Annotated in this window: 52 protein-coding genes, 1 tRNA gene and 2 pseudogenes (1 of these 55 running past the window's edge); 25 read left to right on the top strand and 30 right to left on the bottom strand. The window is 44.3% G+C overall.

Features of this window, described 5'->3' with window-relative positions:
- A protein-coding gene (gene clpA / locus ACX5J7_RS05385; protein WP_250245372.1) for an ATP-dependent Clp protease ATP-binding subunit ClpA crosses the window boundary here: on the top strand, positions 1 to 239 show its 3' end. 2038 nt of this gene lie to the left of the window's left edge; only the last 239 of its 2277 coding nucleotides appear in the window; its start codon lies beyond the left edge, outside the window; the stop codon is at positions 237 to 239.
- 179 nt (positions 240 to 418) lie between these two features.
- On the opposite strand, the gene infA is transcribed toward clpA, so the two are convergent.
- The 4 genes from infA to trxB form a co-directional block, all read right to left on the bottom strand.
- The gene (infA, locus tag ACX5J7_RS05380) at positions 419 to 637 is read right to left on the bottom strand and encodes a translation initiation factor IF-1 (RefSeq protein WP_008844395.1); all 219 of its coding nucleotides are present in this window, start codon (positions 635 to 637) and stop codon (positions 419 to 421) included.
- A 75-nt stretch (positions 638 to 712) separates the two neighbouring features.
- Complete coding sequence (locus tag ACX5J7_RS05375) at positions 713 to 1435, bottom strand: arginyltransferase (RefSeq protein WP_020743479.1); 723 nt, start codon at positions 1433 to 1435, stop codon at positions 713 to 715.
- Entirely contained in the window at positions 1432 to 2178 is a 747-nt protein-coding gene (aat, locus tag ACX5J7_RS05370) for a leucyl/phenylalanyl-tRNA--protein transferase (RefSeq protein WP_015067104.1), read from the bottom strand. The genes ACX5J7_RS05375 and aat overlap by 4 nt, the downstream gene beginning before the upstream one ends.
- A gap of 45 nt (positions 2179 to 2223) precedes the next feature.
- A complete protein-coding gene (gene trxB / locus ACX5J7_RS05365; RefSeq protein ID WP_020743481.1) occupies positions 2224 to 3189 on the bottom strand; it encodes a thioredoxin-disulfide reductase in 966 nt (321 codons plus the stop codon).
- Positions 3190 to 3767: 578 nt separating this feature from the next.
- Here trxB and yfbV point away from each other — a divergent pair.
- Positions 3768 to 4217, top strand: coding sequence for a terminus macrodomain insulation protein YfbV (yfbV, locus tag ACX5J7_RS05360; RefSeq protein WP_020743482.1), 450 nt, complete (start codon positions 3768 to 3770; stop codon positions 4215 to 4217).
- Positions 4218 to 4276: 59 nt separating this feature from the next.
- Here the strand turns inward: yfbV and ACX5J7_RS05355 are convergent, their stop codons facing one another.
- The 3 genes from ACX5J7_RS05355 to ACX5J7_RS05345 form a co-directional block, all read right to left on the bottom strand.
- On the bottom strand, positions 4277 to 4732 hold the full coding sequence (locus ACX5J7_RS05355; RefSeq protein ID WP_071959157.1) for a SprT family zinc-dependent metalloprotease: 456 nt from the start codon (positions 4730 to 4732) through the stop codon (positions 4277 to 4279).
- A gap of 77 nt (positions 4733 to 4809) precedes the next feature.
- Entirely contained in the window at positions 4810 to 6675 is a 1866-nt protein-coding gene (sppA, locus tag ACX5J7_RS05350) for a signal peptide peptidase SppA (protein ID WP_498706347.1), read from the bottom strand.
- A 202-nt stretch (positions 6676 to 6877) separates the two neighbouring features.
- Positions 6878 to 7063, bottom strand: coding sequence for a hypothetical protein (locus tag ACX5J7_RS05345; protein ID WP_015067109.1), 186 nt, complete (start codon positions 7061 to 7063; stop codon positions 6878 to 6880).
- Positions 7064 to 7105: 42 nt separating this feature from the next.
- Between ACX5J7_RS05345 and ACX5J7_RS05340 the strand changes: the two genes are divergently transcribed.
- Positions 7106 to 7720 carry an HvfX family Cu-binding RiPP maturation protein gene (locus ACX5J7_RS05340; RefSeq protein ID WP_498706345.1) on the top strand — a complete coding sequence of 205 codons (615 nt, stop codon included), beginning with the start codon at positions 7106 to 7108 and terminating at the stop codon, positions 7718 to 7720.
- Positions 7721 to 7899: 179 nt separating this feature from the next.
- On the top strand, positions 7900 to 8451 hold the full coding sequence (locus ACX5J7_RS05335) for an NAD(P)H nitroreductase (RefSeq protein ID WP_498706343.1): 552 nt from the start codon (positions 7900 to 7902) through the stop codon (positions 8449 to 8451).
- Between the two features lie 91 nt (positions 8452 to 8542).
- On the opposite strand, the gene ACX5J7_RS05330 is transcribed toward ACX5J7_RS05335, so the two are convergent.
- The 15 genes from ACX5J7_RS05330 to leuS form a co-directional block, all read right to left on the bottom strand.
- Entirely contained in the window at positions 8543 to 9382 is an 840-nt protein-coding gene (locus ACX5J7_RS05330; protein ID WP_020744731.1) for a DUF2797 domain-containing protein, read from the bottom strand.
- Positions 9383 to 9453: 71 nt separating this feature from the next.
- On the bottom strand, positions 9454 to 10461 hold the full coding sequence (gene ansA, locus ACX5J7_RS05325) for an asparaginase (protein ID WP_015067113.1): 1008 nt from the start codon (positions 10459 to 10461) through the stop codon (positions 9454 to 9456).
- A gap of 298 nt (positions 10462 to 10759) precedes the next feature.
- Positions 10760 to 11722, bottom strand: a complete 963-nt coding sequence (gene lipA, locus ACX5J7_RS05320; RefSeq protein WP_015067114.1) for a lipoyl synthase — start codon at positions 11720 to 11722, stop codon at positions 10760 to 10762.
- A complete protein-coding gene (gene lipB / locus ACX5J7_RS05315) occupies positions 11715 to 12299 on the bottom strand; it encodes a lipoyl(octanoyl) transferase LipB (RefSeq protein ID WP_474376201.1) in 585 nt (194 codons plus the stop codon). Before lipB ends, lipA begins: the two co-directional genes overlap by 8 nt.
- An 87-nt stretch (positions 12300 to 12386) precedes the next feature.
- Positions 12387 to 12650, bottom strand: a complete 264-nt coding sequence (gene ybeD, locus ACX5J7_RS05310; protein ID WP_015067116.1) for a DUF493 family protein YbeD — start codon at positions 12648 to 12650, stop codon at positions 12387 to 12389.
- A 119-nt stretch (positions 12651 to 12769) separates the two neighbouring features.
- Complete coding sequence (locus ACX5J7_RS05305; protein WP_498706340.1) at positions 12770 to 13888, bottom strand: serine hydrolase; 1119 nt, start codon at positions 13886 to 13888, stop codon at positions 12770 to 12772.
- A 527-nt stretch (positions 13889 to 14415) separates the two neighbouring features.
- Entirely contained in the window at positions 14416 to 15384 is a 969-nt protein-coding gene (locus tag ACX5J7_RS05300; protein WP_023559674.1) for a septal ring lytic transglycosylase RlpA family protein, read from the bottom strand.
- A 5-nt stretch (positions 15385 to 15389) separates the two neighbouring features.
- Complete coding sequence (gene rodA / locus ACX5J7_RS05295; RefSeq protein WP_015067119.1) at positions 15390 to 16505, bottom strand: rod shape-determining protein RodA; 1116 nt, start codon at positions 16503 to 16505, stop codon at positions 15390 to 15392.
- Complete coding sequence (mrdA, locus tag ACX5J7_RS05290) at positions 16505 to 18418, bottom strand: penicillin-binding protein 2 (RefSeq protein WP_023559676.1); 1914 nt, start codon at positions 18416 to 18418, stop codon at positions 16505 to 16507. The genes rodA and mrdA overlap by 1 nt, the downstream gene beginning before the upstream one ends.
- A 30-nt stretch (positions 18419 to 18448) precedes the next feature.
- Entirely contained in the window at positions 18449 to 18919 is a 471-nt protein-coding gene (gene rlmH, locus ACX5J7_RS05285) for a 23S rRNA (pseudouridine(1915)-N(3))-methyltransferase RlmH (RefSeq protein ID WP_015067121.1), read from the bottom strand.
- 115 nt (positions 18920 to 19034) lie between these two features.
- Entirely contained in the window at positions 19035 to 19352 is a 318-nt protein-coding gene (gene rsfS, locus ACX5J7_RS05280; protein ID WP_015067122.1) for a ribosome silencing factor, read from the bottom strand.
- A gap of 17 nt (positions 19353 to 19369) precedes the next feature.
- The gene (gene nadD, locus ACX5J7_RS05275; protein ID WP_023559677.1) at positions 19370 to 20062 is read right to left on the bottom strand and encodes a nicotinate (nicotinamide) nucleotide adenylyltransferase; all 693 of its coding nucleotides are present in this window, start codon (positions 20060 to 20062) and stop codon (positions 19370 to 19372) included.
- A 13-nt stretch (positions 20063 to 20075) separates the two neighbouring features.
- Complete coding sequence (gene holA / locus ACX5J7_RS05270; RefSeq protein WP_023559678.1) at positions 20076 to 21101, bottom strand: DNA polymerase III subunit delta; 1026 nt, start codon at positions 21099 to 21101, stop codon at positions 20076 to 20078.
- A gap of 10 nt (positions 21102 to 21111) precedes the next feature.
- Complete coding sequence (locus tag ACX5J7_RS05265) at positions 21112 to 21627, bottom strand: LPS-assembly lipoprotein LptE (RefSeq protein WP_015067125.1); 516 nt, start codon at positions 21625 to 21627, stop codon at positions 21112 to 21114.
- Positions 21628 to 21640: 13 nt separating this feature from the next.
- The gene (leuS, locus tag ACX5J7_RS05260) at positions 21641 to 24244 is read right to left on the bottom strand and encodes a leucine--tRNA ligase (RefSeq protein ID WP_278385505.1); all 2604 of its coding nucleotides are present in this window, start codon (positions 24242 to 24244) and stop codon (positions 21641 to 21643) included.
- 478 nt (positions 24245 to 24722) lie between these two features.
- Here leuS and ACX5J7_RS05255 point away from each other — a divergent pair, with 478 nt between their 5' ends.
- From ACX5J7_RS05255 to ACX5J7_RS05245, 3 genes are all read left to right on the top strand, one after another.
- Complete coding sequence (locus ACX5J7_RS05255; RefSeq protein WP_462834923.1) at positions 24723 to 27119, top strand: Lon protease family protein; 2397 nt, start codon at positions 24723 to 24725, stop codon at positions 27117 to 27119.
- Between the two features lie 158 nt (positions 27120 to 27277).
- Entirely contained in the window at positions 27278 to 28084 is an 807-nt protein-coding gene (locus ACX5J7_RS05250) for an alpha/beta fold hydrolase (RefSeq protein ID WP_498706336.1), read from the top strand.
- Positions 28081 to 28995, top strand: a complete 915-nt coding sequence (locus ACX5J7_RS05245) for a GGDEF domain-containing protein (protein ID WP_498706335.1) — start codon at positions 28081 to 28083, stop codon at positions 28993 to 28995. Before ACX5J7_RS05250 ends, ACX5J7_RS05245 begins: the two co-directional genes overlap by 4 nt.
- A 110-nt stretch (positions 28996 to 29105) precedes the next feature.
- On the opposite strand, the gene ACX5J7_RS05240 is transcribed toward ACX5J7_RS05245, so the two are convergent.
- Both ACX5J7_RS05240 and yhbY read right to left on the bottom strand, forming a co-directional pair.
- On the bottom strand, positions 29106 to 29882 hold the full coding sequence (locus ACX5J7_RS05240; protein WP_023559684.1) for a 3-hydroxyacyl-CoA dehydrogenase: 777 nt from the start codon (positions 29880 to 29882) through the stop codon (positions 29106 to 29108).
- A gap of 101 nt (positions 29883 to 29983) precedes the next feature.
- Positions 29984 to 30277, bottom strand: a complete 294-nt coding sequence (gene yhbY / locus ACX5J7_RS05235) for a ribosome assembly RNA-binding protein YhbY (protein WP_015067133.1) — start codon at positions 30275 to 30277, stop codon at positions 29984 to 29986.
- Positions 30278 to 30372: 95 nt separating this feature from the next.
- Between yhbY and rlmE the strand changes: the two genes are divergently transcribed.
- The 9 genes from rlmE (at position 30373) to ACX5J7_RS05190 (ending at position 39724) form a co-directional block, all read left to right on the top strand.
- Positions 30373 to 31002 carry a 23S rRNA (uridine(2552)-2'-O)-methyltransferase RlmE gene (gene rlmE / locus ACX5J7_RS05230; RefSeq protein WP_015067134.1) on the top strand — a complete coding sequence of 210 codons (630 nt, stop codon included), beginning with the start codon at positions 30373 to 30375 and terminating at the stop codon, positions 31000 to 31002.
- A 101-nt stretch (positions 31003 to 31103) separates the two neighbouring features.
- Positions 31104 to 33050, top strand: coding sequence for an ATP-dependent zinc metalloprotease FtsH (gene ftsH / locus ACX5J7_RS05225; RefSeq protein WP_141152024.1), 1947 nt, complete (start codon positions 31104 to 31106; stop codon positions 33048 to 33050).
- Between the two features lie 185 nt (positions 33051 to 33235).
- Positions 33236 to 34060, top strand: coding sequence for a dihydropteroate synthase (gene folP, locus ACX5J7_RS05220; protein WP_278385493.1), 825 nt, complete (start codon positions 33236 to 33238; stop codon positions 34058 to 34060).
- Positions 34061 to 34069: 9 nt separating this feature from the next.
- Entirely contained in the window at positions 34070 to 35413 is a 1344-nt protein-coding gene (gene glmM, locus ACX5J7_RS05215; protein ID WP_287149043.1) for a phosphoglucosamine mutase, read from the top strand.
- 96 nt (positions 35414 to 35509) lie between these two features.
- Positions 35510 to 36253, top strand: a complete 744-nt coding sequence (gene tpiA / locus ACX5J7_RS05210) for a triose-phosphate isomerase (protein ID WP_287149042.1) — start codon at positions 35510 to 35512, stop codon at positions 36251 to 36253.
- A gap of 10 nt (positions 36254 to 36263) precedes the next feature.
- Positions 36264 to 36716: a preprotein translocase subunit SecG gene (secG, locus tag ACX5J7_RS05205; protein WP_498706331.1), complete on the top strand. Its 453-nt coding sequence runs from the start codon at positions 36264 to 36266 to the stop codon at positions 36714 to 36716.
- 9 nt (positions 36717 to 36725) lie between these two features.
- A tRNA-Leu gene (locus ACX5J7_RS05200) sits at positions 36726 to 36811 on the top strand.
- A 265-nt stretch (positions 36812 to 37076) separates the two neighbouring features.
- A complete protein-coding gene (locus ACX5J7_RS05195; RefSeq protein ID WP_474369604.1) occupies positions 37077 to 39371 on the top strand; it encodes a bifunctional diguanylate cyclase/phosphodiesterase in 2295 nt (764 codons plus the stop codon).
- 194 nt (positions 39372 to 39565) lie between these two features.
- Complete coding sequence (locus ACX5J7_RS05190; protein ID WP_015067141.1) at positions 39566 to 39724, top strand: YqaE/Pmp3 family membrane protein; 159 nt, start codon at positions 39566 to 39568, stop codon at positions 39722 to 39724.
- Positions 39725 to 39880: 156 nt separating this feature from the next.
- Here the strand turns inward: ACX5J7_RS05190 and ACX5J7_RS05185 are convergent, their stop codons facing one another.
- The 3 genes and pseudogenes from ACX5J7_RS05185 to ACX5J7_RS05175 form a co-directional block, all read right to left on the bottom strand.
- On the bottom strand, positions 39881 to 40336 hold the full coding sequence (locus ACX5J7_RS05185; protein ID WP_015067142.1) for a hemerythrin domain-containing protein: 456 nt from the start codon (positions 40334 to 40336) through the stop codon (positions 39881 to 39883).
- 210 nt (positions 40337 to 40546) lie between these two features.
- Positions 40547 to 41891, bottom strand: a pseudogene (gene gdhA, locus ACX5J7_RS05180) (NADP-specific glutamate dehydrogenase).
- 7 nt (positions 41892 to 41898) lie between these two features.
- Positions 41899 to 43527, bottom strand: coding sequence for a diacylglycerol kinase family protein (locus tag ACX5J7_RS05175; protein ID WP_023559689.1), 1629 nt, complete (start codon positions 43525 to 43527; stop codon positions 41899 to 41901).
- 151 nt (positions 43528 to 43678) lie between these two features.
- Between ACX5J7_RS05175 and ACX5J7_RS05170 the strand changes: the two genes are divergently transcribed.
- Together ACX5J7_RS05170 and ACX5J7_RS05165 are read left to right on the top strand one after the other, a co-directional pair.
- Positions 43679 to 44209, top strand: coding sequence for a DUF2878 domain-containing protein (locus ACX5J7_RS05170; RefSeq protein WP_498706330.1), 531 nt, complete (start codon positions 43679 to 43681; stop codon positions 44207 to 44209).
- Between the two features lie 20 nt (positions 44210 to 44229).
- Positions 44230 to 44934: an SDR family NAD(P)-dependent oxidoreductase gene (locus tag ACX5J7_RS05165; protein WP_071959174.1), complete on the top strand. Its 705-nt coding sequence runs from the start codon at positions 44230 to 44232 to the stop codon at positions 44932 to 44934.
- A gap of 112 nt (positions 44935 to 45046) precedes the next feature.
- Here the strand turns inward: ACX5J7_RS05165 and ACX5J7_RS05160 are convergent, their stop codons facing one another.
- Positions 45047 to 45877 carry an HAD family hydrolase gene (locus ACX5J7_RS05160; protein ID WP_015067147.1) on the bottom strand — a complete coding sequence of 277 codons (831 nt, stop codon included), beginning with the start codon at positions 45875 to 45877 and terminating at the stop codon, positions 45047 to 45049.
- Positions 45878 to 46114: 237 nt separating this feature from the next.
- Positions 46115 to 46672 carry a hypothetical protein gene (locus tag ACX5J7_RS05155; RefSeq protein ID WP_071959175.1) on the bottom strand — a complete coding sequence of 186 codons (558 nt, stop codon included), beginning with the start codon at positions 46670 to 46672 and terminating at the stop codon, positions 46115 to 46117.
- A 532-nt stretch (positions 46673 to 47204) separates the two neighbouring features.
- Between ACX5J7_RS05155 and ACX5J7_RS05150 the strand changes: the two genes are divergently transcribed.
- The 5 genes and pseudogenes from ACX5J7_RS05150 (at position 47205) to ACX5J7_RS05130 (ending at position 53666) form a co-directional block, all read left to right on the top strand.
- Positions 47205 to 48257 carry a DNA topoisomerase IB gene (locus tag ACX5J7_RS05150; RefSeq protein WP_498706328.1) on the top strand — a complete coding sequence of 351 codons (1053 nt, stop codon included), beginning with the start codon at positions 47205 to 47207 and terminating at the stop codon, positions 48255 to 48257.
- 441 nt (positions 48258 to 48698) lie between these two features.
- Positions 48699 to 50215 (top strand): annotated as a pseudogene (gene putP, locus ACX5J7_RS05145) (sodium/proline symporter PutP).
- A 16-nt stretch (positions 50216 to 50231) separates the two neighbouring features.
- Positions 50232 to 51341 (top strand): glutamate 5-kinase, encoded by a 1110-nt coding sequence (gene proB, locus ACX5J7_RS05140; RefSeq protein ID WP_498706325.1) that lies wholly within the window; start codon positions 50232 to 50234, stop codon positions 51339 to 51341.
- On the top strand, positions 51338 to 52585 hold the full coding sequence (locus ACX5J7_RS05135; RefSeq protein WP_015067152.1) for a glutamate-5-semialdehyde dehydrogenase: 1248 nt from the start codon (positions 51338 to 51340) through the stop codon (positions 52583 to 52585). The genes proB and ACX5J7_RS05135 overlap by 4 nt, the downstream gene beginning before the upstream one ends.
- A gap of 130 nt (positions 52586 to 52715) precedes the next feature.
- Positions 52716 to 53666: a mechanosensitive ion channel family protein gene (locus tag ACX5J7_RS05130; RefSeq protein ID WP_015067153.1), complete on the top strand. Its 951-nt coding sequence runs from the start codon at positions 52716 to 52718 to the stop codon at positions 53664 to 53666.
- A 46-nt stretch (positions 53667 to 53712) separates the two neighbouring features.
- Here the strand turns inward: ACX5J7_RS05130 and ACX5J7_RS05125 are convergent, their stop codons facing one another.
- On the bottom strand, positions 53713 to 54267 hold the full coding sequence (locus ACX5J7_RS05125) for an HNH endonuclease (RefSeq protein ID WP_474116081.1): 555 nt from the start codon (positions 54265 to 54267) through the stop codon (positions 53713 to 53715).
- 394 nt (positions 54268 to 54661) lie between these two features.
- Between ACX5J7_RS05125 and pnp the strand changes: the two genes are divergently transcribed.
- Together pnp and ACX5J7_RS05115 are read left to right on the top strand one after the other, a co-directional pair.
- Positions 54662 to 56773 (top strand): polyribonucleotide nucleotidyltransferase, encoded by a 2112-nt coding sequence (pnp, locus tag ACX5J7_RS05120; protein ID WP_278383442.1) that lies wholly within the window; start codon positions 54662 to 54664, stop codon positions 56771 to 56773.
- A 161-nt stretch (positions 56774 to 56934) separates the two neighbouring features.
- Positions 56935 to 57228 carry a DUF1244 domain-containing protein gene (locus ACX5J7_RS05115; protein WP_498706321.1) on the top strand — a complete coding sequence of 98 codons (294 nt, stop codon included), beginning with the start codon at positions 56935 to 56937 and terminating at the stop codon, positions 57226 to 57228.
- Positions 57229 to 57671 lie beyond the last annotated feature (443 nt).

The following is a 57671-nucleotide window of genomic DNA, read 5'->3' as shown; positions in this document are numbered from 1 at the left end:
CACTTGAGGTAACCAGTGATGCTCGTGCTTACATGGCCGACAAGGGTTATGACAAAGCGATGGGTGCACGACCAATGGCACGTGTCATCAAAGACGATCTGAAGAAAGAGTTGGCTAATGAGCTGTTATTTGGTGAGTTGTCTAAAGGCGGCAATGTGAAAGTAGACTGTGTAGAAGATAAATTAACCTTCGAATACACAGGTGTAGGCGCCACGTCTGAAGAAGCTGAGCCTAGTTAGCGATAGCTTTAGAAAAGTACCCGAAGGATGGCGGTAGGTCGTCTTCGGAGTGCTTTGGCGTTTATCTACAATAGCGAAGCATTGTAAGTAAATGCGAAACAGCATTAATGAGTCAGCAACAGATATGAAAAAGCCCGATTATATCGGGCTTTTTTATGCGTTACCGCTTAAATGGCTCATTATCTTGCGCGATAAATGATTCGACCTTTAGTCAAATCGTATGGAGTCATCTCAACGGTGACCTTATCGCCAGTAAGAATACGGATATAGTTCTTGCGCATTTTACCAGAGATGTGTGCAGTCACTACGTGACCGTTTTCTAGTTCAACACGGAACATAGTGTTAGGTAGCGTGTCCAACACAGTACCTTCCATTTCAATACAATCTTCTTTTGCCATGTAAAGCAGTTACCTCAGTAATTCAAAATTTTTGCCGCGCAGACCTTACCCAATCTTGGGTACGGTGTAAAGCAATTAAGTGTGTATTTTACTACTTTTACTAAATAGATGCCATTCATTGTCACTAAACTGCTCAAACGGCAAGAATTTATGCTTGTAAGACATTTTTTGACAACCATCAACGTAATAGCCCAAATACACGTAGCGGTGACCTAAACGCTTAGCCTGTTCAATCTGCATCAAAATCATCCATGTGCCTAAAGACGCTGGACTATAGTCAGGGTCAAAAAATGTATACAGCGCCGAAAGCGCGCTCATGTTTTTATTGGCATCAATAATATCAGTGACAGCCACAGCAATAAGTTTTTCGCCGTGGTAGGCCTCAAGATAATGGGTAGTCATCCATTCGCTTTGTACGAAGTTATCGAACTGGGTTTTCGACGGGGGGTACATGCTGCCATCAGCATGACGCTCAGTAATATAGCGCTCGTACAGCGGATAGTAATCGTCACGGGTTTTATCGACTAGCCTGACGCTAAAGTTCTGATTACTTTTTAGCAGACGCTTTTGACTGCGAGAGGGGGTAAACTCGTAAACGGGGATCCTTACCGATTTGCACGCTTTACAGGCAGGGCAGTGAGGGCGATATATTTGTTCACCACTGCGTCTGAACCCTACTTGAATAAGCTGCGAATAATGCCACTGCTGAGAATTGTTATTTTCAGCATAAACTAACAGTTGCTCCTGCTGTTCAGGCAAATAGCTACATGAAAACGATTGGGTTATACCAAACTTCACGGTGTAATCACTCTTGGCTTCCAACGGGCTAGGTAGTCTTCGTGAAGCCTACCGTCATCTGTTAAAGTGTGGTTGTTGTTTTCCAATTTTTCAATAAAGTCTTCCCTTGAGAGGGTTTTAGCACCTAATGAAGAAAGGTGGTCAGTGGGCAATTGGCAATCGATAAACGCCATATCGTAAGCTTTCATATGCTCAACTAGCGCCAGCATAGCTAGCTTTGACGTGTTACTTTCACGGTGAAACATAGACTCACCGCAATAGACTTTACCAATACCAACGCCGTATAGGCCACCTACTAACTCGTCGTCATGCCATACCTCAACAGAATGGGCAAGACCTAAACCATTAAGCTGCTTGTATGCGGCTATCATATCTTCAGTTATCCAAGTCTCATCTGAAAAATCACCCGTGTTCGGGTTCTTGCGAGGTATTGTGGAGCAGGCGTTTATAACGCGGTCAAATGCGTGATTTATCGTTACCGTGTATTTCTGTTTGCGAGCCAATTTTTTAAGGCTTTTTGACGGAACAAACTCGTTAAGCTCGATGATTGCCCGAGGGTTCGGTGACCACCAAAGTAGCGGTTCATCATCACTAAACCACGGAAATATGCCTTGGGAGTATGCGGAAAATAAGCGAGCAGGACTTAAATCGCCGCCGAAGGCAAGTAAACCGTTTGGGTCTTCTAACGCGGTATCAACAGGCGGGAAGGGCGCGCCTTCTTCAATATAATGTAACGCTATCATAAGTAAAAAAGCCCCACAGTAACGTAGGGCTTTCAAATAAGGTACTTAACCTTGTTCTGGCATAATACCGTCAAGGTATTTTTCAGCATCAAGGGCGGCCATGCAGCCTGTGCCCGCTGAAGTGATTGCCTGACGGTAGATGTGATCGCTTACGTCACCCGCTGCGAATACACCTTCAACGCTGGTTTGTGTCGCGTTACCATTCGTACCGCTGTTCACTGTAATGTAGCCATCTTTCATTTCAAGCTGACCATCAAAAATATCGGTATTTGGTTTGTGACCGATAGCAATGAACAGACCCATTACGTCTAGCTCTTCGGTTGCATCACCTTCGGTTTCCTTGATACGTATCTTGGTAACGCCCATTTCGTCGCCTAGCACTTCATCAAGGGTACGATTTAGGTGTAACACAACATTACCGTTCTCTGCTTTCTCACGAAGACGTTGCTCAAGTATTTTTTCACTTCTGAAGCTGTCTCTTCTATGAATAACGTGAACTTCAGAGGCAATATTAGAAAGGTAAAGCGCTTCTTCAACGGCCGTGTTACCGCCACCAACAACCGCTACTTTTTGATTGCGGTAGAAGAACCCATCACATGTTGCACACGCTGATACGCCTTTACCCATAAACGCTTGCTCTGACTCTAAGCCCAGGTATTTCGCAGAGGCACCTGTTGCAATAATTAGTGCATCACAAGTGTAGGTGCCGCTATCGCCGTAAAGGGTATAAGGGCGCTTAGTCAGATCTGTTTTGTTGATATGATCAAAAATAATCTCGGTATCAAACTTTTCCGCGTGCTTTTGCATACGAACCATGAGATCTGGGCCAGTAAGACCTTCAGGGTCGCCAGGCCAGTTTTCTACTTCTGTTGTGGTAGTAAGCTGTCCGCCTTGTTGAATACCAGTTAAAAGTACAGGTTCAAGGTTAGCGCGTGCAGCATAAACCGCCGCTGAGTAACCTGCTGGGCCAGAACCCAAGATAAGTAGACGGACGTGTCTGCTTTCTGCCATTTTCCTCTCCAAATATTTCGCCCGAATCGGGCTACTTATACAAATTCTCTTAGAAAGCTAGGTAGGGGCGAAAATTATTAAATCAAGCACAACACCTAGTTACTTTTTATTATGGTTGTTAGCCAGCGGGAAATTGCAGTGAACTATCACATCAAAAGTTTAAAGGCCGTGATAAGAACGTAGTACTGCACATCGCTAGGACTCTAATGCGTATGATGCCCGTAAGCTGAGAAAATGTCACTTAAAGATAGCCAATGCTTATACCATTTAATTATTAAATGAATGAGATAAAGCTTGAATCCAAGGCGTTAGCGCCCATATATATTGGGAAATAAGCCACTCAAAAAGGGGTAAACCTTGGTTATTTTTTCTCAGACTTTGCTATCTTCCATTACGTTAAATTGAGGCAACTAAACTAAAGATGCGACCAAATTTGCTGCTACATCGTATATACTTGACGTAGTGTGAAGGCTTAGCGTAACCAAATGCCAATGTATATGAGCAATCAGCTATACGGTGCAGCAAGTTAATATGAAAACGCTAGAGTTGGTCAAATAGTTAGATGAAAGAGGTGGGCCATGTCTCAATCAGTAGTGACAATGTTGAAAAACGGTCAGCAGTACATGAAGACGTGGCCTGTTAGAAAAGAGCTTTACGCTTTTTTCCCAGAGTGCCGTGTGGTTGCTGCAACCAAATTTGCGATTAAGACCATGCCTCCGGTTGCTATGGTTTCCTGTGCGCTTTTATTTCAGAATTTAGGCGCTGACTATTTACCCCAGACCATCGCTATAGGTGCATTTTTTCTAAGTTTACCCATGCAAGGGTTACTTTGGCTTGGTCATCGTTCAGATCAATACCTTCCGCCGCAGCTAAAAAGTTGGTATCAAGAGATTCACGCTAAAATGCGCGCCCAAGGGGTGAATATTGCTAGTGCTAAGGCTAAACCAAAATACAAAGAGCTAGCGCAACTTCTCAAGACAGCGTTTGACGATTTAGACAGCGTATTTACTAAACACTGGTTTAATTAGTCGAAAGCACGTAATGGCAAAGCAATATTAATAGCCTTGTGTTTCCAAATTTACCCCAATTAGGCTGCTCTAAGCAAGGCGCTGCATTTCTTACACTTATACTGGGCACCTTTTAAAATATTATTATGCCTGCGCGTACTTAACGCATAAGTGTCACAATCACATTTATAGCTAAAAGAGCGGCTTACGCGCTTTACATCAAACTGATGCGTTGCACTTGGGGAGCAGTCAAACACCCCCCGCATCACCGATTGCCATTCTTTCCCGTGGGGTTGAACCCTTGCGAACAATATCCATACTAGCAGGTGACTCACTTCGTGTGGCACCACCTCCCGTATAAATACCTCGCTATTTTCTTTGTATAAAATAGGGTGGAAGTTAAGGCGGTTTTGTTGCAAAAATGCGGTACCCGCGTTTTTACCGGAACGTCTGAATGTAATGGCGGGGCGTTCGAAAGAACGAGAAAAATAGTGCTCCGCTTTATCATAGCAACGAAAAACAGCGTCGGTAATCACACGACGCTGTTCTTGGGTTAAGTCATTTGAAGCGATCTTACTGCCTCTTTGTTAAGAAAGTTTTTCTTGCTTGCCCGTTATTCAACGTCGCAGGGTAAGCAAAGAACATAAGTGCCTTTCGGATCGTTAAGTTGGTTTACCAAGTTAAACTCTTTCAGTACACGCTTAAACTCGTTAACCAGTGCAGTATCTGCATTCGCAAACTGCCATTTGCCGACAAATGTCATTGCTTGTCCAAAAAATTCTTTCCAGAATATTTCCTGAGCGGTTAATGTACGCTTTACGTAAAACGTATCGTAATTTTCTAGTTCAGCCATTTCGGCTGCAGCAACAACCGCATCGTCAAGGGTACCTAATTCATCAACTAGCCCCAAGTTAATCGCATCGTCACCAATCCACACGCGACCTTGCGCTACACTGTCTACTTGATCAATTGGCATATCACGTGCGTTAGAGACAAGCGACAGAAAGTTACCATAGGTGTTTTCCACATTGCGCTGAAGAATCTGACCAAACTCTGGTGCTAACGGGCGAACCGTTGAAAAACCAGCAAGCTCAGTGGATGCGACGCCATCGCTATGAATGCCTAAATAATCCAGTGAATTTTCGTAGGTCATAAACATACCAAATACACCGATAGAGCCCGTTATTGTGCTCGGGCTTGCGATAATTTTATCTGCGCTTGCCGCAATCCAATAACCACCAGACGCCGCGTAAGTGCTCATTGATGCAATAACCGGCTTGCCCGCCTGTTGAAGCTGAAGTACTTCTTGACGGATAACCTCAGATGCAAATGCACTACCGCCAGGAGAGTCTATCTGTAGTACCACTGCTTTTACGTTGTCATTTAATCGCGCTTTTCTTAACAGACGTGCTGTGCTGTCGCCGCCTATAGTGCCAGCTTTTTGATCGCCGTCTAAAATCGTTCCTTTGGCAACAACAATAGCGACTTTATCCATATCAGATTCAATGGCCGGCATGGTCGGATTAATCACCTTAAGGTAGGTATTAAATGACGTTAAATTCACGCCGAGTTTATTGTCGTCTTCGCCCACTATGTCGATAAGTTCAAGCCTGACTTCTTCTCGTGTTTTTAACGCATCTACCCAATTGTTTTGCAGGGCATATTGAGCAAAGTCGCCGCCGGCGGCTTCAAACTTAGCCAAAAGCCCTTCAAGGGTTTCATCAAAATTAGCTTCATCAATGCCGCGGGCTGCTGAAACGTCAGCCTTGTATTGAGCCCAATAGCCATCTAACCACTGCTTTTCTGCTTCTTTGGCTTCCTGTGACATGTCGTTGCGCATGAGTGGCTCAACCGCTGATTTATAGGTGCCCACACGGAAAATATGTGTGGTAACCTTCAGCTTTTCCAGCATGTCTTTAAAGTACATACCGAAGCGACCATACCCTTCAAACATCAACCCTCCCATTGGGTTTAGATAAATGTTGTCAGCATGGGCTGCTAAGTAATACTGGTCCTGTGAGAAGTAATCGCCAATAGCGTATACCGGCTTTTCCGATTCTTTAAACCCGTCAATAGCTTTCGCTACGGCGCGAAGTTTATCTAAACCACCGCCTGTAAAGCCTTGCAAATCTAACACCAGAGCTTTAATACGGCGGTCTTTTTGGGCGTTCTCTAGCACTTTTACCACGTCGCGAACAAGCACTTCTGGGTTTTCAGGTTCACTGCCTAGCGATTCCTGTAAAAACTGCTCGAAGGGATCAACGCTTTCTTTTTCAATGACCAACTTGCCGTTAAGCGTTAGAAAAAGTGCACTGCCTTTATTTACCGTTAGTTGCTCGTTGTCCTGACCAGCTATAGCAACAATCAATCCAACAAAAATAACAATGAAAATAAGATTAAAGAAAAGTTTGCGGGTGAAGTTAAGCACCGTCCACAAGCCAATAAACAAGGATTTGGTCCAATTTCCTTTGGCTGCCATTTGATCACTACCTTTTTTGAATTAACTAATCAGAGCAAGACCAGTCAGGGGTATCTTGCTCAATATACTGCATTACATTATGTTACCTAAAACGTATAAGATCGCGAACTTAATTGTAATTTTTTGTGTGCAGCCATTCGATTTACCTTAATCAATAGGGACAATTAGCCACGAGAACAATAATTTCGCTATTAAACTGCCGTTAACGCGTTTTAGTGTCTTCCTCTAGCCACCTTTTAATAAGATGCGCTATACGCGTGTGATCGTCTTCACTCATACTCATTAAAAACTTGCCGTTGCGCTCCTTGTACCGGGCTTTTTGCTGGCCTTTTTGCATTATTCGTGAGAACGGTGAAGGCGCATTCTTGTGCGATGAAATTTTTTTCATACTGCTCCGTTCTTATTCTGAAATATTGAAAAAGGCAAAACGATGATAAAAATTTACCAACAGTTTGTAGCACGACTACAGTTAGCCAACGGCATTCCGCTATTTTTGTTACGCTTATATTTAGCACCGGTAATGATACAAGCTGGTTGGAATAAAGCATCTAGTTTTGACAGCATTGTAGACTGGTTTGGAAATGAGGATTACGGTTTAGGCTTGCCTATACCATTTGTAATGGCATTTTTGGCCACCGCCGCTGAACTGGTTGGGGGTGTACTGTTATTATTTGGGGCATTAACTCGCCTAGTCAGTATCCCGTTAATAATCACTATGGTCGTTGCTATGGTTAGTGTACATGCTGATAATGGCTGGTTGGCTATTGCTGACGCGTCGTCTTGGCTTGCTGACGGTACTATCGTGCTTAATGAAAGTGTTATGGCTGCGCCCGAAAAACTATCGGCTGCGAAATCACTATTACAAAACCATGGCCATTACGAATGGTTAACGTCAAGCGGCAACTTTGTGGTGCTGAATAACGGTATTGAATTTGCTGCGACGTATTTCGTTATGCTATTGGTTCTGTTTGTATATGGCGGAGGACGGTTTTTAAGCGTCGATTATTACTTTAAACAATTTTTTGCGCCTAAAATGCCTTTATAGTACAAGCAATACAGCGCTGGATTAACGCGCTAAAAGACCGGATATTTCTGGTCTTTTTTGTTTATGGACCGTAGGATCTAGCATACAACCAACCATACCGCTTTTACGGGTATGCTTTTAGGTAACTAGAGACTTTTAACGCTCTAGATTACGCACGAATTTGATATGTAGGGACGTAGATGGACGCTTTAACATTGTTACTTAACAGAAGTTCTCAGCCGCGTTTAGAAGCGCCAGCACCAAGTGGTGATGCACTTGAAAATATTATGCAGGCTGCTCTGCGCGCACCTGATCATGCGTGTCTAACACCATGGCGTTTTATTGTATGTACGGGAAAGGGGTTAGATAAGCTAGGTGCATTGTATGAAAAGTCGGCTATCGAAAACGGTAAGCCACAAAAAGACATAGAAAGGGCAGTGCATCTTCCGCATCGCGCGCCCATGGTCGTTGTTGCAATTGCAAAGCATATTGAACATGAAAAAGTGCCAAGAGTTGAGCAAATCGCTTCGGCCAGCTGTGGCGTTATGGCCATGCAAATGGCGGCAGTTGCGCAGGGCTTTAACGGTATGTGGCGCACAGGCAATTATGCGCAATGCGAAACGGTAAGGAATGGTTTAGGTCTTAGCGAAGACGATGAGCTGGTTGGATTCTTGTATCTTGGCACGCCGGCCTTCGAACCTGCGCCTAAGCCGCAGAGAAATAGTGGCGACTATTTCGAATTTTGGCAGTAAATTGGCGCGTTCGTGGGTTGCTAAACGCTAAAAGGTCTACAAGCGTTTACGCAAAAGCAAATGCGAGTAGACCTTTAGACGTCACATAATTCTAATATGTGACGTCTACGTTATAGCCTGCGAACTTTCTGATATTGATAACGCGGTCGCCATCTAACATCCAATATTGGCCTTTAATACCTGTTAGTACGCCAGAAAACGACGGTGTCTTATCTAAGTTTAACGACTTAATTTTCACCGGGTAGTCTTCTACAGGGTAATGAATATCGTGAATAGGCGTACTCACTTCCGACACCGCTTGCAGTCCTTTTTCTTGTTTCAACGCCGCTAAGTCGTTTTCAATCTTTTCCATTAGCTCCGTTTTGACTTGCTCAAGGTCCACCTCTTCTGGTTTCCCCTTTAGCATAGTGCGCCAGTTTGTTTTATCGGCAATGTGGTCTTTACACAAGGTTTCAACTTGCCCACTTGTTAGTCTATCTGGCACGCGTAACATAACGGTTGCCTGGGTAGCGCCTTGATCCATCCATCGCGTCGACACGCCATCAGTTACCATTCGGGTAATTCCAACTTTCACCGTACCGGTATTAGCAAGATAAACAAAATGGTCGCTGAAGCAGTGTTCTTCTCCCCATTCGGGTTCTCTACATGTACCTTCGTGATAGTGGCATTTCTCAGGCTTGATAATACAACTGTCGCACTGCGCCAAGGAAATTAAGCAAGGGTAGCAATAACCTTGGTTAAAACTTTTCTTGGTTTTACGATTACAGTGCACACAGTTAATGTCACCCGAGAAGGTTACTGTTACTTCTTTACCTATTAGGCTGTTAATATCTAAAAACTCGTCACCGATAGGGAGTGTATAGCGTACTGTATTGTCTTCATCGGCAGCGGTGCGCATTTTTCGCAGCATACCTGAATATGTTGTTGTCACTTTTAAAACCTTATTTTTTAAAACGTTGTCGTTTTAGTGCCTGCCAACGCAAACGTTGCGGGTATTGTATGTTAATCGCTTAACTCGCCGCGCAAGTTTTGTGTAAGCAGTTGACTGATTTTTTCAAACGCAAGCCCTTTGCTTAACAAGTAATGTAATTTAGCGAGGGCGGCCTCTGGCGTCATATCACTACCCGATAATACGCCAACTTCTTGTAGGCCGTGCCCGGTCGCATAGCCGCCCATGTTTACGCGCCCGCGCATGCATTGCGTACAGTTTAAAACAGGGATTTCACGGGCTTTCGCGTATTTAAGTTGCGCGATAAGTTCAGGGTTTTGCGGCGCATTGCCTACACCATAACTTAGCAATATAAGCGCGTTTACGGGTTGCTGAAGCGTGTTTTTAATTACCTCAGGGGCAATACCTGGGTATAAGCTTACCATGCCAATAGGCTGGGCCTTTACGCTAGATACCGTTAAGGTATTGTTAGGTGTTTCTGCCAAGGTACCTGCTTTAATGCGAATATTGATCCCCGCTTCAAGTAACGGAGGGAAGTTAGGGGAATCAAAAGCACTAAATCCGTCGGCATCAACTTTTCGGCTGCGATTACCTCGAAGCAAACGGTTATTAAAAAACAGTCCTACTTCTGCAATCGGGTAGTTTGCCGCCACAAATAAGGCATTTAACAGGTTTACCTGACCATCTGAACGCAGTTCTGCTAACGGAATTTGTGAACCGGTAACAATCACAGGCTTCGTTAAGTCTTCTAACATAAAACTTAGCGCTGAAGCCGTGTATGCCATGGTATCTGTACCGTGCAAAATAATGAAGCCATCATACTTGTCGTAGTTATCGGCAATGTCATCGGCGATACGCTGCCAATCTGACGGATCCATATCTGATGAATCGATTAAATTATCATATTCATGCAAGGTAAAAAGGGGCATTTCAGAGCGGTGAAACTCAGGCATCTTTTTTAGTGTTTCAGTTAAGAAGCCAGCAGCGGGTACGTAACCTTGTTTAGAGGGTTTCATACCAATGGTGCCGCCTGTATAGGCAATGTAAATATGTTTGCGCATGAAATGACCTCACCCCTGTTTTTTGGGGGGTGTTTAAGGAGTTAAGCTACAATTCGCGCATTCTAACAATACCTACGGGTTTGTCACCCGTAATTATTTAGCAAGCAAAGGGCATAGCAAGAATTGCTGCTTATAAATATAACGGCTAGCGAATTCTACTGCCGATGTCGTTTTATAAGTGCACGATAAAACGTTAAAAGGCGGAAAATGAGCACAAAAAAAAGCGATGAAATCATCGCTTTTTAAAATCTGCAGTGCGTATTGGTAACGTATTTCAATTAATGAAATGGCGTTGACATTATTTAACTTCTTTACCCGCCGCCTGTTGGTCAGCATGGTAACTTGAACGAACCATGGGGCCGCACGCTGCATGAGTAAAGCCGATCTCTTTGGCGTAATCGCCTAGCGCATCAAACTCTTTAGGGTGCACATAGCGTTTTACTGGGTAGTGGTGGCGGCTAGGCTGAAGGTACTGACCGAGTGTCAGCATATCAACATCATGAGCGCGCAGATCATCAAGTACCCCTTGAATCTCTTCGTTCTCTTCACCCATGCCCATCATTAAGCCCGACTTTGTCATTACGTCAGGATGTTGCGCTTTAAACTTCTTAAGCAAGTCTAATGACCACTGGTAATTTGCACCTGGACGACATTCTCGGTATAGGCGAGGAATGGTCTCAAGGTTGTGGTTAAACACATCAGGTACGCCGTTTTTGAAAATCTCCAACGCTCGGTCCATACGGCCACGGAAGTCTGGCACTAATACTTCAATGGTTGTCGTTGGGCTGTGTTCGCGAATAGCATTAATGCAATCTACGAAGTGCTGGGCTCCACCGTCGCGAAGATCATCGCGGTCAACAGACGTAATAACCACGTAGCGCAAGTTCATTTCTGCAATCGTTTTAGCGAGCTTCTCTGGCTCCTCTGCACTTGGAGGCAAAGGCTTACCGTGAGCTACGTCACAGAAAGGACAACGGCGGGTACAAATATCACCTAATATCATAAAGGTGGCCGTACCGTGGTTGAAACACTCGGCTAGGTTAGGGCAGCTTGCTTCTTCACATACCGAGTGAAGATTATTTTTGCGAAGTGTTTTCTTGATGTGATCAATTTTCTCGGTAGTACGAGGCAATTTGATTTTTATCCACTCCGGCTTGCGCAGCATTTCTTCCTTTTCTGTAGGAATAATGGTGACGGGAATATGTTTTACTTTTTCATCATCACGGAGTTTTACCCCCGCTTGAGGTCGTGCGTTACTCATCAAAACCTTCTTTATATATTGGCTGTGCAATGGAAAGCGCTTCTAGCAACAAATGCGTTAATTCATTACCAGCGGTTTCAAGCGTATTTGGGCCGTTAAGGCGCGCGGTATCTATCATTTCCATACCGGCATAACCACATGGGTTAATACGCTGAAACGGTGATAGGTCCATAATAACATTTAAAGCCAATCCGTGAAACGAGCAGCCATTACGTATTCTTAAACCAAGAGAGCACACTTTCTTTTCGTCCACGTACACGCCAGGCGCATCGGGCTTTGGATAGGCTTTTACACCGTACTTTGCGAGAAGTCCGACCACAGATTCTTCCATCGCTGTAACGAGGTGACGAACGCCAAGTTTTCTTCGCTTGATATTAAGCAATAAATAAATGACCTGTTGGCCCGGGCCGTGATAGGTGACTTGGCCGCCACGGTCTACTTGCACAACGGGAATATCGCCGGGCATAAGGATATGCTCAGCTTTCCCCGCTTGTCCTTGAGTAAAAACAGCGTCATGCTCGACTAGCCAAATCTCGTCTTGGGTGTGCTGGTCACGCTCATCGGTAAAGCGTTTCATTGCCTCGAAAACAGGCTCATATGGCTGACGGCCTAGTTGGCGTACTACAACACCATTCGCTTCAGGCTGAATCGGCTGGTCACTCACTTATAGTACAACCCTAACAAGCTCAAGTTTGGCTAATTCTGTGTAGATGGTTTCCATATGCTCTTTACTGGTTACACGTACACTTATTGAAACCGAGTGGTAAGTACCTTTACTACTTGGTTTAACTGCCGGGGAATAATCGCCAGGCGCGTGCTGTTGAAGACAGCTTACTACCTGTTCTGGTAGGTCTTCGTGTGCTACGCCCATTACTTTAAATGTTTGGTTTGTTGGAAAATCTAGTAGTTCGTCGAAACGGGTATCCATGCGATATCCTTGGTACTTAAAATATCATATAAAAAAACGGCCAGATTGTAACAAATCTGGCCGCTTCACAACTAGCTTTTTAATCACTCGCTTTTTAAAGCGTAGTCATCTATTTGCTTTTACTCGTCGTCAAAGCCTAGCTGAAGCATAATGTAGTCTTTGGCGCGGTTGAAGAAGCTACCTTCTTTTACTTCTTGAAGGGTTACCAGTGGGTAACTTGCCACGTCTTCACCTTCTAGCTGTAGGTATAGCTTACCGACTACTTGACCTTTAGCTAGCGGGGCTTCCAGTTTGTCGTCTAACTCAAAGTTAGCTTCCAAATTCGCCGCTTGACCGCGAGGAATAGTAATGGGGGTAGATTGATTAATTCCAAGGTCTACCGTTTCTCTATCACCCATGTAAATGCGGTGGGCGACAAAACTGTGTCCCGCTTGATAAGGGGTAAGCGTTTCGTAAAAGCGGAAGCCGTATTTAAGTAGTTTTTTGTTTTCTACTTTACGTGCACGTTCGCTATCAGTACCCATTACCACAGAAATTAGGCGCATGCCGCCTTGCTCAGCAGATGTAATTAGGCTGTAGCCTGCATCTGAGGTGTGGCCCGTCTTGATACCGTCAACATTTAAGCTTTTATCCCACAGTAAGCTATTGCGGTTGTACTGTTTAATACCGTTGTAGGTAAATTCTTTTTCACTGTAAATTTTATACATTTCAGGTGTCTCGGCAATAAGTGCACGAGAAAGAATAGCCATGTCACGAGGGGTGGTGTAGTGGTCAGGATCATGTAATCCGTGAGCATTTACCCAATGAGAGGCTGTCATACCCAACGAGGCGCTGTGAGCGTTCATCATGCTTGCAAATGCAGATTCCGAACCTGCAACATGTTCAGCCATAGCAACGCAGGCATCGTTACCTGATTGCACTACAATGCCGCGCAGTAGGTCGCTAACGGAAACTTGCGTGCCCACTTCAATAAACATTTTTGAAGAATCTGGGAATTTCTTAGCCCATGCATTTTCAGAAATGGTAACTTCATCATCTAGGCTAATATTGCCCGCTTGAAGTTCTTTACCAATCACATAAATGGTCATGATCTTTGTTAAACTTGCTGGTGCAAGCTGCATATCTGCGTTTTTCGACGCGATGACGTGACCTGTTTCATAGTCGGTAAGTAAGAAACCTTCTGCAGCGACTGATGGAGCAGGTGGAGTGACTACAGCAGCACTGGCTGTATGTAACAATGTCCCTAACACCAAAAAGGCAAATAAAAGTAAATGACGGTTTAGCGCGTTGAATTATTCTGAGCATGGTTCTAATTTCTTTGACCGTTATATCCGTGTGAGTTAAAGCTTACCTTATTAACGCGAAGACCGCGAAACAAGACTACCCATTTTTAGCTTTAGTTCAGTTCGAAACTGAATCCTGTCTTTGCAGCCTCATTGTATCGCAGAGGCAACGTGAGATCTTAACGAAAGGCTGCTTATAAGACTAGGTTTTATCAAAAAAGTTTACGTCTTAGTAGGTCTAAGGCGAAGAAACCGTGATATTGCCTGTTGAATGACACAATGCTGACACATTCTCGATGGATTTATGGGCGATGGGGCGTTACGGGTTATGCATCAGTAAAGTAGAAAAGCCCATCTTTGCTCTTTTTTTTACGATAGGCATAGACAGTAAAAGTAGGGTAAATAAAAAGGGCGCTAACACAACAGGTGGATATAAAAGCGGGTCCATATTGCGGTATAGGGTTTGCGTTTTAGAGCCTAGGTTATAAAGTCTGTGTTATAGCATACGCGTTAGGGTAGCCATTTTGTTTTAATTGCTGAAGTACTTCGGCCACAACCGCTTCATCGTGAATCGGGCCAAGTTGAAGTTTATAGATGTTATTATCAACGGGTAGGTGGGCAGGTATTTGGTATAGCGCTGATAGTACGTTAGATATAGATTTTGCCTTCGCTGCGTTAGACAATGCGGCAACTTGAATGTAAATAGCGTCTTTTAATAAGCCATCGCCTTTCTCTGGCGCCGCTTCTTCCTGTGCATTATTTGACGGGGATGCACTGGCTACCTGCGTTGAAGGTTCAACAGCAATACCGAGGTATTCGTCATAAGATACCGTGGGGCCATTACCTACAGTGACATTATTTTGTTCGTCGAAATGGATAACTTCGAGTTTAACTTTCGCTGTGCCTTTACTGTGATAACCTAGTTTAACTGCCGCAGCATAAGATAAGTCTATAATTCGGTTTTCGTGAAATGGCCCTCGGTCATTCACGCGAACAATGGCTTGTTTATTATTCTCTAAATTGGTTACGCGAACGTAAGACGGCAGGGGCAGGGTTTTGTGCGCCGCGCTCATAGCGAACATATTATAGGTTTCACCATTTGACGTTAGATGGCCATGGAATTTTTGCCCATACCAACTTGCAAAACCGACTTCTTCGTAGCCCTTGCCATTTTGCATTGGCGTATAATGTTTTCCGAGCACCTTGTAGGGCCGACTGTTAAACATTCTATAAGCTTCGTACTTAGGAACAGCGTCTAGCGTTTCCGGCGTTTTTGCAACGTACTTTGGCGCAGAGTCTTGGTGCTGGGTGTAGCGTCCAGATTGTTTTGGTGCACTTTGGCAGCCTACCAAAAACGCACCGACAACAAATATAGCCAAATAACGATAGCATCGCTTGTTTACGCGATTTACATTGTGTATCTCAAGTACCGAAATAAGATGTCGCAACATACGGGTTATCTAGACATTAAACGTTTTTGAGTGGCGATTGCCATAAGAATGCCAAATCCCGCCATCAAAGTCACCATGGATGTGCCGCCAAAGCTGACTAAAGGCAAGGGGACGCCAACAACGGGAAGTAACCCCGATACCATGCCCATGTTTACAAACACATAGACAAAAAAGGTGAGGGTGATACTGCCACCAAGCAGCTTAGCGTATGCGTCTTGCGCGCGGCTAGAAATAATAAGGCCCCTTAATATAATAAATATATAAATCGCCATTAAACACATCACCCCAGTGAGGCCAAATTCTTCACTGAACACAGAGAAGATAAAGTCGGTATGGCGCTCGGGCAAGAATTCTAACTGAGACTGAGTACCTTGCAGCCAACCTTTGCCATCTACCCCGCCTGAACCAATGGCAATCTTCGATTGAATGATGTGATAGCCTGACCCTAAGGGATCGCTCTCTGGGTTGAGGAACGTAAGTACGCGTTGCTTTTGATAATCTTTCATAAGAAAGAACCACATGACAGGTGCAAAAGCGCCGATTAACGCGCCCACTACAGAGATTAAACGCCAGCTCATTCCCGCCAGAAATATGGCAAAGATGCCCGAGCTTGCAATGAGAAGTGACGTGCCTAAGTCAGGCTGTTTTGCTATAAGAATGGTTGGCACCACCACTAAAGCAAACCCAACAACGATATGTGTGGTACGGGGGGGCAGCGTAAACTTACTGATATACCAAGCCACCATCATAGGTACTGCAAGCTTCATTAACTCGGAGGGCTGAAAGCGAATAAAGCCTAGATCTAGCCAGCGCTGAGCACCTTTCCCCATATCGCCGAAAAGCAACACGGCGATAAGCATGAGGAGCCCACCGACAAAAGCGTAAGGCGATAGAAACCGGTAGAACCCAAGAGGCAGTTGCGCTAAGCCGAACATAACAATGAAACTAAATCCAAGTCGAATGAACTGACGCTCCATTTGCCCCATATCTTGACCAGAAGCCGAAAACAACGTGACCAGTCCCACTGCGCTTAGTACGAGTAGGCCAATTAACAACCAGCCGTCGATATGAATTCGCTGCAATAAACTAATTTTGTTAGGGTTTATGGTGGTTCGTTTCACTAATTCGCCCCTAACTTATTGGTATTGTTTGATTGTGCTGTATTGACGGTGTCGAACACCCGATCTTTGAAGTAAAAGTCCATAATTTGACGGGCTACGGGCGCAGCATTTTTACTTCCGCCTCCCACGTTCTCTAGCACTACTGTTACCGAAATTTCCGGGTCATCGAAAGGTGCAAAGCCAACATACATGGCGTTATCGCGAAGGCGCTCATCTATTTTGCTGGCATCATACTTTTCATTTTGTCCTACAGTAAACAGCTGAGCCGTTCCTGTTTTACCCGCTGAATCGTAAGGAGTATCGGCAAAGGCATGCCTAGCGCCGCCTTCTTCACCGCTAACAACATCGCGCATCGCGTTCAATACAACATCTAAGTTGTCGCGATTTTTAATTTCGATAGGACGTAACGATTTAAGGGGAATGAGGTCTACCGAGCTATCCGTTTTCATATAGCCGCGAATAATTTGCGGAATGTAGCGTTCCCCCGCGTTTATCAGCGTATTCACTGAGGTATTGAGCTGCACAGGAGTGGTGGTCCAATAGCTTTGACCAATGCCTACCGGAATGGTATCGCCTATATACCAAGGCTGATTAAATCGAGCGCGCTTCCAGCCACGGCTAGGCATATTGGCATCAGATTCTTCATATAAGTCGATGCCGGTAAAATCACCGAACCCAAATTTATACATGGCGTCGCTTATTTTATCGATACCCAGTTTATAGGCTAACTCGTAATAATAGGTATCGCAGGACACCTCTATCGCTTTAGAAACATCAACTTTGCCATGACCCCAGCGACGCCAATCACGCCACACGTGTGATACGTTTGGCAGTTTATAACGGCCCGTATCAGTAATGGTGTAGTCTTTCGTGATCACACCTTCTTCTAAGCCTACTAAGCCTAGGTGGGGCTTAATCGTCGACGCTGGCGGGTATTGCCCCTGGGTCGCTCGATTAATAAGCGGGCGGTCGGGAGAATTTAACAGTGCTGAATAGTTCTTACTGCTAATGCCGTGAACAAACAAGTTGGGGTCGTAACTGGGGTTTGAATAAAGTGCCAGCACTCCACCGGTTTTCACGTCGGTAACAACAATTGCTCCACGCATGCCATCGATAATGCGCTGGGCTTCTAGCTGAAGTTTTAGATCTAAATTAAGTACGATGTCTTTGCCTGGGGTTGGCGGTTCAACACTAAGAACGCGAATAATTCGGCCTTGATTATTGACTTCCACCTGTTGGTAACCAACCTTTCCGTGCAGGAGTTCTTCATGATATTTTTCAATACCCAACTTACCAATGTCATGCGTAGCCGCATAGTTATCTTCTTGGCCCGCCTCAACAAGCTTTTGTAAGTCTCGTTTATTAATTCGGGCAACGTAACCAAGGGCATGCGTAAGGGTTTCTTTGTAGGGATAATGACGGGCCAAACGAGCCTCAATTTGTACGCCGGGAAACTTATGTTTGCTGGCGGAAAATAGGGCAACTTCCTCTTCGCTAAGCTGTGTACGAAGTGCTACCGGTTTAAATCGGCGGGTACCTTTAAGCGTTGACTGAAAGCGTTCAAGTTCATCATTAGTAATACCCATCAGTTCAGTCAGTTCGAGAAGGGTTGCATCAATATCATCGACCTGTTCAGGAATGACTTCCAAACTAAAGACAGGGCGATTTTCTGCTAAAAGCACACCATTACGATCGTAGATAAGCCCGCGGTTGGGCGCTATCGGCAGCACTTTAATTCGGTTACCGTTAGAACGGGTCTGATAATCTTCAAACTGTGTAACCTGCAAAGAATAAAGGTTGTTTAGCACAATGCCCAACATGGCTATAACAATGATAAAAGCAATCGTCGCCCGACGAGCGAACAAGTTCGCTTCGGCTGAATGGTCGCGTATCGCTTGACGTTTTCGGTGCATTGACTTCCTTTGCATTAGCGTAAAGCCGCCTTACTCACGATGATAAGGGTGATTCTGCGTTACCGACCACGCGCGGTAGAGGCTTTCGGTAAGAATAATTCTCACCAGAGGGTGGGGTAACGTAAGCGCTGACAATGACCATTTTTGTTCGGAGGCGGCAATACAGTCTGGGGCTAATCCTTCAGGGCCGCCGATAAGTAAGCTCACGTCGCGCCCATCCATTTTCCAGTTATCCAACTGCTTGGCTAGGGTTGGCGTGTCCCAAGGTTTGCCCGTTACTTCTAAAGTAACAATGCGGTTTCCTTTAGGAATAGCAGCAAGCATCTGCTCGCCTTCTTTTTCTAAAATACGTTTTATATCGGCGTTTTTTCCGCGCTTTCCGGCAGCAATCTCGGTAAATGAAACGGGCATGTCGCTGGGGAAGCGGCGAATGAATTCGTCAACGCCTGTATTCACCCAGTTTGGCATTTTCGTACCAACCGCAACAATTTGTATACGCACTTTCGACCCTTACCGCAGGTTGTAATAGTTATAGTGGCTATGAAGACCGTACTTTAGCCAGCACGGCCATCCATAAGGCAAGATTGCTTTAAGTTTTAATCGCGTTGTGTAGTGATTACGACCAAAGCTTTTCTAGCTGATAGAAATCACGGGTTTCGTCTTGCATAACATGCAAAATAACATCGCCAAAGTCTACCAGCACCCATTCACCAGATTCTTTGCCTTCAACGCTTCCAGGCGCATGGCCCGCGTTTTTCGCTTCTACCATTACGTTTTCAGCAATAGAAGATACATGACGCTTAGAGTTACCCGAGCAAATGATCATGGTATCTGTAATACTTGATTTGCCGCGAACGTCTAGTTCAATGACATCACGGGCTTTCATATCGTCGATTTTGTCTTTAACAAACTGTTTGAGCTGTTGACTCTCCAAGAGTTTTCCTCACTTACTTAACTTTTATATAACTGATGTTCGTTTATGTACTCAAGTACCGCATTTTCCAACCACAATTCAGCGGGCGAACCCTCTAGTACGTGACCTTTATCAGCTGAAGTAGTACTAGCGAGTACTTCACGAATCTCAGTAGATGAAACATTATAAAGCGGTGTGTTGGTTAACACTACTCTACCTGCAGGTTCTGTGTGAATCACGTTTTTGTCGTCGCTCACATGAGTATCTAACCAGGCTTGTATTGCGCAAGGAGGCGAGAATTCTTCATCGTCTCTACGCATAACCACTAAGTGACAATAATCGAGTAGGTGCTCCCACTCGTACCATTTATCCAGATTATACAGCGAATCTGCACCAATGAAAAAACAGATTGTGTCATCACTGTTTTCTTTTAATGCGCGCAGTGTTTTTACTGTATAAGACGGCGACGGCAACGTAAGTTCAATTAGCTCTGGAATAAGTCTGTCATTGGTTTGTGCGCAAAGCTCAATCATTCTCACGCGATGGGTTTCTGACACGCCGACTGCCTTATGTGGAGCTAATTTGCAGGGCATAAGGTGAACTTCGTGTACGCCTAATTCATCAGCAGCGCTAAGCGCCGCTTCAATATGCCCCTTATGTGGAGGGTTAAAGGTTCCCCCTAAAATGGCTTTAACTGTTGGGCGTGTTGTAAACGTGGGAGGTAAACTCACTACGTGACGTCCTTTATGCTTGTAATAGCGGTGTTTCGCGTAAATCGAACCCCATGAACATCATACAAAGGTGACACATTTCAACATAAGGGCGAGCGATTACGTTTTGCTTAAAGGCATGATCTGATTGGGTAAGGGCGTGTTGAATATCTTCTAATTGAGCGAAGCTAAGGCGACTTAACGCACTCTGGTAGTAACCCTGACGGTTACGCCAAATTCCAAACTTTTGCCACTGAATGGGACCGCTTTGCTCAGCAAGCTTTAACTTCCAAAGTTGCTCCCATTCTCGAATTAATGCCCAAATAATAATATTCGGCTCTAAGCCTTCACTTTCCAGCCGGTAAAGCATCTTAATACAGCGGATGCTATCCCCGCTTAGCATGACATCGACCAGCTGAAACACGTTAAAACGTGACTGGTCTACCATAGCCTGCTCTATTTGCGCTTCTGAAATAGATTGCTGGGGGTAGAGTAGGGCTAGTTTATCAATTTCCTGTTTAGCGGCCAGCATGTTGCCTTCACAAAAATCGGCAATCATTTTAACCCCAGCAGCGGACACAGATAATTGGTGGGCTTTGAGTTGTTGATTTAACCAAGCGCTAAGCTGTTTCCCTTCTAATGGATAGCAAAGCACAGAGGCGCCAATGTCATCTAAAACTTTAAACCACTTTCCGCGCTGTACATCTTTGCCGATTTTGGGGCCGTGAACCAATAACAAGATATCGGGGCTTAGCGACGCTGCGACTTCTTGCAGCATTTTACTGCCCTCAGTACCCGGCTTACCGGTAGGTAACTCAAGTTCAATAAACTGCTGGCTAGAAAACAGCGACATGCTTTGCGTGGCTTCAATCAACTGGTTCCAATTAAAACCTGTTTCAGCCACCAAGACCGTGCGTTCTTCAAAACCATTGGCCTTTGCTTTAGCACGTATTTGCTCAATGACATCAAACTTTTGTTGAGGTTCGTCACCAAACACAAGATAGCATGGGCGCAATGCCTTCGTGATATCTTGACTAAATTGGTTTGGGTATATTTGCATGGACGAAGCGCTATTTATCGGCGCTGACAGGCGCAGCGACAGCTTGACTAGAAAGGCGTCTAATCATGATGTCGGCGGCTTCATCGCGCATTTCGCTTAACATTAATTCGAGTTCACGAGATTTGGCCAACACTTGGTCTGGATCATCTTGATAGTCGCGGACCACTTCAAACTGCGCCATTACCGCTTCTTTGTCGGGAAACTGCACGCGATAGCGAACAACGTAAATAAGCTCGTATTCTGCGACTTGACCTGAAGGATAAACAGATAACAGTTGACGTTCTAGCTTTTCAGGGAGTAAATAAATGCTCACGCTTTGTGCAGAAACCGTGTCTATACTGCTTAAGCCGTAAACATTTAAGCGTTTATCGAGCGCACGCGCAAGGGGCGCGTGTGCTCGAGCACTTTCAATGGCAACTGTATTAATGTTGTCCGGTAGACTAGGGCTACTTCGTAAATGGAAACCACAGCCTGTTACCAGAACCGTAACCAATACAGCGACTGCGAATTGTAAGTGCTTTTTCATAGTATAAGCAGACCTAGTTAGCTACGATATTTACAAGCTTACCAGGTACAACAATTACCTTACGAATGGTTTTACCTTCGATAAATTGCTGTACGTTTGGCTGCTCTTTTGCTGACGCTTCAATTGCCTCTTTGCTCGCGTCTGCGGCAATGGTCATCTTAGCGCGAACCTTACCGTTAACCTGAACAATGATAAGCTTTTCGTCTTCAACCAATGCCGCTTTATCTGCCTGTGGCCATGGCGCTGAATCGATATCTTCACTGTGACCTAGTACTTTCCAAAGCTCGTGAGCGATGTGCGGGGTAATAGGGTTAAGTAGCAACAAGATTGACTCACAGGCTTCGCGCATAATAGCGATGTCCTGGGCGCTTTCTTGCGGCGCCTTTTGAAGGTGATTTAGTAGTTCCATTACCGCAGCAACGGCCGTGTTGAAGGTTTGACGACGGCCTAAGTCATCAGACACTTTTTCAATTGTCTTGTGTACTTCACGGCGAAGTGCCTGTTGGTCTTTCGAAAGTGACTTAACGTCGATGGCTTCTGGCGTACCTTTTTCCACATGCTCAGTAACAAGCTTCCAGATACGACGTAAGAAACGGTTTGCACCTTCAACGCCAGAATCAACCCATTCAAGAGTTTGCTCTGGTGGCGCTGCGAACATAGTAAATAGACGTACTGTATCGGCACCGTACAGGTCGATAACTTCCTGCGGGTCGATACCGTTATTCTTAGACTTAGACATTTTGGTCATGCCGCCATGAATAACTTCTTCGCCATCGGCGGTAAGCCACGCTTTAACAATACGGCCTTTGTCGTCTTTCTCTGTGCTTACTTCAGTAGGCGAGAACCAAGTTTTCTTACCAGCTTTGTCTTCACGGTAGTAAGAATCAGCCAAAACCATACCCTGACACAACAGGCGCTTAAACGGCTCATCAGAGTTTACTAGGCCTTCATCACGAAGCAGCTTGTGGAAGAAACGTGAGTAAAGCAGGTGCAAGATAGCATGCTCAATACCACCAATATATTGATCTACCGGTAGCCAATAGTTGGCAGACGTTGGGTCAAGCATAGCATCGTTGTTTGTGGCACTTGCGTAGCGCGCGTAGTACCACGACGACTCCATAAAGGTATCGAAGGTATCAGTTTCACGCAGCGCAGCTTCGCCGTTATATGTGGTCTTTGCCCACTCAGGGTCAGCTTTAATTGGCGACGTTACACCATTCATTTCTACGTCTTCTGGTAGCACAACAGGTAGCTGGTCTGCCGGAACAGGTACCGACTCGCCATTTTCCAAATTTAGCATTGGAATAGGCGCGCCCCAGTAACGTTGACGGCTTACACCCCAGTCGCGTAAGCGATAGTTAACCTTACGCTTACCGCAGCCTTTGCCCTCAAGTTCATCGGCAATACCGTTAAATGCAGCATCAAACTCAAGACCATTGAATTTATCCGAATTGATCAAGCTGCCTTTCTCGGTATACGCAGAGGCAGAAAGGTCGCACTTATCTTCATCACCGGCATTTGGTGCAATAACTTGCGTAATTGGCAGGTCGTACTTTGTTGCAAACTCCCAGTCGCGCTGGTCGTGACCCGGTACGGCCATAACTGCGCCTGAACCGTAATCCATCAATACGAAGTTAGCCACCCAGATTGGAAGCTTTTCACCCGTTAGTGGGTGGATAACCTCAAAACCTGTGGCAAAGCCTTTCTTCTCCATCGTAGCTAATTCAGCTTCAGCAACTTTGGTGTTTTTGCATTCCTCGATAAATGCCGCTAAATCTGGATTAGACTGTGCTGCAAATTCCGCTAATGGGTGCTGCGCTGCCACTGCAACGTAGGTAACCCCGTAGAAAGTATCCGGACGGGTGGTATATACCGTTAAATCGGCAATGTCGTTAACCGCTGACGCTAGGTCAAACGTAATTTCCACGCCTTCAGAGCGGCCTATCCAGTTTGCCTGCATAGCGCGTACTTGGTCTGGCCACTCTTCAAGCTGTTCTAAATCTTGTAAAAGCTCTTCGGCGTAGTCAGTAATTTTAATAAACCACTGTGGAATTTCTTTTTGTTCAACAAGGGCACCTGAACGCCATCCGCGACCGTCAATTACCTGTTCGTTAGCCAGAACGGTTTGATCTACAGGGTCCCAGTTCACAGTAGAGTTTTTCTTGTACACTAGGCCTTTTTCATAAAGGCGAGTGAAGAACCATTGTTCCCAGCGGTAGTAATCAGATTTACATGTTGTTACTTCGCGATCCCAGTCGTAACCAAAACCCAACGAGCGAAGCTGGTTTTTCATGTAATCGATGTTGGAGTATGTCCATTTCGCCGGTGCGGTATTGTTGTTAATTGCTGCATTTTCCGCCGGTAGACCAAAAGCATCCCAACCCATAGGCTGCAATACATTTTTACCCTGCATGCGCTGGAAACGGCTGATCACGTCACCAATGGTGTAGTTGCGCACGTGACCCATGTGAAGTCGGCCACTAGGGTAGGGGAACATAGACAGGCAGTAGAATTTTTCTTTTTCTACGTCGTCGTTTGCTTTAAAAGATTGGTTCTCTTCCCAGTATTGCTGAACGCGTTGTTCAATGTCTTTCGGATTGTACTGATTATCGGCCATGAAACTTAGGCTTCCGCATTAAAAGTTAAAACGTTTATGGGGCGGCATAAGGCGAACGATTTACAAGAGAATTTGTAACCTCTCCTGCATTATTGCCATTTAACCGCACGTGGGATATTCCCACTTTACATACATATAGCCCAATAGAATAACCCAGCGCTAAGCCATGCCTCAATAGCTTAACACTGAACTAGGCAATATTTATTTCTGCTTGCATGAAAAGTGAGCATTAATGCAGCAGTTTAGGCCCGTTAAAGAAGATAGCTTGTAGAGCCACTTTTTTAATTTTCACTTAACGACCTATTTTTTGTGTTATTAGTACGTGCCTTAGTAATATGCCTCAACGTACTCATTAAGGCACTAAGATGGTTGTTTGTTGTTCAATTAACAACGTAAAGCTGCCTTATTAGAGTTAACCGTTTGACACTACTGTTAATTAGGGTTTCACTTAAGTAAAGAAACGAAAAATAGAACAGACATGTCTGTAGACACTAATTTATATGCGTTAGATGTAGATGCGCTTTCACCTACCATCAATCGCCGAGCGATTAACAGTGCTTTAAAAGATGATGAAGCGCTAAATGCGACCTTTATTGGGCAAGAGCGTGCGCGCGAAGCACTCACATTCGGGTTAGGCATTAGCACCAGAGGTTACAACCTTTACGTGATGGGTGAACCTGCCACAGGCCGTTTTACGCTGGTAAAAGATTACATTGAACGCCAAGTTGCACAGCTTCCCGCACCCGACGATTGGTGTTATATCAATAATTTCGACGATGAACGCCAACCCGTAGCGCTAAAATTTCCGCCAAGTGGCGGCAAGGCATTTCAAAAAGATATGGCTGCACTTATCGATGATGTCTTGGACTCACTGCCTATCGCATTTGATAACCCTGGTTATCAGCGCCGCCGTGCCTCTATCTCTAGAGAGTTTGAGCAAAAGTACGATGCTGCTATTGATGCTGTAGAGCGTTATGCTCAAGCCAACGACGTTGCGCTTTATGAAGAGGGTGGTTCAATTACCTTTTCACCCATTATTAACGGCAAGCCTATCAGAGATACTGATTTTGCATCGCTCACTGACGATCAGCGAGAGGGCTTTTACACGCTAATTGACGATTTAGAAAACAGACTGAGTGAAAGTTTGTTGAGTTTACCTACGTGGAAACGCGAAAACTCAGAACGTCTGCGTGAGCTTGACAAAAAGACCGCAGAGCACGTAATTAAGCCGCTTATTAAGGTGTTTGAACACAAATACGCCTCTGAGCTTGGGGTAATGAAATACCTCAAACAGCTTAAAAACGCTTTGGTTAGTGCTATTTTGGTTATACACGGCGAAGAACAAAAAGAAGAGAAGAGTGACGACTTTGATAAAAAAGTATTTTTAGAAGAGCAGTTTCTTCCCAATGTATTGGTTTCGAATAAATTAGACGATGCGGCACCTGTTATATACGAGCCAAACCCTACCTACCAGAACTTATTCGGTAAAATAGAGTACACAAATATCCACGGCAGTGTATTTACCAATTACCGAATGATACAGCCTGGTGCACTGCACCGCGCAAATGGTGGCTATCTTTTGTTGGATGTCGACCAAGTCATTGAACAGCCTTTTGTGTGGGATACCCTGAAACTTGCCATTAAGTCCCAGCGCTTGCGCATGGACTTACCCCAGCAAGACGTGGGAATGGTTAACAACATCACGCTTAATCCTCAGCCTATCGATTTAAACGTAAAAATTGTTTTGCTTGGTTCTCGCGACCTTTACTACACGCTACAAGATTACGATGACGAGTTTGACGAATTGTTCCGAGTGCTCGTAGATTTTGACTTGGAAATACCTGTTACGCGGCAGGCACTTTTCGATTTTGTGGGCAAAGTACGTGCCCATCTCATTCACCTGGGGCTTAAAGGTATAACGGCTAATGCCATGTGCAGGCTAGTAGAGTATTCGCTACGAATGGCCGAGCACAAAGAGAAGCTTTCTGCGCATTTTGCCGAAGTCATTGAGCTGGTTAATGAAGCTTATTATTTCTGTCAAAAATCGAATGCCGACACCCTAGAGCTTGATCATTTGAAGACGGCGTTAAGTGCGAAAAAGCGCCGTACCGGCCGCGTTAGTCAAACGCTACTAAACGATATTAAAGAAGGGCATGTACTTATTGCCACTGAAGGTAAAGCGGTAGGTAAGGTAAACGGGCTTACGGTTTTGGATATCGGTGACACGGCGTTTGGTACACCTGCGCGCATTACATCTACCGTGTTTGCTGGGGCAAGTGGTGTAGTTGATATCGAGCGTGAAGTAGAGCTTGGACAGCCTATTCACTCTAAGGGCGTTATGTTGCTCAACGGTTATTTAGGCAACAAGTATGCGCAACATTTCCCTTTAACGCTTTCCGCGAATATCGCCCTCGAGCAATCTTATGGGCATATTGATGGCGACAGTGCCTCTCTTGGTGAACTGGTTGCACTTATTTCTGCGCTTACTGAAATCCCATGCTTACAAACTTTGGCCATCACAGGTTCGATTAACCAGTATGGCGAAGTGCAAGCGGTTGGCGGTGTTAATGAAAAGATAGAAGGCTTTTTCGACTTGTGTCAGCACCGCGGTTTAACTGGTACACAGGGCGTAATTATTCCTAAATCGAATGCGATTAATCTGGTGTTAGATGCCACCGTTATCGATGCAGTGAAAAAAGGGCTGTTCCATATTTACACTGTTGAAACCGTAGACGACGCGCTTACTATTTTGATGGAACAGGAAGCGGGTAAAATTAGCAGTAAAGGCCGCTATCCCAAAAATTCTATAAACTACCACGCAGTGAATCGTCTATACAACATTGCGCTTATTGTAAACGGTGGAGATGGAGAGTAGACAAAAAGCTAATCTTTTTCGTGAAATAATAATGGCAATTTGGTGTAAAATATAAGTAATAAAAAATATATTAGGCAACATTGGCATTCATAACATTATTATCTTCATAAATCATAGAGATAGTCGTGCTGCCGTTTAAAAAAATAAGAAGGTAAACCATGAAACCGAATTGCAGTGTAGTAGCGAGGAATAACGTCACCATCCATGGTTCAGGAAGTACCGTAATAATGTTAGCTCACGGTTTCGGCTGTGATCAGCAGATGTGGTGCCACCTATTACCCTACCTTGTAGAAAAGTACAAAGTAGTGTTATTTGACTATGTAGGATGCGGCGCTTCTGATTATTCAGCCTACGATACTAATCGCTATGCGACACTCGATGGATACGCTCAGGACGTCCTAGATATTTGCGAGGCGTTAAACCTTAAGGATGTAATCTTCGTCGGGCACTCGGTTAGCAGTATGATTGGCATGCGCGCGGCTATCCAATCACCTCACATTTTTTCTAAGCTTGTCATGGTATGTCCGTCTCCCTGCTTTCTAAATTTCCCCCCTGACTACATGGGAGGCTTCGACAAAGCAGATTTAGAAGAACTATTAAACCTTATGGACAAGAACTATGTGGGGTGGGCAAATTATTTAGCGCCTTTGGTCATGGGGCAAGACAATAGCGCAGACTTAATTCAAGAACTTGAAACAAGCTTCTGCTCTACGGACCCTAAGTTCGCCAAGCCGTTTGCCAAAACCACGTTTTTTTCTGACGACAGAGCCCAGCTTGCTAAACTCACGCTTCCTACACTTATTTTACAAAGTAAGCACGATAGTTTAGCGTCAATAAATGTGGGGGAATACATGTATAACGTTATTCCGGAAGCTAAAATGCATGTTGTTGACGCCCATGGACATTGTTTACACATGACTCACCCGGCTACTGTGTTTACCTTATTCGAGGATTTCGCAGCTTGAAAGAAGCAGTAGAGGAAGACTTCCCCTGTTTGTTACTTAAATCGGATTTAGAAACGACAGAAATAAAATGGTTTAATCCCTATGCCAAGTGGTTTCTTGGGGTAGAGAGGTCTTCTGAGAAGAAAATAATCGATATCGTCTCTAAGGCAAGTTCGATATTTTACGAAAGTTATATAAAACCTATACTCCTTGCAAATGGTGAATATTTAGAAGTTCAAATCACCTTGTTATCGGGCTCGGGCCAAAGAGTGCCCGCTGTGGCCAATATCACGGTTTCAGGTCACATACTGTACTGGGCGATATACGTTGCAAAAGAACGAGATAAGCTTTATCAGGAGTTGATAGAAGCAAAAGATCAACTTGAAAAGAAGACCGAAGAGCTTACGGCTGTAAGCCGTCGAGATACATTGACGCCTTTACTTAATCGTCGCGCGGCAAATGACGATGTGCTAAAAATGATATCTCAATCGCGTCGCGCCTTTGTCCCCCTATCTTTTCTGCTTTTGGACATCGACTTTTTTAAAAAGATTAACGACGCCTTTGGGCATGAAGAAGGCGATAGAATACTTATAAAGTTATCACACGTGTTGCTGGAGCAAGTGCGCGAGACAGATGTTGTGGCGAGATGGGGCGGCGAAGAGTTTTTAATGGTGCTTTTTAACACAGATATAAAAGACATAAAGCTCTTTAGCGAACGGCTGCACAATGCCATACGCGAAATTAGTTTACCCAGCGGTAAGCCTTTAACGGCAAGTATTGGTGGTACTGTGTTAGAAAAAGGTGACCTTGCTCAACCAAATCTGATTGCCCAGCAATTGCTAAAAGCGGATAAGGCACTTTATGAAGCAAAAGCCAATAAAAGAGCCCATACTCGAATTTATGATAGTGTTCACGGGATTGTTAAGATTTAAATAATGCCAATTATCACTAGGTATTGATTGGCGTTATTGGCATTAACTACCCTAGGCGTTTAATATTCAACGAGGCGTTGTCGGTTGCCTCGTTGACTAACTTTCTTTGGCTATTTAGGCGGCATGCGCAGCCCGCCATCTAAGCGGATTGTCTCACCATTTAGATAGCTGTTGTTTGCCATATGAATAACTAATTTCGCAAATTCTTCAGGTAGGCCAAGGCGCTTAGGAAACTGCACGTTGGCAGAAAGGGCATCCTGCACTTTTTCAGGCATAGCAAGCAGCATTGGCGTACCCATTACCCCCGGCGCGATAGTGTTAACTCGAATGCCCAGTGGTGCTAAATCTCGAGCCATTGGCAGGGTAAGACCAATAATACCGCCTTTACTTGCTGCATAGGCTGTTTGGCCTATTTGACCTTCGTAACCCGCTACTGAAGCAGTATTAACAATAAGGCCCCGTTCGCCTTCATCGTTAATAGGTGCTTGTTTTGCCATGGCCGCAGCCACCAAGCGAGATACATTAAAGCTGCCAACTAAATTGATATCGATAGTTTTTTGGAAATCACCAAGTGGTGCAGGGTTGCCTTCTTTATCAAGTAAGCGCTTTGCGGGAGCAATACCTGCGCAGTTGACCACTAAAGAGATAGCGCCGAATTTGTGCGTTGTAGCGTCAATAGCGTCTTGAACAGAAGCTTCATCGCGCACATCCACTTTGGTGAAAAGGGTATTGTCACTACCTAGTTCTTCAACGCGTGTTGCGCCAAGTTCCTCGTTTAAATCGAAAAGGCTTACGTTGGCACCTGCTTCACGAAGCGCAATAGCAGTAGCGTGACCAAGACCTGAACAACCGCCTGTGACTATAGCAGTGAGATTTTTTAGCGTCATAGATTTCCTTTAAACCCGTTTTATCACTATTATTAATGTGATGTTAACGAGAAGTAAGAAGAAAAACTACGGTGCCGAGAAGATCGGCACCATTAAAACGCTTATTTTGGCAACTGAATTTTACAGTCTTCGCTTTGACGGTAGATAATAAGTGTGTGACCAATTACCTGAAGCTTTACAGCGTTGGTTTCACGAACAATGGCGTCCATGATAAGCGCTTTTTCTTCACGGTCATCGGTAGGCACCTTAACTTTAATTAATTCGTGGTGGTTAAGAGCGTTGTCAATTTCTGCAACCACCCCTTCGGTTAGGCCGTTGCCGCCTAGCTGCACAACAGGTTTTAGCGGGTGTGCAAGGCCTTTTAGAAATTGTTTCTGTTTATTTGAAAGTTTCATGTATTAATATTTCTTACAATTAATCTGTTAGTTTAAGCTTGAAATAACGTATTCTAACGCCATCTTCTCTACAATCCTAATTACATTGTGATGGAATGACAAAAAAGAAACACTCCGCCAGCAGTAAGCGCTGGCTTCAAGAACACGTTAACGACCATTATGTGCAAAAAGCAAATAAGGAAGGTTGGCGATCGCGAGCTATCTACAAACTGGAAGAAATCCAGAAAAAAGATAAGCTTATAAAGCCCGGAATGACACTTGTAGACCTTGGGGCTGCGCCTGGTGGCTGGTCACAGCTAGCCGCACAGCTCGTTGGTGAAAATGGTCAAGTTATCGCGTGCGATATTTTGCCTATGGATCCCATTGTAGGCGTCGACTTTTTACAAGGTGATTTTCGAGAAGATGCAGTTCTCGACGCACTATTGAACAGAATTGGCGGGAACACCGTAGATATAGTGTTGTCTGATATGGCACCGAACCTTGCAGGTAATGCTTCGGTTGACCAATCTCGCTCTATGTATCTTTGTGAACTAGCGCTGGATATGTGTCACCAAGTATTAAAGCCCGGTGGTTCATTTGTTATTAAGGTGTTCCAAGGTGAAGGCTTTGTAGAGTTTATGAACGCACTCAAACAATCTTTCACCACCATTAAGACGCGTAAGCCTGACTCGTCCAGATCACGTTCTCGTGAGGTGTATTTGGTGGCTTGTGGCTATAAAGTGTAGTACGCTTTGGGTTAAGCGGTTTTCGTTGCGAGTTGTGTCGCTTATTCAATAATCAACTTGTTGAATATGCAAGCAATTCGGGTTTATAGAGGTTAGTAGCATTGAGCGATATGGCAAAAAATTTAATCTTATGGTTAGTCATCGCCGTTGTTTTAATGTCGGTTTTTCAGAGCTTTTCACCGAGTGAATCGTCTCGTTCACAAACCGACTACACAACGTTTTTGAGAGAAGCAGAACAGGGAAATATTCGTGAAGTTCGCATTAATAATGATGGCGAAATTCGCGGTACAAAGCGTTCAGGCGAAACTTTCCAAACTTTCGTACCTTACTTCGATGACAAGTTAGTATCTGACTTGGTTAAAAACGACGTAAGAGTTTACGGTGAACCACCAGAAGAGCAGTCTCTTTTGACGTCTATCTTTATTTCATGGTTCCCCATGTTGTTGCTTATTGGTGTGTGGATATTCTTCATGCGTCAAATGCAAGGTGGCGGTGGTCGTGGCGCTATGTCGTTCGGTAAGAGTAAAGCGCGCTTGCTTGGTGAAGACCAAATTAAGACGACATTTGCTGACGTGGCTGGTTGTGATGAAGCAAAAGAAGATGTCTCTGAGCTGGTTGATTTCCTACGCGACCCATCTAAGTTCCAAAAGCTTGGCGGTAAAATTCCGAAAGGCGTTTTGATGGTAGGTCCTCCTGGTACAGGTAAGACGTTACTTGCTAAAGCAATTGCTGGTGAAGCAAAAGTACCATTTTTCACTATCTCAGGTTCTGACTTCGTTGAAATGTTCGTGGGTGTTGGTGCATCTCGTGTGCGCGATATGTTTGAACAAGCTAAAAAAGCAGCGCCATGCATTATCTTCATTGATGAGATTGATGCCGTAGGTCGACAACGTGGCGCAGGCTTAGGCGGTGGTCACGATGAGCGTGAGCAGACGTTAAACCAAATGCTAGTTGAAATGGATGGTTTTGAAGGTCACGAGGGTATTATCGTCATTGCGGCAACTAACCGTCCTGACGTACTTGACCCTGCGTTGCTTCGTCCTGGTCGTTTTGACCGTCAAGTGGTTGTAGGTTTACCAGACATCCGCGGTCGTGAGCAGATTCTTAAAGTACATGTGCGTAAAGTACCGGTGGCCGACAATGTTGACCCGTCGGTAATTGCCCGCGGTACGCCAGGCTTTTCAGGTGCCGACTTGGCAAACCTAGTAAACGAAGCTGCATTGTTCGCTGCACGCGGTAACAAGCGCCTTGTTTCTATGGAAGAGTTTGAGAAAGCGAAAGACAAAATCATGATGGGCTCTGAACGTAAGTCTATGGTGATGTCTGAGCCTGAAAAAGAGATGACAGCGTACCACGAAGCGGGTCACGCCATCGTTGGTCGCTTAGTGCCAGAGCACGACCCGGTTTATAAGGTGTCAATCATTCCGCGCGGTCGCGCGCTGGGTGTGACTATGTACTTGCCTGAGCAAGACCGTGTAAGTCATTCTAAACAGCACTTAGAAAGCATGATTTCTAGCCTGTTCGGTGGTCGTATTGCTGAAGCCATCATTTACGGCGACGACAAAGTAACCACAGGTGCGTCGAACGATATCGAGCGCGCAACTGAAATTGCACGTAAGATGGTTACCCAGTGGGGCTTGTCGAGCAAAATGGGCCCAATGCTATACGCTGAAGACGAAGGCGAAGTGTTCCTAGGCAAGTCTATGTCTAAGGCTACTAATATGTCTGACGACACGGCGCGTGCGATTGATGCGGAAATTAAGTCATTAATCGACCGTAACTACGAACGTGCTCAGAAGATCCTTGAAGACAACATTGATATCTTACATTCAATGAAAGACGCACTTATGAAGTACGAAACCATTGATGCTAAGCAAATTGATGACCTAATGAATCGAACTGATGTTCGTCCTCCTGCGGATTGGGATGACAGTAAACCATCGGGTGGCGACAAGCCAAGTGGCGGAGCGCCGGTTCGCGAAGGTGAAATCAAGAATGACGGTGTTGATAAGCCTTCAGTGGGAAAGCCGGGTGACATTCCTAGCTAAGCGCAAACGTTAATATAAAAAAACGCCAGTTCTACTGGCGTTTTTTATTAGAGCGTACTGATTTTCATCGGCCACATATTTCACACTCACGTATTATAATTCGCAGGTGCCAACTCTGCGATGTGCCGCTTAAAATCAGTTCGCTTTTCAATTCCATTTTATAAAAACGATAACGCAGGTAAATCATGCAGTTTGGAAATCATTTTACTGGTTTATCACAGCCACAGGTGATGGGTATTTTAAACGTCACGCCTGACTCTTTTTCTGACGGCGGTAAGCACGCTGATGTAAAACAAGCCTTGGATCACGCGCTTCGCATGATTGATGAAGGGGCTAGGTTTATCGACATTGGCGGCGAGTCTACACGTCCCGGTGCGCCCGAGGTTTCGCTGCAAGAAGAGCTAGACAGAACCATTCCGGTAATAGAGGCGGTCGCAAAAAATGCACAGTGCGTAATCTCTATCGACACCAGTAAAGCTGAGGTTATGCGCGAGGCGGTAAAAGCAGGCGCAGGACTCATCAACGACGTTCGTGCGTTACAAGAGCCCGGCGCATTAATCGCGGCAAGCGAAACGGGTGTTCCTGTATGTTTAATGCACATGCAAGGACAGCCTCGCACTATGCAAAATCATCCAACTTATCAAGACGTGGTAGAAGACGTCACTCAGTTTTTGCTTGAACGGGCAGAGGTGTGTGAGAAAGCGGGTATCGCTAAAGAGCATATTTTGTTTGACCCTGGATATGGGTTTGGTAAATCGTTAGAGCACAATTATGCATTGGTTAAGCATTTACCTAAGTTGATGGACCTCGGTTATCCAGTGCTTGTTGGTATGTCTAGAAAGTCAATGATTGGTAATTTGCTTAATAGAAAAGTGGATGAGCGCTTGGCGGGAAGCATAAGCCTCGCTACAATTGTTGCCCAAATGGGCGCACAGATTATTCGGGTACACGACGTAAAAGAAACTGCAGATGCAGTTAATATCGTGAACATGCTGAATAAAATCGAATAAGGAATAATAATGACGCAGCGCAAATATTTCGGTACCGACGGCATTCGCGGCAAGGTTGGTGAAAGTAATATCAACCCAGAGTTTGTAACAAAGCTTGGATGGGCGGCCGGTAAGGTATTAGCTGGACGTGGTACGAATAAGGTTCTTATAGGCAAAGACACCCGCATTTCAGGCTATATGCTTGAATCTTCATTAGAAGCAGGGCTGTCTGCCGCAGGTATTAATATTGGCCTTTTAGGGCCAATGCCAACGCCAGCCATTGCGTACTTAACAAAAACATTTCGCTCTGAAGCGGGCATTGTTATCAGCGCATCGCATAACCCTTTTTATGATAATGGTATTAAGTTTTTCTCTGCCCAAGGGTTTAAACTTGATGATGATATCGAACTTGCCATTGAAGCTATGCTTGAGCAACCGATGACCTGTGTGGCGTCTGATAAGCTAGGTAAGGCTACGCGAATTAATGATGCTGCTGGTCGTTATATTGAATTTTGTAAAGGCACATTTCCCTCTGAACTTTCACTGACAGGTTTAAAAATCGTCGTTGACTGCGCACATGGGGCTACCTATCACATTGCACCTAATGTATTACGAGAGCTGGGCGCTACGGTTATTGAACTTGGCACAACACCCGATGGTTTAAACATCAACGACGGTGTTGGTGCAACGTCGATGAAAGCGATTGTTGAAAAGGTAAAAGAGAGCGGTGCTGACCTAGGTTTTGCTTTAGACGGTGATGGCGATCGCATTATGATGGTAGACCACCTTGGTAACGTTTTAGACGGAGACCAAATTGTCTACATTATTGCACGAGACGCACTTAAAAATGGTAAAATGCAAGGCGGCGTTGTGGGTACGCTTATGAGCAACCTAGGCCTTGAAAACGCGCTATCTAAATTAGGCGTGCCTTTTGCCAGAAGTAATGTTGGCGACCGTTACGTTATGGAACTTTTACAGCAAAAAGGTTGGTCTATTGGGGGCGAAAATTCAGGCCATGTCCTTAATCTGAATATGAGTTCTACGGGTGACGGTATCGTGGCTGGATTGCAAGTTTTAGCAGCAATGCTTCGCTCGCATATGGACTTGCACGATTTAGCGAGCGGTTTCGACATGTACCCTCAAACGCTAGTCAACGTGCGTTACAAAAATCAAGACCTAGACTACCTCGCTCATGCTGATGTACAAAATGCTAAACAAGAAGCCGAATTAGCACTGGGTAAAACGGGTAGGGTATTACTACGTAAAAGTGGTACTGAACCCCTCATTCGTGTGATGGTGGAATCAAATGATGAAGCCCAATCTCACAAATGGGCAGAGCATATTGCTGAAACTGTTCGTAATCTCGCCAATTAGTTGGCGTAGCTGGAAATTTTGCTTTTTGTGCTTGTATATTCTTAATTAAATAGTTAATATCACGCCCGCTTTAAAGACAGGGCTAAGGTCTGCGTTGTGAGTGAAAATCTAAGAAAGCCATTCGTGGCTGGTAATTGGAAAATGAACGGAAATTTGGCACTTGTGGCTGAATTTAATCAAAAGTTAGCGGATGTAAACGCGAGTGCGGAGGTAGTGGTTTGTGCTCCTTCTTTGTTCTTACACGCATTTGATAAAGATTCGTTTTCAGTGGGTACTCAAAACGTTAGTCATTTAGATAACGGTGCTCATACCGGTGAACTTTCGGTTGATATGCTCAAAGAAGCGGGTTGTAAATACGCTATAGTAGGGCACTCTGAACGACGAGAAGATCAAGGCGAGTCGAGCGAGCTTGTCGCATTAAAAGCTAAAAAATGCGTGGCTGCAGGTGTTACCCCCATTATTTGTGTGGGTGAGTCTCTTGAAATAAGAGAAGCTGACAACGTAGAGTCGTTTGTCGGTGAACAGCTTGACGCTCTTATTAATGCAATGTCTGTGGATGAGCTATGCAAAACAGTTATAGCTTACGAGCCAATTTGGGCAATAGGCACGGGTAAGACTGCCAGCCCAGAACAAGCGCAAGAAGTACACGAATTTATACGCGGTTACTTTTCTAAAGTAGATTCGCAACTGGCCCAAGGCCTTCGTATTGTATACGGTGGTAGTGTGAAGCCAGATAATGCTAAAACCCTATTTGCACAAAATGATGTAGATGGTGGGTTAATTGGCGGAGCCAGCTTAAAAGCTGAAGATTTTATTTCAATTTGCCAAGCGGCAAACTGACGAGGTATTTATGATTTACGAAGTGCTATTAGTAGCATACCTAATTGTGGCGCTTTTGCTTATTGGATTTGTTTTAATCCAGCAAGGTAAGGGTGCAGATATGGGCGCTTCATTTGGCTCAGGCGGTTCAAACACAGTGTTTGGCTCATCGGGTTCTGGAAACTTCATGACGCGCACAACGGCAATTTTAGCGGGTCTTTTCTTTTTTATCAGCCTATCACTAGGCGCTATGACGGCTAACCGTGAAAGTGCTGAGGACGAGTGGGACAATCTAGAAATACCAGCGGCTGTTGAGCAGCAAGTAGAACGACCTGCAGACCAAGACGTACCTGTTATCGAAGGCGCAGCACCAGCACAGAGCGACGTTCCTGTTGTTGATGGTGCAGCGCAAGGTGACGTACCAGCGGTTGAAGGTGACGCGACAGACGTGCCGGTGTCTGACGATACTGAAAGTTCAAACTAAAGTAAATTTGCGGAAGTGGTGGAATTGGTAGACACGCCATCTTGAGGGGGTGGTGAGCATAGCTCGTGCGGGTTCAAGTCCCGCTTTCCGCACCAACTTTGAAGAAAGGCCAGCATGCATGCTGGCCTTTTTTTCTTTAAATGTCCCGTCCTGAAATACGTTGACATAAAGAGGACTTCTTTATGACGACATCAAATATTACCAAGGCTAAGCCCAGCGCTCTTAATTGTAACAAAGCGTTAAATTCCAAAATTAACAGGATGTTATGCCTGTTACTATCTTTGTTATTCAGCTATTCTTCTGTAACTAGCCGTTCTGGCATTCCACAAAATTGAAATATTCACACGACGGGGCACTGTAGTGCAAAAGACACTTAGTCAGAGTTTATTCCAAACCTTATTTATAGGAGTTGTAATAGCATCACTTCTGATAATTGGCGCTGTCTGGCGCTCTGCTAATACACTTGTGGTTAAAAATATCGAACACGATATCCAGTTAGCAGAAAAGGTCTTTGATAAAGTTGTTTCTGACAGGCAAACCGTAATTAAAAGTGTGTCAAAAGTGCTTTCTCGTTCATTTGATTTCAGACGGGCCGTGGGAACAGGTAGCATTCCCTCAATTGAAGTCGCCTTCACCAGTTATGCAGGTAGGCTAAATACCGACATTATTGCACTAGTCAGTTTAGACCATCAGGTTGTTGCTTCACACACCGAGCTTTTCAAAGAAGGGCAAAATGTTCAAAGTAGCTTAGCCTTAGTTGCCAAGGGTAAAGATAGCGGTTTTTTTGTCGTAGATAATAAATTAGTTCAGCTTAATCTCATTCGTGTAGAAATCCCTACACTTAGATACTACATGCTTATCGGTGTTGAATTCGACAGTGTATTGCTACAAGAACTGAAAGAACTCGTCGATGCAGAAATCATAATATCGCAGCTCGATTCAAATCGTATACTTAAAACCACATTAAAGGAACACGAGGCTAAGCGAGTCCTTGCATCACAACGAGATCCTTCTTGGGTCGATGTAACGTTCAAAAATCAACTGACTTACGTAACGCGCCAAGTCTATTTAGGAAGCGAAGAAACCTTACCAGTTAAGATTACTTTAGCCGTTGATACCACTTCCTCTTTTGAGGCCTTTACCGGCGTGCAGCTCACTATCTTCGCCTTCTCTATTTTAGCGATATTGATTGCACTTGGTTTGTCACTATTGCTTGCACGAAGCGTGAGTCAGCCGGTATCTACATTAGTAAAAGCGGTTAATAAGGTGGCCTCGGGTAAATATGGTGCCACACTAAAAACCCCCTCAAAGCTTAAAGAAATTACCGAACTCGCCAATGCAGTAGACAGCATGCAGGCCAGTATTAAGAGCCGAGAAAAGCACATTCGCTATCAGGCTGAACACGATGTATTAACAGGGCTTTTTAACCGTAACTATGTGGAAGGCTATTTTGAGTCTGAGTTAGGAAGTGGGCACTCTGTTCAGGTTGTGGCAATCACGGTTATTGGTTTTAGAACCATTAACGATCTTTATGGCTATTCTAATGGTGATAACACATTAAAAGCCCTTGCTGAAAGGTTACAGCGTTGGCCCGGTACTTCAGCCCGTCTAGCTGGCGGAGAAATTCTTTACATTACACACGACGCACTCAATGATGATCAGCTTGAAACCCTCAAGCACATTTTAGAGCAGCCGGTAGAAAGTAATTTAATCGCTATTCCGGTAAAGGTAGCTATGGCTGTAATTGATTGCCCTAAAGATGCCTCGTCTTCTGAAGAATTGTTTAGAAAAATGAATATCGTGACAGACGAAGCGATACACAGCGACAGTTGGTGTGTTCGTTACAAAGCCGATCTGGAAGATAAATACACCAGAAGGCTGTCTATTACTACTGAGTTAAAGCGCGCGTTAATCAGTCAGCAAAATGAATTATCTATGGTTTATCAGCCTAAAATTGATTTACAAACCATGAAAGTATGTAGTATGGAAGCGCTCATTCGTTGGAACAACAGCGTACTTGGGTTTGTTCCTCCCGATGAGTTTATTACCATTGCTGAACAAGCAGGTTTGATAGAGCAGGTTACATCATGGGTGATGAAGCAAACCATTTCTGACTTGGCTTACTTCAGAGAAAAGGGCTATGGCTTTACAGTAGCCATGAATTTATCTACCCAGGATATTCAAAATAAGGTGCTGTTAACTAAACTTGTCTCGCTACTTACCGAAGAGGGCTTGTCACCTGAAGCCCTTGAGCTTGAGATAACCGAAAGCGATCTGGTGGCAGACGCATCACTTGCGATTGAGAACTTAAACGAGTTAACCGCCCGTGGTTTTCATTTTGCCATCGATGACTTTGGTACGGGTTACTCTTCACTGGCTTATTTGAAAAACTTGCCAGTAAAAACCATTAAAATAGACAAGAGTTTTATACTGTCGCTTGCCAGTGATGAAAACGACCAGCAAATTGTCCGCACGGTTCTTAGCTTAGCTAATGTCTTTAACTTGAAAGTAGTTGCCGAAGGTGTAGAAGATGCCGCATCGTTAGACATTCTTAAAGAATGGGGATGTGACATAGTACAAGGCTACTACATCAGCCGCCCATTGAGTTGCGCTGACTTAGAAAGTTGGCTTCAAAATACGCCTTTCGGAGAATAGCTATTTTATTAATTAAATTTTATTGTTCTAAACGAAGACTCAATATTTATTGTCGTTAAAAGAAGCGACATGGCATTGTAAATGCAACAAACAATAATGAAGCGTGTATAACGCTCTGCGGGCTCATTCTTCTCTAAACTGTGAGTATTTTGCCCATTGAGTTGTGAAATTAATTCAAAAACAAGGAATTTATTATGGACATCATTCGTATACTACTATCGATTTTACTACCACCGCTGGGCGTGTTTCTTCAAGTTGGGCTAGGCGCTCATTTCTGGATTAATATTCTGCTAACCATCCTAGGCTACTTTCCAGGGGTTATCCACGCCATTTACATTATCGCTAAAAAGTAGCGCTTACTGGCGTAAGAAGAGGGGCGTTAATCTCGCGCCTTTTCTATCAAACGTGGTACAAAGTGAAAAATTAAAAAAGCCAGCTATAAAAGCTGGCTTTTGTTTTTGGTTGCCGTAAAACGATAGCCTCACTTTAGATAGTGAGGCTATCTAGTACTAGGCTGTAACTTTTTCTTCGTCTAGCTCTTTTTTCATTTCTTCGCGATAGGCGTTAGCAAGCTTGGTTTTCTGACTATCGTTTAGTACATTCCCCGCCACTTGAAAGAACTCTTGTTCCTCATCCGCGAGGTGATGTTCAACTTTTTCTTGTAACGTTTTTAAATGACGTAGCCAAGCGGGCGAGCTCATATCAGTTTCGTCGAGTTTACCTAGCAGTTCATCAATTTCATGATGTTCTGCAATGCCATGACGAGTTAAGTCGACAGTGGCATCCTTTTCTAGCAGATGGGTATAAAAATGTCGCTCTTCAGCGATAGCATGACTCTCTAGCTGAGTTTTAAGTGCTTCATAGTACTCGCGACGTGCCGCAGTGTTGCCGCTTGTTTCGGCGAGAATCTTAAGCAGCAAACGTTGCTTTTCATGGTCTTGGCGCAGTGCTTCAAATATTTTCATGGAAGATCCCTCAAATGGTTAAATACTTACTAACCAATGCGATTTTTGTTCCATGCTTTCCGCTATTCTTTGTAATTGATTTAAAACGCTTTTTAATTTTAATGCTGTTGAATAATGCCTAGGCATTAAACAACAGCGCAAGATTTACATAGCGCGTTACCAATATATTCTCAACGGTTTATATTCCGAACCATTTGTTCATAGCGAGACTTAAACACCTTGCGCTAGCATGGCATCGGCGAGCCGCCTGAAAGCCGCAATATTCGCCCCCTTCATATAATCGACATAGCCATCTTCACGCTTACCTTCGATTACACAGCGTTCGTGAATACTGTTCATAATCGAGCAAAGCTGTTCGTCTAACGCGCTGGCGTCACGCTGATTGAACATAGCATTTTGACCCATTTCTAAGCCTGAAAGTGCAACGCCTCCAGCATTAGATGCCTTGCCCGGTACGTAGGTTATTTTGGCGTCAAAAAACTGTTTTTGCGCGTCGGTAGTGCAAGGCATATTGGCACCTTCTAATACCATTTTACATCCGTTGTTAAGCAGTGCGTTGGCATCTTCTTCTTGCAGTTCGTTTTGCGTGGCACAGGGGAGCGCTATGTCGCATTTAAGGTGCCAAGGTTTTTTATCCGCTACCCACGCCCCCATATTTTGTTCAGCCATGTCATAGAGTATGTTTTCACTTGAAGCATGATTTTCAATTGCCCACCTCAGGTTTTTATCACTTAATCCGCTCTCACTATGTAAAAGCCCTCGGCTGTTAGATAGTGAAATTACCTTAGCGCCTTTTTCAACGGCTTTTAAGGCGGCATGAAGGGCGACATTTCCGGCTCCAGATACTGTCACTGTTTTGCCCTTAAGGTCGGTCTTTTTATACTGGCACACCGCATTTAAAAACGTAGATGAGGCCAAAACCTGTTGCTTCGGTTCGAACATAGCTACCACCAAACTCTAAGCCTTTGCCGGTGAGTACGCCTTCAAACTTATTATTTAACCTGCGGTATTCACCATATAAATACCCGATTTCTCTTGCCCCCACATTAATGTCGCCTGCGGGTACATCGGTATTTGCGCCTATATGTCGTTGCAACTCACGCATAAATGCTTGGCAAAACAACATGATGTCACGATCTGAACGCCCCTTAGGGTTAAAATCTGAGCCGCCTTTTCCTCCACCCATTGGCAGCCCGGTCAATGCATTTTTAAAGCACTGTTCAAACGCTAGGAATTTAAGCACGGATAAATTTACGGTAGGGTGAAAGCGTAGACCGCCTTTATATGGCCCCATCGCTGAGTTGTGTTGTACACGCCACCCCTGATTTACTTCAATGTTACCTTCGCTATTCATCCACGAGACAGTAAAGTTAATAATTCGCTCCGCAAGGCAGAGGCGTCTAACAATATCAAACGCTTTGTAGTGCGCATTGGCATTGTATATAGGAACAATATCTTGAAGTACTTCGTGAGTGGCTTGAAGGTATTCAGTTTCGCCAGAAAATTTATCGTTAAGAAACGTGGTTATTTCATCCAAATTACTTTGTTCTGCCATGGACTACTTAATCCTTATTGCTAAAATTTGTCAGCACTGTAAGACTGCGAGGAACGGTTTTTATTGTAAGTGAGTTCCCTTCATAAATTTCGCCGTCTACGGCATAGGCTGTCGGTTTATCAAACGTTAAAGTGATAGTTGCTGCGCGTTCATGACGTATAGAATCTGATTGTTTTTTTGCATCAGCAGGGCTTAACACAAGCTCTGCTAGCGACAAAAATTGTTTGTCGGATGTGGTTTGTGGCTCAAGCCATGTTAAGTCTAACTTGCCATCTGTAATATTAGGTTGCTCTGCACCTTGGGCGAGTGCTGTAGTCATCGGCGCTGCATTAGCAATAACAAAGCTTGGAGTTTCAAAATTCTCGGCTTCGCGACCTTCTATTTCAACGCTAAAAGTCATGTTTTCGTTGTTGGATATGGCGTTCCATAAACCTTTTAAATAGGCGAATTGCCCACCCATATCTTTTTCTTCACGGTCGGCAGATGAAATCATTTTTTCTTCAAAGCCTACCGCTGCTACCAACAGCATTACACGGTCGTTGCATGTGGCGGTATCAATGTTAAGCGTATTCCCTTCGATGATGATGTCGCAAGCGGTACTAACAGGCATTACTTTACTGATATAGCCGTGCAATACCTGGCTTAACGCATTCGCAGTACCAAAAGGGATGATGCCCATGGTAACGTTTGTATTAACTAGCGCCGATGCCACCTCGGTTAAGGTACCGTCTCCACCACACGCTATTACAATGTCAACGCCGTCATCTCTTGCCGCCTCTGCTAGGGCTTTTCCGTCAACGTCCGGTGTGGTTTCTTTTACGGTAACTTCAAACTTTTCGTTAAGCCGAGACAATACATCTTCTTTATACTGCGCCCATTTTCCACCACCTGATACGGGGTTAACGATAAGCGTTAGTTTCTTCTGAAGTGACAACAACCCGCCGTCTCTTACTTTTTGAAGTGATGCCAATTGGCGTTTATTCAACCTTGCTGTTTGACGGATTTGATTTATTTGTGAAAGTGCTTGCTCTACGGTCAAGTCTGGATTCTTCGCAAGCAAATAGGCGGCGACGACTAATACAGAGCGGCCACGACCAAGCGCACAATGAACAACCACATTTTTGTTTGCCGATATTTGTTGGTTTAGCCAGTTAATGGCCAATACTAACTGTTCAGGTGTGGGGCTTGTGTGATCCAGCACGGGAACATTTAAATAGCGATAATCTTCTTGGTAGGCCGTCCAGTCAAGGCCATCAAATTCAGCTGTCACATCTAAAATAGCGTCGATATTATTTTTGTTAAGCAAAGGAACGTGTTTGCTTGACATTCGACAGCCCAAAAACAAATTGGGCTCGATTTTTTGAAGCGGCGGTACTTTATCTGTTCGGCGCGCATACGCATTGTAAAGCCCAGTACCTAACAGAAAAGGAATGAAAACCCAGCGAATATAAAATGGAATAGAGCCGTCTTCGCGTTTACGAAAGAGGCTAGGGTAGTTCAGCAAGTAGGCGCTACTTACTGCTATTAGTGAAAAAGCAACCCATCCAAACAGCAATTTCAATACGATTATCGGTAAGATAAACGTTAATACTAAGGCTGCAATTGCACCTAGTACGTAATACTTCACCATTTTCACGTTAGACACATCCTTTGTAATTGGAAAAAGTAAATAGCCTATGCATCTATACTTGTCCAACTGTGTTTTCGTTTACTTTTTAAGGTAATAGGTTTGAACTAACACGTTCTGGCTAACGTATGCTTTGATAATGAAAATATGAGTGTTTTAAATGAAAGATAGTGCAGTAGTTAAAGTTGTAAACTTCGCCTGGTTTCAGGGGGTTTGGTGGCTCGTTATTCTATTTCAGAACCAAGCCGTGATACCTGTTTTGGGCTTGATTGCGCTTTGGCTCTTTTTGTCTTCAAAACGCATTGAAGATATTAAGCTAATGAGCGCGGTATTTGTGTTAGGCACGCTAGTTGACGCACTGCTCACTTACAGTGGTCTTTTCATTTTCAACGAGACAAAGGCGCTGCTTTCTTTTTGGCCCATTCCTATTTGGCTGAGTTTGCTTTGGGTTGCGTTTGCCGGCACCGTATATCACAGTTTGACCGTGTTCAAAGGCCGCCCTGTTCTTGCTTCTATCGCAGGCGCTGTATTCGCTCCACTTAGTTACATTGCCGGCGCTAAATTTGGTGCCGTTGAGCTTGGTGCGAGCATACTGTTTTCTTATATTTTCATCGCCCTAGTGTGGAGCGTGGTGTTCCCACTTTGTTTTTATCTATCCAATCGTTTTGAGGCAAAACTGTCCCAAGCGTGAAAGCAAGGAGTGTATTGGCAATGACGAAGAACGTTTTAGTTACCGGTGGCAATCGCGGAATAGGTTTGGAAATAGTAAAGGGAATGCTCTCGAAAGGCTACAAAGTGCTAATGGGGTGTAGAGACGAAGAATCAGGTCTTGAAGCGAAAAAAGATACCGTTGGCGGAGACCTTCATATTATAGAAATGCCCTTAGACAACGAAACGGCTATTGTAGACGCCCTAGTTCGTACAGAAGCCGTGTATGGCCCCATAGATATTTTAATTAATAACGCTGGGGTGTTAGATGATACACCCTGGGATGAGGTTAACGCAGAGACGCTTGCCAAGTCTATGCAAGTTAATGTGAATGCGCCGCTTACCCTTATTCAGCAAACCCTTCCCCAAATGATCGACCGTGGGTTTGGTAGAATTATTAACGTGAGTTCAAGCTACGGTAGTTTTGCTGAAGGGTTAAAGGGGCCACTTAGCTATGCGTTGTCGAAAGCCGCGCTGAACGCGTTAACAGTGAAGATGGCAGCAGTGGTAGACGAAGCATCCGATAGCGGCTCGCTTAATGTCAAAGTTAATAGTATGACACCAGGTTGGGTACACACCAGAATGGGTGGCAGCGATGCGCCTAAGACACCTAAGGAAGGGGCTGACACTGCTATTTGGTTAGCGACGATCGAGGAGGGCGGCCCGCACGGTCAATTTCTAAAAGACCGAGAGCCTATCGACTGGTAATTATTCATGCTAGTGGCCCAGTTAGAGAATCTCGACTGGGCCGGTATAATGATAGTTGCGTAGCGTGTTCGTTACTTTACGCCTAAGCGGTGCTTTTACGTTCTATCACTACCTAGAGTGAAAAACGCTCTCTTAAAAAGCGAGCTATGCCGTCTTCATCGTGGTGGCCAATAACGGATGTTGCTGCGTCTTTGATATAAGGTTTAGCATTCGATGGCGCGTAGGCTTCATCCGCAAGTTCAAACATACTTAAGTCGTTGTCACTATCTCCAAAGCAAATCACATTGCTGGCGCCAAGCTGGTTTCTCAAAAGCTCAACGGCACTGCCTTTACTCGCTAGCTTGTGGTGCACATCCATCCAACGGTACTCGTCACCCTCTATTGCTGGGCCAGAGTAGGCGATAAGTTCATCATGCATGTTTAATTGTTGATACATATCGTATACAAGCGCTGCATCTCCAATCATGCTGATATTGGTTATATGCGCGGTTGCCGGAAGTGATTCAATAGTGGCAAGTTTCGCCTTAGTTCTAGAAAAATATTTTTCAATTAAATCACGCTCTACTTGGTATTTAGGTGTCGAATGATAAATCACATGTTCGTGATTAGGGCTGTCCATATTCACCGTATTGATAAATGGCGTAATATTGTTTTTGACTGCATGCTCAATAATAAGGTTAACTTCACTTGGCGCTAAAAGGTTTTCTAACGTAAGGGCATTGCCCGACGGGTCCCAAATTGCGACACCATTGTTGTAAATATGAGGCAGCAAGAAAGACTGCCCCTCTAATACGAACTGAGCAGAATGCATAGTGCGCCCTGTCGCGACGGTAAAGGCGATATCTTTTTCACCGAGTAGTGCTAAGGTCTCTTTGGTAAACGATGAGATTTGAGAGGACTTGTTCAATAATGTCCCGTCTAAATCAAAAAATATTAAATCCATACAATTGATGCCCAGTTTCTACAACAGTAATAATAAGGTTTTGAATAACGCGAAAGGCAATATACGCCAATGGTTCGTATATTGCCTCTTAAGATAATTGCTAAGTAGCGAGCACTACACCCAACATCTAACACCCAACATCTAACACATAACATCTATCATCCAATACATGATAAGCATGGCTTAGCATAATCGCTCCTTTGCTCTACCAAGTTGAAGAGTGGCTGACAACCCCGACTAGCGAATAGACTCGACAACATTATCTGAATGTTGCTTAAGTAGCTTAGTGACTTGCGAAGCCGATTGCGTTTTCTTTAAGTTAATAACAAGTGCAACCTTACCATATCTAACCGCATGACGAACTGTCTGTATTACTTCATTTCTGTCAGGGCGTAGTCCAATCAAGCCTGCCACAAACAAACCGATGAATAAGCCCGGGCTTATTAGTGCGATATAGGTAAACAGAGGGTTTTGCTGCGTTAAAGCAGGGCCAAACTGCGTAAGCAGAAACGCAGCAATAAGCCCGACAACTAAGCCTACAGCACCAAGCAGTAAATGAGACGACCACATACTCTTACCGATAGATGCACTGTTGCGCTCAAGCTTTTCACTCATTTTTGCATCGCCCGCTTCCACCACTTCAATTTGTGAGGTTTCCACCGATGTTTCATCTTGTACAATATTGATAACTTCGTTCACTTTTTGTTTAGAAGTGAACACCGCTGCTACTTGTAGTTCATCGTTAGAAACAACGCTGGCTCTGAAATTTTCATTGTCTGAATTTTGAATACTCATTATTGAATCCTTACTTCAATTTAAACCGTGTGCTTAGCAAACCCTGGTTTCAACGTCTCTTCGCTAAACGTTTCACAGTGGTAAAAAGACTTACGTTACCCGGTAACAGCTAAAAGTTTTCTCTAATGTATCTATCTATACAAGTTGCATTCCTATGAACGTATTATACGCTTTATACTTTAGTTTAAATTTTTCGTTTTCATCTTTTAACAGGCTGTTTTATAAAGGCTTTAATCGCATTGTTAAAAGAAGTTAAAGAAGGTTTTCAGGTAGAAGTTAAGGTGGGAAGCACAGAGATTTACCCACTAAGCCGGGTGGAAGTTAACGCTAGCATTACCTTATTGAGATAATTTTACACGGGCAGTGAAAAAATGTTACAGCGTATTTAGCGAGTAATAATCAAAAGCAGGCACACTATTAAAAGATGATGTGATCAATTCTTCTGTATAACTTGTAATTTGTATTCACAGTCAGGCGGTTCATAAAACCATAAACCTGTATTAATACGGAACGCGCTAAAAGGGAGAATGCTTTGAAAAAACGGATAAAAGGCTATTGTAATGTGCATGAAGATGATAGCCACCTATCAATTAAGCGCATTGCGTGCGGAAATAAACGTTTTTACTATCGGTACGCCAGTGGTAAGAAAGTTACCGGTCAACGTGTGATAAACCGCATAAAGAAACTAGTTATCCCACCGAATTGGCGAGATACCTTTATCAGCCGCGACAGTAAGGCGAGTGTTCAGGCGATTGGATACGATGAAAAAGGCCGTAAGCAATACATTTATCATGAGAAGTGGCATGAGCAACAGCAGGTACAAAAGTTTGAGCGGTTGATTGCTTTTGGCAATGCCCTTCCAGCGTTTCGAGAGCATTGCATTTCTCTCATTTCTCAATCTTCCTGGACGCTAGAGCGCGCATGCGCGCTTGTTTGTCTTTTATTAGACTACACCGGCGCTAGGGTAGGGAATACGCAATACAGTAAAGAGAACAACACCTATGGGCTTACGACGCTGCGACGCAAACACGTTCAGGCGCAGTGCGACGACAGTGTAGAACTTGCGTACATAGGAAAACATGGGAAACCGCGAACCCTGAAAGTGAATGACCCAGAATTGGCGTCTTTAATATGTGATTGCGCTCAACAACAAGGTTATTGCTTATTTCGCTATCAAGATCACCGTAAACAATGGCACGATGTAACGAGCGAAGATGTGAACGCGTTTATACATGAGAAGCTGAGCGAACAATTTAGTTGTAAGGACTTTAGGACTTGGGCGTCGAGCCGTTTTGCCCTAACGGTGATGCCCAACGTATATGAACGTGTAGCAAGTTCAAAAACTAAAAAGTGGGAAAGCACATTAAGTAAAACCGTATCAGCTGAACTAGGCAATACGCCAGCGGTTTGCAGAAAATATTATATTCACCCGAAACTATTTGCTATTAAAAACCAGAGGGAGGCTTTCGAAAAGACGCTAAATCGTGTGCGATCGCTGGCTGGTGAAGATTGTACACATATCACGCAATTGCTGCCTATAGAAAAGCTTCTTTTGGATGTTATTTCTACTAAGAGCAATGAGTGATGGGTTTACCCTAAAAATGTTTTAGCTGGAAGTAAAGTGAGGCGATTTATAACCATTTCGCGCAAAGTTAAAATGTTTCATGCCTTGCGCTAACTTTGTAACATCTTGAATAGTAAAGGTTATTTAATTTATAAAAAGTGAAATGTTATGTGAAACATTGTTGGCACAGAAAAGCCTACGAATGTGTTTTAAATCAAGTTGTATAAAAATTAAACTTGAAATATTTTTTCAAATCCTTATATTGTTTGAACTCTAATGATTATTGCTCGATTGAATTTTGCGTTTAAAAATTTCAAAAACGGTTTTTTACTAAAGCGTTTTTGAAAGGCGCCTTCGTTACTCACACAGGCAAACGCACTAATTTCATTTAAAGATCTTTAGCGACCTCTCGCAATAATCAATATAGAGTTTTCGAGAGCAATAGAGGAAATAACCCACGTTATGCCAATGGAAAGTTACCTGTCACTAGCAGTATATTTTATCGCAATGCTAGGGATAGGGTTGTTTGCTTACCGACAATCTACCAGTGATATTTCTGGTTACATCTTAGGAGGGCGACAAGTAAGCCCTCAAGTTACCGCGCTATCAGCGGGTGCATCTGACATGTCAGGTTGGATGTTAATGGGCCTTCCTGGCGCAATGTATTTAACCGGTTTCGATGCCGTTTACATTGCAATAGGGCTAGTAGCAGGTGCATTAGCCAATTATCTCTTAGTCGCGCCTAAACTCCGTGTTTATACCGAAGTAGCTGACGACTCGTTAACCGTGCCTGAGTTTTTTGCAAAACGCTTTAATACGCCCAACGCGAGCTTACGCATTGTCTCTGCGGTAATTATTGTACTGTTTTTTACACTGTACACGTCAGCAGGACTTGTAGCGGGCGGGAAGCTTTTTGAAAGTGCATTTTCAGTAGACTATCAACTTGGCTTGTTTATCACGCTGGGTGTGGTGGTGTCTTACACATTGCTAGGCGGCTTCCTAGCGGTAAGTCTTACCGACTTCGTTCAAGGCTGTATCATGTTCGTTGCACTGGTACTGGTGCCAATCGTTGCCTTTACCGAATTCGATAGTGTATCGCAGATGACAAGTGCAGCTTATCAATCTGTACCGGGTTTTTCGGCGTCTCTTGAAACACTGACCATCGTAGGTTTGTTATCAAGTTTAGGGTGGGGCTTAGGTTATTTCGGTCAGCCACACATTATTGTTCGCTTTATGGCTATTCGTTCTGTTAACGCTATTAGCACTGCGCGCAACATTGGCATGTCGTGGATGACAGTGACAATCATAGGCGCTTTAGCGACCGGGTTTGTCGGTATTGCTTATGCCAATCAGTTTGGCCTAGCGGTAGACGACCCTGAAACAATTTTTTATTATTTTTTCTCAAATTGCTGTTTCATCCACTTATTAGTGGTTTTTTGATGGCCGCTATTTTGGCAGCGATTATGAGTACAATTTCGTCACAGTTACTTGTTAGTGCGAGTTCATTGACGGAAGACATTTATCGCGTATTGGTGAATAAAAAGTCACCACAAAAAACACTTAGCGAAAAGCAAACGGTAACAATCGGGCGTTATGGTGTAGCGGGGGTTGCAGTTGTTGCGCTACTGCTAGCTATGGACGCGTCAAATACAATTTTATCTTTAGTAAGTAACGCTTGGGCCGGTTTTGGTGCTGCATTTGGTCCATTAGTCCTGTTTTGTCTGTATAAAAAGGACCTAACAGCGAAAGCGGCCATGGCAGGTATGGTGAGTGGTGCGGTAACCGTGCTGTTTTGGATTTATGCCCCGGTTTTAGCTGACGGTAAAACGTTAAGCAGCGTTATTTATGAAATTATTCCAGGGTTTGCGGTAAGTACGTTAACACTTTATGGGGTAAGCCGTTTCGGCGAGAACCCATCGAAAAACGTACAGGCAACGTTTGCGCAAGCCAGTGAAGAATTAGCGAATCAACAATCTTAAGGTTAAAAAGTTTATTATGAGTCATCCTAATTGGAAACGCGTAGTCATCAAAGTAGGTAGTGCATTAATATCGCCCAACCAGCAGGGTTGTAGCAGTCACTATTTGCTGAGTATTGCACAGTTTATCGTGCGATGCAGAGCCAACGGCACACAGGTAGTATTGGTGTCTTCTGGCTCAGTCGCAGCTGGCGCGCATTTGTTTCCAGAGCAAGAAAAATCTGATATTGCGGTTAAAAAAGCAATGGCAGCTGCAGGCCAAACCGAAATGATTGCCACATGGGACAGACTGTTTGACTTCCCTTCGGCACAGATGCTTCTAACTCACGCCGACTTGCGCGACAGAGAGCGGTACGTGAGTATCCGTGAAACGATATTTAGCTTATTGGATAACAATATTCTACCTATCGTGAACGAGAACGACACGGTCACTACCGATAAATTGAAAGTAGGTGACAACGATAACTTGTCAGCCATGGTAGCGTCGGCAGCTGAAGCAGACGCACTGATTATCTGTTCAGACATCGATGGGTTATACGATAAGAACCCCCACGAACATGACGACGCAAAAATGCTCAAGTCGGTTGATACCATCGACCAAAGCATTTATGACATGGCTGGTGATGCGGTTAAAGGCGGTGTAGGCACCGGCGGCATGCGCACAAAAATTGAAGCGGCGGAAAAAGCCGTTTCGCATGGTATAGATACATATATTATTAACGGCTTTACTGAGCTGTCGTTTAACATGCTGTTGTCGGGTGAAAACCCGGGTACGCATTTCAAACCTCACGCCAAGCCAATGCAAGAAAATGTGCATTGGATGCGCCATACGTCAAACGCGCAGGGCGAGGTTATAGTAGAGGGAGATTTCGATGACTCTCTACACAGCGACGCAGAGCAGCTTACCAGCAGCGAAATTATTGATGTGAAAGGTGAGTTCTCGGTCGGCGACACCATATTAGTACGTAAAGAAGACGGTACTAAGCTAGTGAAAGCGAAATCGAATTACAGTAGCTGTTTATTGAATTTCATTGCGAATCAGGAAAACGACGAATTTGCCCACGAGTTTGAAGAAAAAACGGGGCCAATTATTTCTGATCAGCACATAGCAAATCTGGAGAAAGAATGAGTATTATTACAGAGTTAGCACAACAGGCGAAAAAAGCTGCACGTACACTGGCGATTTTAAGTGAGAGCCAGAAAAACGCGGTGTTAACTGATATGGCCGCGGCTATTCGTGAAAATAAAAGCAAAATAATTGAAGTAAACGAAAAAGAAGTAGCGCGAGCGAAAGACAACAATTTAGACGCTGCAATGATCGACCGCTTAATTCTTAATGAAGAGCGTATCGAATCTATGGCAGAAGGGATTGAAGTTATTGTAGAGCTTGATGATCCGGTAGGTAAAGAGCGCGTTATCGGTACACGTCCAAACGGTATCGAAATCAAAAAAATGCGTATTCCTCTTGGCGTTGTGTGCATGATTTACGAAGCACGACCTAATGTTACTGCCGATGCAGGCGCGCTGTGCTTCAAATCGGGTAATGCAGTTATATTACGTGGTGGTAAAGAAGCGCTTGATACCAGCTTAGCCATTGCTGAGTTAATGCAAGACGTACTCGAAAAGCACAACTTGCCGAAAGCTTTGGTAACCGTGGTTCCAAATCCAGATCGTGCGCTTATGCAAGAGTTGATGGAGCAGCGTGATTACATCGACGTAATTATCCCTCGTGGTGGTGAAGGTCTTATTAATTACGTTACTGATAACGCAAAAGTGCCAGTAATTCAGCACTTTAAAGGCGTGTGTCATTTATACGTGGATAAAGACGCTGATTTAGAAAAGGCGTTAGCCATTCTTCTAAACGGTAAAACACAGCGTACTGGTGTGTGTAATGCTCTAGAAGGTTTAGTCGTTCACCAAGCGGTAGCGGGTGATTTCTTACCTAAAGTGGCCGATGCCTTCAAAGAAAAAGGCGTGAAGGTTCACGTTAACAAAAAAGGTAGCCAATATTTCGATGGCGCTGACGTAATTGCAGAAGACGCATACGGTGAAGAGTACCTAGGTTTAGAAATCGCAATTCGCGTTGTAGATGACTTCGAAGGGGCAGTAGACCATATTGCTCAGTTCGGTAGTAACCACACCGAGGTTATCATTACCGAAGATGCCGAGAAAGGTAAGCTGTTCCAGCGCGCGGTAGACGCGAGTGTGGTAATGGTAAACGCTTCTTCTCGTTTCTCTGACGGTAGCCAGCTTGGTTTAGGTGCGGAAATTGGTATCGCTACAACCAAACTGCATGCTTACGGCCCAATGGGCTTAGAGTCACTGACTTCAGAGAAGTACCTTGTGAACGGTGAAGGACAAATTCGTGACTAAATGACTGCAGTTATAACTGGTCGGCATTGTGCCACGAGTTTACATGCTTCATAATAAAAAGCGCTGACATTCGTCGGCGCTTTTTTATTTTTATTCAAAGATTTACCCTCGTAGCACAGACGGAGCATACATGGAGATTGTGATAGACCCCACGCAGTTATGGAATCAGCTTATTGCGTTTGCCAATGAGTATAAACTGCTAACATCACTACTACTTTTAATTGTATTGCACTTCATCAAAAAAGGTATGCTGTTGCTGATAAGGCGCATCAGCTCTCAGCGCGGGGAAGATAGAAGAAACCAGATTAATATTTTAGAGCAGTTAGGGAACGCCTTTATCATCATTGTATTGATGATGGTGTGGAGCTCTGAAATACAAACGCTTGCTATATCTATCGCTGCATTCATGGTTGCAATTGTGCTTGCTACCCGCGAGTTTATTCAGTGCTTCATGGGTTTCATTTATTACCTTGGCGCCCGGCCCTTTAGAGTAGGGGACTGGATCCAAATGAATAATATTATTGGTGAAGTGGTGGAAATGGACTGGGCTAAAACGGCGTTGCTAGAAGTTGATCCCGAGACCTTCAACTACACAGGAAAGCACGTGTATGTGCCTAATAGCCAGCTCGTAACCCAAACCGTACGCAACCTTAACTTTATGCGTCGTTATCGTCTCCACTCTTTTGAAATAGTGAATGAGCCTACAGTCAATGCCTATAGCTTGTTACCGGCGTTTCACGCTCGCGCACAAGCTCATTGCGAATACTTTCGCGACGTAGCAGAGCGCTATAAAGGCCTGATTGAACGTCATTTAGAACAAGAGTTTATTCGTATTGACCCAGAAGTGGAAATCAAAACGAACGAACTAGCCAAAGTAGTGGTAAAGGTGAGTTTGTTTTGCCCAACTGCGGAAGCTCATGAACTTGAACACAAGATGTGTTCAGATTGGCTAAGCCTGTGGTTTAGAGCGCAAAAGGAAGAACAAGCGATGTTAATGCAACAACAAAGCGAATTTAACACCAACATTTCCCCGTCTGCGACGACAACAGACCAACAAACGACGTCAAGTACAGGCTTATAAAAACGCATTTGAGGGCGGTCGGTTGATCAACTCCGGCCGCTGCCTGTTATTCGTGGCATGTCCAATTTCGTTGATGAGAAAAGTGCCCTTCTAAAAATGCCATTTGGTCGGCTAATATGCGCCTGTTCATTAAATAGAATCGCTCGTAAACGTTAGGTCTAAATGGCACGGCTAAAAGCGGCATATTGGCCTCTTCAGGCGTTTTAGCCCCTTTGGCATGGTTACAGCGCTGGCAGGCGGTAGCTACATTCGTCCACACGTCTTTCCCGCCGCGAGAGCGGGGGATAATATGGTCGCGAGTTAGCTGTTTGGGCGTGAATGTTTGGCCACAGTACATACATAGATAACTGTCGCGGCGGAACAAATACCGATTAGTGAGCGCCACTTTACCCGACAGGTCAGTAACTTTTCCATCACAGGCAATTATGCTTGAAAGGGTTAGTTGACTTTGCAACCCTTGGTGATTCCACCCCCCTTTAAGCGTTATCCCATCACTACCTAGTTCAAACAACACCTTATCTTGACTGTAAAGCTTTGCGGCGTGTTCAACATCTATCCACTCTTGTGGCATGCCTGCTTTGTTAAGTCGAAGTACCAACATGGTTATCTCCTTTAGCACACTTGAGGCTGGTGACCATTAATCTAGTGCAAGGGTCAACAAGCCTTAATATTAGACGTTCTTATTGTGATAAATACGCTTACTGTAACCTTTATGTAAGATGACATGTGCGTTCTTGTTTAGCTTACGTTTTGTTCTAGCATACGCTGTTTTATGTCAGTATGATGAAAATATAGTCAATATTTGAAATTTCAAAGATATTTCATATAGTCATGGTGCTATAGGTGGTAGCGGTAAATTACCGAGTTGATTACAAAATAATGCGACAAATTCCACGTGGGGCTGCATTTGGGAATGGCATTAACGCCACTTCAAAGTTATACTATGCGCCGCGTTTAAAAGCGATAAAATAAAGATTGAAATTAAAGGACAAATAGTGACTCCTATTACTAAATCATTTCAGTATGGACAGCATACTGTAACTCTAGAGACGGGTGTAATTGCTCGTCAGGCGACAGCTGCGGTTCTTGCGAGCATGGACGACACGTCTGTACTGGTAACAGTAGTTGGTAAAAAAGAAGCCAAGCCAGATCAAGACTTCTTCCCTCTAACAGTTAACTACCAAGAAAAAGCATACGCTGCGGGTAAAATCCCAGGTGGTTTCTTCAAGCGTGAAGGTCGTCCATCTGAAGGCGAAACATTGACTGCGCGTCTTATCGACCGCCCCATTCGCCCATTATTCCCAGAAGGCTTCAAAAACGAAGTACAAGTTGTTGTTACTGTAATGTCTGCTAACCCAGATATCCCCACAGACATCATCTCTATGATTGGTACTTCTGCAGCCCTTGCTATCTCTGGTATTCCATTCAACGGCCCAATTGGTGCGGCACGTGTTGGTTTCAGCAACGGCGAATACATTCTAAATACACGCGCAGAAGAGCAAGCTGAAAGCCAGCTTGACCTTGTTGTTGCGGGTACTGAAGGTGCAGTACTTATGGTTGAATCAGAAGCTGACGTGCTTTCTGAAGAAACTATGCTAGGTGCGGTAATGTTCGGTCACGAGCAACTTCAAACCGTCGTTAGCGCGGTTAACGAATTTGCTGCTGAAGTTGGCACTGAGAAGTGGGACTGGGCACCAGAAGCAGAAAACACTGCGCTTAAAGACAAAGTTAAAGCACTAGCTGAAGCTGAAATGACAGCGGCTTACCAGATTTCTGACAAGTTAGAGCGTAAAGACGCAGTAACGGCAGTAACTGAGAAAGCACTTGAAGCTATCCTTGCTGAAGACGAAGAACAAGACAAGAAAGAAGTACTAGATCTTCTTCACGATCTTGAATCTGACGTTGTACGTTCACGCATCCTTTCTGGCGCGCCACGTATCGACGGTCGTGAGCCTGCAATGATTCGTGCACTAGACGTAGCAACAGGTATTCTTCCTCGTACTCACGGCTCTGCACTATTTACTCGTGGTGAGACTCAGGCAATTGTTGCAGCGACTCTTGGTACAGAGCGTGACGCACAGATGATTGACGAGCTTCAAGGTAAGCGCGACAGCCGTTTCATGCTTCACTACAACTTCCCTCCATACTGTGTTGGTGAAACCGGAATGATTGGTTCGCCTAAGCGTCGTGAAATTGGTCACGGTCGTCTAGCGAAGCGTGGTATTCAAGCAGTAATGCCAAGTGAAGAAGAATTCCCGTACGTAGTACGTGTGGTTTCTGAAATCACAGAATCAAACGGTTCATCTTCAATGGCGTCGGTATGTGGTACTTCACTAGCGCTTATGGATGCGGGTGTTCCAATTAAAGCGTCTGTTGCGGGTATCGCAATGGGCCTAGTTAAGAGTGACGACAACTTTGTTGTACTTTCAGACATCCTTGGTGACGAAGATCACCTTGGCGACATGGACTTTAAAGTAGCGGGTACTACCGACGGTATTACTGCACTTCAAATGGACATTAAGATTGAAGGTATTACTAAAGAAATCATGCAAATTGCGCTTAAACAAGCAAAAGAAGCACGTTTGCACATTCTTAACGTAATGGACGAAGCGATTGGCGGTCACCGTGAAGAGCTAAGTGAATTTGCTCCACGCATTTACACAATGAAGATTGACCAAGACAAGATTCGTGACGTTATCGGTAAAGGCGGCGCAATGATCCGTCAAATTACTGAAGAGTCTGACACTAACATCGAGATTGAAGACGACGGTACTATCAAAATCTTCGCTACAGAGCGTGCGAAAGCAGACATCGCTATTAGCAAGATTGAGCAAGTAACGGCTGAAATTGAAGTTGGTAAGACTTACAACGGTAAGATTACACGTATTGTAGACTTCGGTGCGTTCGTAGAAGTACTTCCAGGTAAAGAAGGTCTTGTTCACATTTCACAAATCGCTCACGAGCGTGTGAACAAGGTTACTGACTACCTTAAAGAAGGTGAGATGGTTGACGTTAAGGTTATGGAAATCGACCGCCAGAACCGTGTACGTTTAAGCATTAAAGAGCTTCTAGAAAAGCCTGCGCCTAAGTCTGACGACGCAGAGTAATGCCGATTAGGTTTTAAACCTAGTTAGCTGTATATAAGTAAAAAGGGAGCTTGGCTCCCTTTTTTCGTTTTAGGTTTAAAAAGTAATAACCGGTTGGGTTTTACCCGTTAACCCATAGATTCAAACTATTACGATAAGCGCTTTTTTAGAGGTACTAAACAATGGATAAGCAAACGCAAACCGAAGTAGAAGCAGCGGTATTCCGCCGCTTAGTAGAACATTTAGACGCGAATAAAGACGTTCAGAACATCGACCTGATGATTTTGGCGGATTTCTGCCGCAACTGCTTGGCAAAATGGTATTCGGCAGCTGCAGGCGAGCAGGGCGCTGATATCGACTACGAAGCCGCCCGCGAAGTGGTATACAAAATGCCGTATTCAGAGTGGAAAGAGAAGCACCAGCTTCCTGCTACTGATGAGCAGTTGGAGAAGCTGGCTGCTAGGCAGGAGAAGTAGTTTTTTGATAGAGTGACGTTTAATTATTTTTTTGAAGCCAGGGGAAGCTGGCTTTTTTGTGTTTGGCTTGCGTGAAAAACACCAAAATCATCTGCACGATGATTTGGTGTTTTTAATAAATGAGCGAAAAACGACATTACGTTTTTTTCTTTATTTCTCTTGTGGTTGTGGTTTAGAGTAGTGGTTAATTAAAAGGACAAGTACCCGAAAGTGGTGTGGAATAGCATGACGTTTTGGGGACGAGTAAACTGTTAGGCGTCATTTACTCACAGCATTAAAGTGTGGGTTCGGACGTGACATTCCGGCATCAAGGTTGTTTCGCTAGGCTGTCTTTGCAGCTTGCTTTTTCGGTAGTTTCAACGGCTTTAGTAACGCGCTTTTTATCAACACCGAAACGCCAACATTCAACATCACCAGTCTTCTAAACTCGCTCTTTTATCCAG

It is taken from the genome of Alteromonas infernus (genome assembly GCF_902705815.1).
This window is presented reverse-complemented; position numbering and strand designations above follow the sequence as displayed.

Excerpts from the sequence above, each read along its gene's own strand:
- proB (WP_498706325.1), top strand. The coding sequence starts at position 50,232 with ATGAGTCATCCTAATTGGAAACGCGTAGTCATCAAAGTAGGTAGTGCA.
- ansA (WP_015067113.1), bottom strand. The coding sequence starts at position 10,461 with ATGCGCAAACATATTTACATTGCCTATACAGGCGGCACCATTGGTATG.
- lipA (WP_015067114.1), bottom strand. The coding sequence starts at position 11,722 with ATGAGTAACGCACGACCTCAAGCGGGGGTAAAACTCCGTGATGATGAA.
- ACX5J7_RS05265 (WP_015067125.1), bottom strand. The coding sequence starts at position 21,627 with ATGAAAAAGCACTTACAATTCGCAGTCGCTGTATTGGTTACGGTTCTG.
- ACX5J7_RS05190 (WP_015067141.1), top strand. The coding sequence starts at position 39,566 with ATGGACATCATTCGTATACTACTATCGATTTTACTACCACCGCTGGGC.
- lipB (WP_474376201.1), bottom strand. The coding sequence starts at position 12,299 with ATGAAACGCTTTACCGATGAGCGTGACCAGCACACCCAAGACGAGATT.
- ACX5J7_RS05115 (WP_498706321.1), top strand. The coding sequence starts at position 56,935 with ATGGATAAGCAAACGCAAACCGAAGTAGAAGCAGCGGTATTCCGCCGC.
- ACX5J7_RS05335 (WP_498706343.1), top strand. The coding sequence starts at position 7,900 with ATGGACGCTTTAACATTGTTACTTAACAGAAGTTCTCAGCCGCGTTTA.
- ACX5J7_RS05250 (WP_498706336.1), top strand. The coding sequence starts at position 27,278 with ATGAAACCGAATTGCAGTGTAGTAGCGAGGAATAACGTCACCATCCAT.
- ACX5J7_RS05125 (WP_474116081.1), bottom strand. The coding sequence starts at position 54,267 with ATGTTGGTACTTCGACTTAACAAAGCAGGCATGCCACAAGAGTGGATA.
- ACX5J7_RS05300 (WP_023559674.1), bottom strand. The coding sequence starts at position 15,384 with ATGTTGCGACATCTTATTTCGGTACTTGAGATACACAATGTAAATCGC.
- ACX5J7_RS05130 (WP_015067153.1), top strand. The coding sequence starts at position 52,716 with ATGGAGATTGTGATAGACCCCACGCAGTTATGGAATCAGCTTATTGCG.
- ACX5J7_RS05345 (WP_015067109.1), bottom strand. The coding sequence starts at position 7,063 with ATGAAAAAAATTTCATCGCACAAGAATGCGCCTTCACCGTTCTCACGA.
- ACX5J7_RS05165 (WP_071959174.1), top strand. The coding sequence starts at position 44,230 with ATGACGAAGAACGTTTTAGTTACCGGTGGCAATCGCGGAATAGGTTTG.
- trxB (WP_020743481.1), bottom strand. The coding sequence starts at position 3,189 with ATGGCAGAAAGCAGACACGTCCGTCTACTTATCTTGGGTTCTGGCCCA.
- glmM (WP_287149043.1), top strand. The coding sequence starts at position 34,070 with ATGACGCAGCGCAAATATTTCGGTACCGACGGCATTCGCGGCAAGGTT.
- secG (WP_498706331.1), top strand. The coding sequence starts at position 36,264 with ATGATTTACGAAGTGCTATTAGTAGCATACCTAATTGTGGCGCTTTTG.
- ybeD (WP_015067116.1), bottom strand. The coding sequence starts at position 12,650 with ATGGATACCCGTTTCGACGAACTACTAGATTTTCCAACAAACCAAACA.
- ACX5J7_RS05255 (WP_462834923.1), top strand. The coding sequence starts at position 24,723 with ATGTCTGTAGACACTAATTTATATGCGTTAGATGTAGATGCGCTTTCA.
- ACX5J7_RS05340 (WP_498706345.1), top strand. The coding sequence starts at position 7,106 with ATGATAAAAATTTACCAACAGTTTGTAGCACGACTACAGTTAGCCAAC.
- sppA (WP_498706347.1), bottom strand. The coding sequence starts at position 6,675 with ATGGCAGCCAAAGGAAATTGGACCAAATCCTTGTTTATTGGCTTGTGG.
- folP (WP_278385493.1), top strand. The coding sequence starts at position 33,236 with ATGCAGTTTGGAAATCATTTTACTGGTTTATCACAGCCACAGGTGATG.
- yfbV (WP_020743482.1), top strand. The coding sequence starts at position 3,768 with ATGTCTCAATCAGTAGTGACAATGTTGAAAAACGGTCAGCAGTACATG.
- ACX5J7_RS05155 (WP_071959175.1), bottom strand. The coding sequence starts at position 46,672 with ATGAGTATTCAAAATTCAGACAATGAAAATTTCAGAGCCAGCGTTGTT.
- ACX5J7_RS05240 (WP_023559684.1), bottom strand. The coding sequence starts at position 29,882 with ATGACGCTAAAAAATCTCACTGCTATAGTCACAGGCGGTTGTTCAGGT.
- infA (WP_008844395.1), bottom strand. The coding sequence starts at position 637 with ATGGCAAAAGAAGATTGTATTGAAATGGAAGGTACTGTGTTGGACACG.
- aat (WP_015067104.1), bottom strand. The coding sequence starts at position 2,178 with ATGATAGCGTTACATTATATTGAAGAAGGCGCGCCCTTCCCGCCTGTT.
- ACX5J7_RS05160 (WP_015067147.1), bottom strand. The coding sequence starts at position 45,877 with ATGGATTTAATATTTTTTGATTTAGACGGGACATTATTGAACAAGTCC.
- ACX5J7_RS05135 (WP_015067152.1), top strand. The coding sequence starts at position 51,338 with ATGAGTATTATTACAGAGTTAGCACAACAGGCGAAAAAAGCTGCACGT.
- ACX5J7_RS05170 (WP_498706330.1), top strand. The coding sequence starts at position 43,679 with ATGAAAGATAGTGCAGTAGTTAAAGTTGTAAACTTCGCCTGGTTTCAG.
- leuS (WP_278385505.1), bottom strand. The coding sequence starts at position 24,244 with ATGGCCGATAATCAGTACAATCCGAAAGACATTGAACAACGCGTTCAG.
- holA (WP_023559678.1), bottom strand. The coding sequence starts at position 21,101 with ATGCAAATATACCCAAACCAATTTAGTCAAGATATCACGAAGGCATTG.
- rlmE (WP_015067134.1), top strand. The coding sequence starts at position 30,373 with ATGACAAAAAAGAAACACTCCGCCAGCAGTAAGCGCTGGCTTCAAGAA.
- ACX5J7_RS05185 (WP_015067142.1), bottom strand. The coding sequence starts at position 40,336 with ATGAAAATATTTGAAGCACTGCGCCAAGACCATGAAAAGCAACGTTTG.
- yhbY (WP_015067133.1), bottom strand. The coding sequence starts at position 30,277 with ATGAAACTTTCAAATAAACAGAAACAATTTCTAAAAGGCCTTGCACAC.
- mrdA (WP_023559676.1), bottom strand. The coding sequence starts at position 18,418 with ATGCACCGAAAACGTCAAGCGATACGCGACCATTCAGCCGAAGCGAAC.